General features: G+C 58.7%; 40 protein-coding genes and 1 pseudogene (1 of these 41 cut by a window edge). 13 read left to right on the top strand and 28 right to left on the bottom strand.

Annotation, left to right across the window (positions count from 1 at the left end; all coding sequences use genetic code 11):
- From pqiA to rlmKL, 3 genes are all read right to left on the bottom strand, one after another.
- Nucleotides 1-1,167, bottom strand: a 1,167-nt coding sequence (gene pqiA, locus ITX55_RS14515) for a membrane integrity-associated transporter subunit PqiA (protein ID WP_223085174.1), incomplete at its 3' end; no start/stop codon positions are given.
- Between the two features lie 73 nt (nt 1,168-1,240).
- Nucleotides 1,241-3,145 (bottom strand): ABC transporter ATP-binding protein, encoded by a 1,905-nt coding sequence (locus ITX55_RS14510; RefSeq protein WP_033642586.1) that lies wholly within the window; start codon nt 3,143-3,145, stop codon nt 1,241-1,243.
- A gap of 5 nt (nt 3,146-3,150) precedes the next feature.
- On the bottom strand, nt 3,151-5,277 hold the full coding sequence (rlmKL, locus tag ITX55_RS14505) for a bifunctional 23S rRNA (guanine(2069)-N(7))-methyltransferase RlmK/23S rRNA (guanine(2445)-N(2))-methyltransferase RlmL (protein WP_198793196.1): 2,127 nt from the start codon (nt 5,275-5,277) through the stop codon (nt 3,151-3,153).
- Between the two features lie 103 nt (nt 5,278-5,380).
- On the opposite strand from rlmKL, the gene ITX55_RS14500 reads away from it, so the two are divergent.
- Nucleotides 5,381-6,484 carry a YcbX family protein gene (locus tag ITX55_RS14500; RefSeq protein ID WP_089191467.1) on the top strand — a complete coding sequence of 368 codons (1,104 nt, stop codon included), beginning with the start codon at nt 5,381-5,383 and terminating at the stop codon, nt 6,482-6,484.
- Between the two features lie 6 nt (nt 6,485-6,490).
- Here the strand turns inward: ITX55_RS14500 and ITX55_RS14495 are convergent, their stop codons facing one another.
- Complete coding sequence (locus ITX55_RS14495) at nt 6,491-7,039, bottom strand: cell division protein ZapC (RefSeq protein WP_004928171.1); 549 nt, start codon at nt 7,037-7,039, stop codon at nt 6,491-6,493.
- 176 nt (nt 7,040-7,215) lie between these two features.
- On the bottom strand, nt 7,216-8,226 hold the full coding sequence (gene pyrD / locus ITX55_RS14490) for a quinone-dependent dihydroorotate dehydrogenase (RefSeq protein WP_060421813.1): 1,011 nt from the start codon (nt 8,224-8,226) through the stop codon (nt 7,216-7,218).
- A gap of 258 nt (nt 8,227-8,484) precedes the next feature.
- On the opposite strand from pyrD, the gene ssuE reads away from it, so the two are divergent.
- The 5 genes from ssuE to ssuB are packed head-to-tail and all read left to right on the top strand — an operon-like array spanning nt 8,485 to nt 12,797.
- On the top strand, nt 8,485-9,063 hold the full coding sequence (gene ssuE / locus ITX55_RS14485; RefSeq protein WP_033642583.1) for an NADPH-dependent FMN reductase: 579 nt from the start codon (nt 8,485-8,487) through the stop codon (nt 9,061-9,063).
- A gap of 24 nt (nt 9,064-9,087) precedes the next feature.
- A complete protein-coding gene (locus tag ITX55_RS14480) occupies nt 9,088-10,053 on the top strand; it encodes a sulfonate ABC transporter substrate-binding protein (protein WP_033642582.1) in 966 nt (321 codons plus the stop codon).
- A 19-nt stretch (nt 10,054-10,072) separates the two neighbouring features.
- On the top strand, nt 10,073-11,221 hold the full coding sequence (gene ssuD / locus ITX55_RS14475; RefSeq protein ID WP_223085173.1) for an FMNH2-dependent alkanesulfonate monooxygenase: 1,149 nt from the start codon (nt 10,073-10,075) through the stop codon (nt 11,219-11,221).
- Between the two features lie 11 nt (nt 11,222-11,232).
- Entirely contained in the window at nt 11,233-12,027 is a 795-nt protein-coding gene (ssuC, locus tag ITX55_RS14470; protein WP_033650683.1) for an aliphatic sulfonate ABC transporter permease SsuC, read from the top strand.
- Complete coding sequence (gene ssuB, locus ITX55_RS14465) at nt 12,024-12,797, top strand: aliphatic sulfonates ABC transporter ATP-binding protein (protein ID WP_033650682.1); 774 nt, start codon at nt 12,024-12,026, stop codon at nt 12,795-12,797. Before ssuC ends, ssuB begins: the two co-directional genes overlap by 4 nt.
- A 51-nt stretch (nt 12,798-12,848) precedes the next feature.
- On the opposite strand, the gene pepN is transcribed toward ssuB, so the two are convergent.
- On the bottom strand, nt 12,849-15,467 hold the full coding sequence (gene pepN / locus ITX55_RS14460) for an aminopeptidase N (protein WP_089191464.1): 2,619 nt from the start codon (nt 15,465-15,467) through the stop codon (nt 12,849-12,851).
- A 336-nt stretch (nt 15,468-15,803) separates the two neighbouring features.
- Here pepN and ITX55_RS14455 point away from each other — a divergent pair.
- From ITX55_RS14455 to ITX55_RS14435, 5 genes and pseudogenes are all read left to right on the top strand, one after another.
- Nucleotides 15,804-17,502 (top strand): annotated as a pseudogene (locus tag ITX55_RS14455) (GGDEF domain-containing protein).
- A gap of 255 nt (nt 17,503-17,757) precedes the next feature.
- Nucleotides 17,758-18,963 (top strand): nicotinate phosphoribosyltransferase, encoded by a 1,206-nt coding sequence (gene pncB / locus ITX55_RS14450; RefSeq protein WP_033642577.1) that lies wholly within the window; start codon nt 17,758-17,760, stop codon nt 18,961-18,963.
- A gap of 217 nt (nt 18,964-19,180) precedes the next feature.
- A complete protein-coding gene (asnS, locus tag ITX55_RS14445; protein WP_033642576.1) occupies nt 19,181-20,581 on the top strand; it encodes an asparagine--tRNA ligase in 1,401 nt (466 codons plus the stop codon).
- 301 nt (nt 20,582-20,882) lie between these two features.
- Nucleotides 20,883-21,992: a porin OmpC gene (ompC, locus tag ITX55_RS14440; protein ID WP_269474812.1), complete on the top strand. Its 1,110-nt coding sequence runs from the start codon at nt 20,883-20,885 to the stop codon at nt 21,990-21,992.
- Nucleotides 21,993-22,236: 244 nt separating this feature from the next.
- Nucleotides 22,237-23,427: an amino acid aminotransferase gene (locus ITX55_RS14435; RefSeq protein ID WP_049200423.1), complete on the top strand. Its 1,191-nt coding sequence runs from the start codon at nt 22,237-22,239 to the stop codon at nt 23,425-23,427.
- 74 nt (nt 23,428-23,501) lie between these two features.
- On the opposite strand, the gene ITX55_RS14430 is transcribed toward ITX55_RS14435, so the two are convergent.
- From ITX55_RS14430 to cmoM, 7 genes are all read right to left on the bottom strand, one after another.
- The gene (locus ITX55_RS14430) at nt 23,502-24,149 is read right to left on the bottom strand and encodes an MBL fold metallo-hydrolase (protein ID WP_108680401.1); all 648 of its coding nucleotides are present in this window, start codon (nt 24,147-24,149) and stop codon (nt 23,502-23,504) included.
- Between the two features lie 64 nt (nt 24,150-24,213).
- Entirely contained in the window at nt 24,214-24,762 is a 549-nt protein-coding gene (locus tag ITX55_RS14425; RefSeq protein ID WP_004928217.1) for a YcbK family protein, read from the bottom strand.
- 180 nt (nt 24,763-24,942) lie between these two features.
- On the bottom strand, nt 24,943-26,751 hold the full coding sequence (ldtD, locus tag ITX55_RS14420) for a L,D-transpeptidase (protein WP_108680400.1): 1,809 nt from the start codon (nt 26,749-26,751) through the stop codon (nt 24,943-24,945).
- 221 nt (nt 26,752-26,972) lie between these two features.
- On the bottom strand, nt 26,973-31,421 hold the full coding sequence (gene mukB, locus ITX55_RS14415; protein ID WP_033642571.1) for a chromosome partition protein MukB: 4,449 nt from the start codon (nt 31,419-31,421) through the stop codon (nt 26,973-26,975).
- A complete protein-coding gene (gene mukE / locus ITX55_RS14410) occupies nt 31,418-32,146 on the bottom strand; it encodes a chromosome partition protein MukE (protein ID WP_047024940.1) in 729 nt (242 codons plus the stop codon). Before mukE ends, mukB begins: the two co-directional genes overlap by 4 nt.
- On the bottom strand, nt 32,127-33,449 hold the full coding sequence (mukF, locus tag ITX55_RS14405) for a chromosome partition protein MukF (RefSeq protein ID WP_004928228.1): 1,323 nt from the start codon (nt 33,447-33,449) through the stop codon (nt 32,127-32,129). The genes mukE and mukF overlap by 20 nt, the downstream gene beginning before the upstream one ends.
- Nucleotides 33,446-34,231 (bottom strand): tRNA uridine 5-oxyacetic acid(34) methyltransferase CmoM, encoded by a 786-nt coding sequence (gene cmoM, locus ITX55_RS14400; RefSeq protein ID WP_033642570.1) that lies wholly within the window; start codon nt 34,229-34,231, stop codon nt 33,446-33,448. The genes mukF and cmoM overlap by 4 nt, the downstream gene beginning before the upstream one ends.
- A gap of 152 nt (nt 34,232-34,383) precedes the next feature.
- On the opposite strand from cmoM, the gene elyC reads away from it, so the two are divergent.
- Nucleotides 34,384-35,157: an envelope biogenesis factor ElyC gene (gene elyC, locus ITX55_RS14395; RefSeq protein ID WP_042784114.1), complete on the top strand. Its 774-nt coding sequence runs from the start codon at nt 34,384-34,386 to the stop codon at nt 35,155-35,157.
- A gap of 8 nt (nt 35,158-35,165) precedes the next feature.
- Here the strand turns inward: elyC and ITX55_RS14390 are convergent, their stop codons facing one another.
- From ITX55_RS14390 to ITX55_RS14365, 6 genes are all read right to left on the bottom strand, one after another.
- The gene (locus tag ITX55_RS14390; RefSeq protein WP_033642568.1) at nt 35,166-36,062 is read right to left on the bottom strand and encodes a YcbJ family phosphotransferase; all 897 of its coding nucleotides are present in this window, start codon (nt 36,060-36,062) and stop codon (nt 35,166-35,168) included.
- A 152-nt stretch (nt 36,063-36,214) separates the two neighbouring features.
- Nucleotides 36,215-36,964 carry a 3-deoxy-manno-octulosonate cytidylyltransferase gene (kdsB, locus tag ITX55_RS14385; RefSeq protein ID WP_033642567.1) on the bottom strand — a complete coding sequence of 250 codons (750 nt, stop codon included), beginning with the start codon at nt 36,962-36,964 and terminating at the stop codon, nt 36,215-36,217.
- On the bottom strand, nt 36,961-37,143 hold the full coding sequence (locus ITX55_RS14380; protein WP_004928237.1) for a Trm112 family protein: 183 nt from the start codon (nt 37,141-37,143) through the stop codon (nt 36,961-36,963). Before ITX55_RS14380 ends, kdsB begins: the two co-directional genes overlap by 4 nt.
- A gap of 297 nt (nt 37,144-37,440) precedes the next feature.
- The gene (locus ITX55_RS14375; protein WP_108680398.1) at nt 37,441-38,667 is read right to left on the bottom strand and encodes a winged helix-turn-helix domain-containing protein; all 1,227 of its coding nucleotides are present in this window, start codon (nt 38,665-38,667) and stop codon (nt 37,441-37,443) included.
- 113 nt (nt 38,668-38,780) lie between these two features.
- Entirely contained in the window at nt 38,781-39,002 is a 222-nt protein-coding gene (locus ITX55_RS14370; RefSeq protein WP_004928241.1) for a cold-shock protein, read from the bottom strand.
- A 223-nt stretch (nt 39,003-39,225) separates the two neighbouring features.
- Nucleotides 39,226-39,435, bottom strand: coding sequence for a cold shock domain-containing protein (locus ITX55_RS14365; protein ID WP_004928244.1), 210 nt, complete (start codon nt 39,433-39,435; stop codon nt 39,226-39,228).
- A 525-nt stretch (nt 39,436-39,960) separates the two neighbouring features.
- Between ITX55_RS14365 and ITX55_RS14360 the strand changes: the two genes are divergently transcribed.
- Nucleotides 39,961-41,367, top strand: coding sequence for a VOC family protein (locus ITX55_RS14360; protein ID WP_108680397.1), 1,407 nt, complete (start codon nt 39,961-39,963; stop codon nt 41,365-41,367).
- 2 nt (nt 41,368-41,369) lie between these two features.
- Here ITX55_RS14360 and lpxK read toward each other — a convergent pair whose 3' ends face one another.
- The 9 genes from lpxK to ansB form a co-directional block, all read right to left on the bottom strand.
- The gene (gene lpxK, locus ITX55_RS14355) at nt 41,370-42,350 is read right to left on the bottom strand and encodes a tetraacyldisaccharide 4'-kinase (protein WP_042784110.1); all 981 of its coding nucleotides are present in this window, start codon (nt 42,348-42,350) and stop codon (nt 41,370-41,372) included.
- Nucleotides 42,350-44,098 carry a lipid A ABC transporter ATP-binding protein/permease MsbA gene (msbA, locus tag ITX55_RS14350; RefSeq protein ID WP_033642563.1) on the bottom strand — a complete coding sequence of 583 codons (1,749 nt, stop codon included), beginning with the start codon at nt 44,096-44,098 and terminating at the stop codon, nt 42,350-42,352. Before msbA ends, lpxK begins: the two co-directional genes overlap by 1 nt.
- Nucleotides 44,099-44,133: 35 nt before the next feature.
- Nucleotides 44,134-46,359, bottom strand: a complete 2,226-nt coding sequence (locus tag ITX55_RS14345) for a ComEC family protein (protein ID WP_370632681.1) — start codon at nt 46,357-46,359, stop codon at nt 44,134-44,136.
- Between the two features lie 315 nt (nt 46,360-46,674).
- The gene (gene ihfB, locus ITX55_RS14340; protein ID WP_004928264.1) at nt 46,675-46,959 is read right to left on the bottom strand and encodes an integration host factor subunit beta; all 285 of its coding nucleotides are present in this window, start codon (nt 46,957-46,959) and stop codon (nt 46,675-46,677) included.
- A gap of 62 nt (nt 46,960-47,021) precedes the next feature.
- The gene (rpsA, locus tag ITX55_RS14335) at nt 47,022-48,695 is read right to left on the bottom strand and encodes a 30S ribosomal protein S1 (protein ID WP_004928267.1); all 1,674 of its coding nucleotides are present in this window, start codon (nt 48,693-48,695) and stop codon (nt 47,022-47,024) included.
- Nucleotides 48,696-48,879: 184 nt separating this feature from the next.
- Nucleotides 48,880-49,569, bottom strand: a complete 690-nt coding sequence (gene cmk / locus ITX55_RS14330; protein WP_004928270.1) for a (d)CMP kinase — start codon at nt 49,567-49,569, stop codon at nt 48,880-48,882.
- A 258-nt stretch (nt 49,570-49,827) separates the two neighbouring features.
- Nucleotides 49,828-51,114, bottom strand: coding sequence for a 3-phosphoshikimate 1-carboxyvinyltransferase (gene aroA / locus ITX55_RS14325; protein ID WP_033650672.1), 1,287 nt, complete (start codon nt 51,112-51,114; stop codon nt 49,828-49,830).
- 113 nt (nt 51,115-51,227) lie between these two features.
- Nucleotides 51,228-52,313 carry a 3-phosphoserine/phosphohydroxythreonine transaminase gene (gene serC, locus ITX55_RS14320; protein ID WP_108680395.1) on the bottom strand — a complete coding sequence of 362 codons (1,086 nt, stop codon included), beginning with the start codon at nt 52,311-52,313 and terminating at the stop codon, nt 51,228-51,230.
- Between the two features lie 302 nt (nt 52,314-52,615).
- Nucleotides 52,616-53,390 carry the 3' portion of an L-asparaginase 2 gene (gene ansB / locus ITX55_RS14315; RefSeq protein WP_033650671.1) on the bottom strand. 272 nt of this gene lie beyond the right edge of the window, so only the last 775 of its 1,047 coding nucleotides appear in the window; its start codon lies off the right edge, out of view; the stop codon is at nt 52,616-52,618.

Below are 53,390 nucleotides of genomic sequence, written 5' to 3'. Positions count from 1 at the left end.
CTGCCCCATTCGCACCAACGCCGACAACACGGCGATCACAAACACGTCGATCATTGACCAACGACCAACGAATTCGACCACTTCATAAATCAGATGCATACGCTCGCTGTCGGCGCGCGGTTTCTTCCTGCCGTTCGCATCCCAGCACAGCCAACCGATCGCCAACATTTTCAGCGACGGCACCATGATACTGGCGATGAAAATCACCATCGCTACCGGATAAGAGCCGTCCCCCCACAGCAGGATCACCCCCGCCATGATGGTGGAATTCATCTTGTTACCCAGCGCCTCGGTCACCATGATGGGCATCAGGTTGGCCGGAATATACAGCATGACAGAGGTCACCAGCAGCGCCAGCGTCCACTGCAGGCTGTGGCGGCGACGCACGTAGCCCTTGGTGTGGCAGCGCGGGCAGCGCACCTGATCGGCCGGCAGGATCGCCGTGCAGCACGCGCAGGAGCGCACGCCCTGGCGCATGCCGGTGCGCCCCACCGTCAGCGGGCGATTAAGCCGCGGCGCCGGTTCGATATCCTGCCACAGCCAGCGCCGATCCACGCACTGGAAAGCGCGCACCTGCAGCAGACAGAACAGGCAGTAAGGCACGAAGCTGCTGCCGATGCCGATGTCGCCGTAGGCCATCAGCTTGACGAAGCTGACCAGCACCCCGGCGAGGAAAATTTCCACCATGCACCAGGTCTTGAACTGGAACAGCACCCGGGCCATCCACTCTTTGAGACCCAGCGGCAAGCGCACCCTGGCGCACAGCAGGATGATCGCCACCATGCAAAACGCCGGGATCAGCTGCACGAACACCATAAACAAGGTGGCCATGCTGGCGTAGTCTTCCGCCACCATGACTTCCGGGATTTGGATCAGCCGGATTTCGTTGCCGAGGCCGGCGACGCGCATGTTGATAAACGGGAAAATGTTGGCCAGCACCAGCATGAACAAGGCGCTGAGCGCGTAACCGATCGGCCGCTTGCGCGGCTCGTCCCAGCGGGCGCTGAGCGTGGTTTTGCAGCGCGGGCATACCGCTTTGCTGCCATAGGCCAGCGGCGGCAGCGCCACCAGCATGTCGCACTGCGGGCACAGCATCAGGTTATCCTGCTGCGCCGCCGAGGGTGCGGAATGACTATGCTGCTGATGATTGTTGTGGGAACACACCATATTCCTCCTAAATAACGTTGCTCACCGGCACGTCGATACCGCCCGCAGCAGCGCGCGGGCGGTATCGCAACGGTCAGCCGTTTTTCATCGCTTCCAGCTCTTCCCAGCGGGCGAAGGCCTGCTCGAGCGCCTGCTCGGCGTTAGCCAACGCCGTCAGCACTTCTTGCGTTTCGCTGTGCGGCCGCGTGAAGAAGTCGGCATCGCTCATCTGCGCCTGCAGCGCTTCGATTTCCGCTTCCAGCTGTTCGAGCCGCTGCGGCAGCTGTTCCAGTTCGCGCAGCAGGTTGTAACTCAGCTTGGCCGTCGCTTTCTTCGGCTGTTCGGCCTTTTTCTCCGCCGCCGGTTTGCTCGCGCTCGGCGCCGCCTGACGAATCGGTTTCGCTGTCGCGCGCTGGTGATGCGCATCGTAGTAACCGCCGACGAAGGCGTTGATCACGCCATTGCCTTCGAAGATCCAGCACTCGGTCACCGAGTTGTCAACGAACTGACGATCGTGACTGACCAGCAACACAGTGCCCTGATAGCCGTCGATCAGCTCTTCCAGCAGCTCCAGCGTTTCGACGTCGAGATCGTTGGTTGGTTCATCGAGGATCAGCAGATTGCTCGGTTTCAGAAACAGCTTAGCCAACAGCAAGCGGTTACGCTCACCGCCCGACAGCGCCTTCACCGGCGTCATCGCGCGTTTCGGGTGGAACAGGAAGTCCTGCAGGTAGCCCAGCACGTGGCGAGGACGGCCGTTGACCATCACTTCCTGCTTGCCTTCCGCCAGGTTGTCCATCACCGTGCGCTCCGGATCGAGATCGGCCCGGTGCTGGTCGAAATAGGCCACTTCCAGCTTGGTGCCGCAATGCACGCGGCCGCTGTCGGCTTTCAGCTGACCGAGCATCAGTTTCAGTAGCGTGGTTTTGCCGCAGCCGTTCGGCCCCACCAGCGCAATCTTGTCGCCGCGCTGCACCTGGGCGGAGAAACCGCGCACCAGCACCTTTTCGCCAACCTGATAATTGACGTCTTCCAGCTCGAATACGATTTTGCCGGAGCGGGTCGCCTCTTCCACCTGCATCTTGGCGGTGCCCATCACTTCACGGCGCTCTGAACGCTCGACGCGCAGCGCCTTCAGCGCGCGCACGCGGCCCTCGTTGCGGGTGCGGCGCGCCTTGATGCCCTGACGGATCCAGACCTCTTCCTGCGCCAGCTTGCGGTCGAACTCGGCGTTTTGCAGCTCTTCCACCCGCAGCGCTTCTTCTTTGCTCTGCAGGTACAGATCGTAGTTACCCGGCCAGGAAACCAGCTTGCCGCGATCCAGATCGACGATGCGCGTCGCCATGTTGCGGATAAACGAACGGTCGTGCGAGATGAAGACGATGCTACCGTCGAACTCTTTCAGGAAACCTTCCAGCCAGTCGATGGTTTCGATATCCAGGTGGTTGGTCGGTTCGTCGAGCAACAACACGCGCGGCGAGCTCACCAGCGCGCGGCCCAGCGCCGCTTTGCGCAGCCAGCCGCCGGACAGCGAGGAAAGCTCTGCGTCGCCGTTCAGCCCCAGCTGCAGCAGCACTTCGCTGATGCGGCTGTCGAGCTGCCACAGCCCCTGGTGATCGAGGATCTCCATGATTTGCGCCATGCGCGCCAGGTTTTTCTCGCTCGGGTCGCTTTCCACCAGGTGGGAGATCGCGTGATACGCCTTCAGGTGTTCCGCCTGCTCCGCGACGCCTTCCGCCACAAAGTCGAATACGCTGCCGCCGATATTTCGCGGCGGATCCTGTTGCAGACGCGCCACGATCAGATCCTGTTCGTAGATCACCCGGCCGTCATCCAGCGGGATCTCTTTGCCGAGGATCTTCAGCAGCGTGGATTTGCCGGCGCCGTTGCGCCCGACCAGACACACGCGCTCGTTGTCTTCGATATGAATTTCGGTGTTGTCTAACAATGGCGCATCGCTGAAAGAGAGCCAGGCGCCGGACATGCTGATTAACGACATAGTAATTATTTTCCTTCGCCGGCGTGAGTCACCAGCCAGCAGTTGTGGATCTGACGGTTACGGGCAAAATCCTGCGACAGCGTCTTGGCGGTGATCTCTTTCGCCTCCAGGCCCAGCGCACTCAGCCCTGCCATATCCATTTGGAAACCGCGCTTGTTGTTCGAGAACATGATGGTCCCATTGCGGCGCAGCAACCGTTTCAAATCTTTCATCAGCGCCAGGTGATCGCGCTGCACGTCAAAGGTGTTCTCCATCCGCTTGGAGTTGGAGAACGTCGGCGGATCGATGAAGATCACGTCGAACTGTTCATTGGCATTGCTCAGCCACGACAGGCAGTCGGCCTGGATCAGCCGATGCTGGCGGCCGGTCAGGCCGTTGGCGCGCAGGTTCTTCTCCGCCCATTCCAGGTAGGTGCGCGACATGTCCACCGTGGTGGTGCTGCGCGCGCCGCCCAGCCCGGCATGCACGCTGGCGGTGCCGGTATAGGCGAACAGGTTGAGGAAGTCCTTGCCGCCGCTCATCTCGCCCAGCATACGGCGCGCAATGCGGTGATCGAGGAACAGGCCGGTATCGAGATAGTCGGTCAGGTTGACCCACAGCTTGGCGTTATACTCTTCCACCAGCAAGAACTCGCCCTTCTGCGCCAGTTTCTCGTACTGGTTTTTGCCCTTCTGCCGCTCGCGGGTTTTCAGGATCAGCTGATTCGACGGCAATTCCAGCACCGCCAGCGTCGCGTTGATCACATCGAACAGGCGCTGACGCGCCTTCTGCACATCGACGGTTTTCGGCGGCGCATACTCCTGCACCACCACCTTGCTGCCGTAACGGTCCACCGCGACGTTGTATTCTGGCAGATCGGCATCGTACAGGCGGTAGCATTCGATGCCTTGTTGCTTCGCCCACTTGTCGAGCTTCTTCAAATTCTTGCGCAGACGGTTGGCGAAATCTTCCGCCACCTGCACGCCGCCGGTAGCATTGCCGGCCGGGCTTGCCGCCAGCTGATAGTTTTTCTGCACGCACTCCAGCGGGCCGTTCTTCGCCTTAAACTGGCGCTCGGCGCGCAGCTGCAGGCAGCTCAACAGCTCCGGCGAGGCGCTGAACAGCGAAAGCTGCCAACCGCCAAAGGCGCTTTTCATCACGCGGCCCAGCATGTTGTGCAGCGCGATCAGCGCCGGTTCGCTTTCCAGACGCTCGCCGTACGGCGGGTTGCTGATCACCGTGCCGTGCGGGCCTTCCGGCAGCGGGTTGGTCAAGCGCGCGACGTCGCCGACGTTGAAGGTGATCAGCTCGGCGACGCCGGCGCGGCGGGCGTTGCCGCGCGCCATCTCAATCACCCGGCGATCGATATCGGAACCGAAGAAGCGAGAGGTAGTTTCCTGCAGGCCGCGACGCGCGCGCACCTGCGCTTCGGTGGTGACTTCACGCCACAGTTCGGCGTTGTGACCATTCCAGGCGCTGAAGCCCCAGTGTTGACGGTGCAGGCCCGGCGCGCGATCGGCGGCGATCATCGCCGCTTCGATCAACAGCGTGCCGGAGCCGCACATCGGATCGAGCATCGGCGTGCCCGGCTGCCAGCCGGAACGCAACACGATGGCGGCCGCCAGGTTTTCCTTCAACGGCGCCTGGCCGGTGAGATCGCGGTAGCCGCGCTGGTGCAGGCCTTCGCCGCTCAGATCGAGCGCCACGCTGGCCATATCGCGTTGCAGGAAGACGTTAACGCGAATGTCCGGCTGCTGTTTGGCAACCGTCGGGCGTTGGTCGAGCTTACGGGTGAAGCTGTCAACGATGGCGTCTTTCACCTTCAGCGCGCCATACTGGCTGTTGCGGATCTCTTCGTTCACGCCGCTGAAATGCACGGCGAAGGTTTTATCCACGCCAAAAATGCTCGGCCAGTCAATCGCCTGCACGCCGAGGTACAGATCCAGGTCGCTGTGCACGCGGAATTCGTTCAGCGGCAACAAAATGCGCGAAGCCAGGCGGCTCCACAGCAGGCTTTGGTACAGAAGACGATCGTCACCCTGAAAATGTACCCCGCCCTGCACCACTTTGCAGTCGTGAGCGCCAAGCGTTTCCAGCTCGCTTTTTAACAGTTCTTCCAATCCACGCGCCGTGCTGGCAAACAGAGAGTTCATATCGTACTTATCACCAAAAAGAAAATTGTTGCGCATTATAGCTAATCCGCACCGCTTGTCATAAAGTTGCTCCCTTCTATTTAATCATCGCACGGAGATAAGGGTGATCACGCTTTCCAGACTCTACGTCCATCCGGTTAAATCACTGCGCGGCTTGCAGCTTTCCTATGCCCAGGTCGGCAGCAGCGGTCTGGCCTTTGACCGCAACTTTATGATCACCGAACCGGACGGCACCTTTATTACCGCGCGCCAATATCCGCAGATGGTGTTGTTCACGCCGGCGCTGTTGCCGGACGGGCTGTTTCTGACCGCGCCGGACGGTGAAAGCGCCGCCATTCGCTTCAGCGACTTCGCGGCCACGCCGCAGCCGACCGAGGTGTGGGGCAACCATTTCACCGCGCTGATCGCGCCGGATGAGATCAACCGCTGGCTGAGCGGCTATTTCCAGCGCGACGTGCAGCTGCGCTGGCTGGGGCCGGAGCTGACCCGCCGGGTCAAGAAACACCCTGAAATCCCGCTGACGTTTGCCGACGGCTACCCTTATCTGCTGATTAACCAAGCCTCGTTCAACGACCTGCAGCAGCGTTGCCCCGGCAGCATCAAGCTGGAACAGTTCCGCCCCAATCTGGTGGTGAGCGGCGCTACCGCCTGGGCTGAAGACGGCTGGCAGGTGATCCGCGTCGGCGATGTGATGTTCGATCTGGTGAAACCCTGCAGCCGCTGCGTGCTCACCACCGTCAGCACCGAGCGTGGCCGCAAGCACCCGAGCGGCGAACCGCTCAGCACGCTGCAAAAATTCCGCTCCGCCGACAACGGCGACATCGATTTCGGCCAGAATATGACCGCGCGCAACAGCGGCATCATTCGCGTGGGCGATACGGTGGAAGTCTTGTCAACCAAGCCGCCGCGCCCTTATGGCGCAGGTAAAGTGGTGGAGAGCGTGCAGGCGCCGCAGGACAGCGCGCACAGCGTCACGATCGAATATGAAGGAAAGGTATTTACCGGCAATAACCAGCAGATCCTGCTCGAACAACTGGAACAGCAAGGCATTCGCGTGCCTTACTCGTGCCGTGCCGGGATTTGCGGCAGCTGCCGCATTACATTGCTGAGCGGTGAAGTCGCGCCCCTGAAGAAAAGCGCGCTGGGCGACAACGGCACCATCCTGTGCTGCAGCTGCATCCCGAAAACTGATTTGACGTTGGCGTAATCCGCCTTATACCGCCCTGTCGTAAGCCGGGGCGGCGCTTTCATCCTGCGCGCAAGGTTTCAGCCGATCGTGCATCACCTTGATAGCGTCGCCCAAGACCATGGTGCGGCCGGCGACCGTCAGCTGATTTTGCGCCAGCAGGCACAGGCTGGCATTATCCCCGGCCTCCACCACCAGCAGGCGCGCTTCCGCGCCGCTTTCCATCACTTTCACCGCCGCCAGCTCGCCGTTTTTCGGCTGCAACGGGTAGTGCTGCTGCGAGAAATGCCAGCTCTTCGGCATCAGCGGTTTCAGGAAGCGGTAGGCGACCAGCGCATTCAACACCAGCTCGGCGCGCTGTTCATGGCTCAGCTTGACCTGCTTGCACTGTTCTTCATAGGTGAAATAAAGGGCGGCGTCATCCACGCAAAAAGCGCATTCATCGAAGGCGTCCGGCGTTAACATTTTGGCCGGGAAACGTGAACGAAAGATCATACCATTAGCTAAATCCAGCATTAGCCGATCGTGTTCGGCATCAAAATACCAACGCCAATTATCGTCAGGTTTTATCTTCATTTCGTATCCTTCTCGCTGCCCATGCCAACGCCGCACTCACCCTAAAAGGCGATTTTATCACCGATGAAATAGCTTAAACATCGGATAATTCCGCGAACGATATTTAAGCTAACGAACAAAATATAGACGAGCCGGGGGCAGAAATAAACCCCCGGAATAAAATGAGAGGAAAAATATTAGATATGGGTAACGATATCTTTAATCAAACGCGGGCCGTGATAGATAAATCCGGAATAAATTTGCAGCAGGCTCGCGCCGGCCTCCATTTTTTCGCGCGCAGCCGTCAGCGAATCGATGCCGCCTACGCCGATAATCGGCAGACGCCCTTGCAGTTCGGTGGAGAGGCGACGGATCACTTCGGTACTGCGTGATTGCAACGGACGCCCACTTAACCCGCCCGCTTGTTCGCAGTAATTCAGCCCTTGGATCAATTTTCGATCCAACGTGGTATTGGTGGCGATCACGCCATCGATATTATGCCGCACCAGGCTATCGGCAATTTGGATCAATTCTTCTTCAGAAAGATCCGGCGCGATCTTTACCGCTACCGGCACATATTTGTGATGGCGCGCATGTAATTCCTGCTGCTTATTTTTAATCGCAGCCAAAAGATCGTCCAACGCTTCGCCATACTGTAAGGATCGTAACCCCGGCGTATTCGGTGAAGAGATGTTAATCGCGATATATCCGGCATACGGATAAACTTTATCCATGCAGATCAAATAATCGTCTTTGCCCTGCTCGACCGGCGTGTCTTTATTCTTGCCGATATTGATCCCAAGAATGCCGCCGAAATGGGATTTCTTAACGTTTTCAACCAGATTGTCCACGCCATGGTTATTGAACCCCATGCGGTTAATCAGGCCTTCCGCCTCAACCACGCGGAACAAGCGCGGCTTGTCGTTGCCCGATTGCGGACGCGGCGTCACGGTGCCGACTTCCACATGGCCGAAGCCCATCGCGCCGAACGCATCGATGCATTCGCCGTTTTTATCCAGACCGGCGGCCAATCCCAGCGGGTTTTTAAACGACAGCCCCATGCAGCTGACCGGTTTGGTCGGCACGGACTGACGGACAAGAAACGCTAATGGGGTGCCGGTAATACGGCTGAGCTGACGAAAGGTCACTTCGTGCGCGCGCTCCGGATCGAGCTGGAACAACGCTTTCCTGATGAGGGGGTAGTACATGGACTCTCCTGATTTCCCGGTTGCAAACCGGGGGCGTATTATCCGGTATCCCCCGCCTAATTGGAATTGATTAAAAGCAAAAAAAGCCGTTTTTACGCAATCGTTTTCCCTCTTCATCGCCAAATCGGCGCCAATCCGCTTTTACGCATATCCAAATCAAAAAATGAGATTTAAAAAACGCGCCCGGTTGCTGGTAGGTTTAAAACACTTCCCATTAATTTTCTAATTAAACCTAACTTTTAGTTATAAGGAGTGGCAATGCGCGTTATATCACTGGCCGGTAGCCCACGCATCCCATCACGTTCCGCCGCGCTGCTCTCGCTGAGTCAGAACTGGCTGCGGCAACAAGGGGTGGAGGTGACGGCCTATACCCTGCACGACTTCGATGCCGAAGATCTGCTGTACGCCAACTTCAACAGTCCGGCGATCAAGGCGTTTGCCGACCAGCTGGCGCAGGCCGACGGCCTGCTGATTTCCACGCCGGTTTATAAAGCGTCGTTCTCCGGCGCGCTGAAAACCCTGCTGGACCTGCTGCCGGAACGCGCGCTGGACCATAAAGTGGTGCTGCCGCTGGCGACCGGGGGGTCTGTCGGCCACATGCTGGCGGTGGACTATGCGCTGAAACCAGTGCTGGCGGCGCTGAAAGCGCAAGAGGTGCTGCACGGCGTGTTCGCCGACGACAGTCAGATCCAGCTGACCGGCGAAAGCGCCACGCTCACCGACGCCGTGGCCGCCCGGTTGGAAGAAGCGCTCGCCAGTTTCTATCTGGCGCTTGGGCGCCGCAAACCGCCCGCGCTGCGCGTCGCCTCGCCGCTGACGGCGCGTCAAACCGCCTGAAATGCCTGGAAAAGGAGAGCCTGAATGAAACAACGCAACGCTTTGCGACGTTGGCTGAACGCAGCGGCCTTCACCGGCCTGCTGTCGCTGGTCTGGGCCAACGCCGCCGTCGCGCAGGATCCGGCGCAATTTCGCATCGGTTACCAGAAAGGATCGGTGAGTCTGGTGCTGGCGAAAAGCCACCGGCTGCTGGAGGAACGCTTCCCCGCCACCCGCATCAGTTGGATTGAATTTCCTGCCGGCCCGCAGATGCTGGAAGCCTTGAACGTCGGCAGCATCGATCTGGGCAGCACCGGTGATATTCCGCCGATCTTCGCGCAGGCCGCCGGGGCGGATCTGCTGTATGTCGGCGTTGAGCCTCCCAAACCGAAGGCGGAAGTGATCCTGGTGCCGGAAAACAGCCCGATCAAAACCGTCGCCGATCTGAAAGGCCATAAGGTCGCATTTCAGAAAGGATCCAGCTCACACAACCTGCTGCTGCGATCGCTGCAAAAAGCCGGCCTGAAATTTACGGATATCCAACCCGCCTACCTGACCCCCGCCGATGCGCGCGCCGCATTCCAGCAGGGCAACGTCGATGCCTGGGCTATCTGGGATCCTTATTATTCCGCCGCGCTGCTGCAGGGCGGCGTTCGGGTGCTCGGCGACGGCACCGATCTGAACCAGACCGGTTCCTTCTATCTGGCGGCGCGCCCTTATGTCGAAGCAAATGGCGCCTTTATCAGCCAGGTCCTGACGGTGCTGACCCAGGCCGATGCGCTCACCCGCAGCGACCGGGCGCAAAGCGTGACCTTGCTGGCCAACGCCATGGGGCTGCCGGAACCGGTGATCGCCAGCTATCTGGATCACCGTCCCCCGACCGCCATCACACCGCTCGATGCGCATACGATCGCTGCGCAGCAGCAAACCGCCGACCTGTTTTACGCCAACCGGCTGGTGCCGGTGAAGGTCGACATCTCGCAACGCATCTGGCGCCCAAGCGCGCAATAAATACGGGAGAGCATTGACGATGAGCCTGAACGTTTTCTGGTTTTTACCCACCCACGGCGACGGCCACTATCTTGGCAGCGCACAGGGCGCTCGCAGCGTCGATCACGGTTACTTGCAACAAATCGCCCAAGCGGCGGACCGGCTGGGATTCGGCGGCGTGCTGATCCCCACCGGTCGCTCTTGCGAAGACTCCTGGCTGGTGGCCGCCTCGCTGATCCCGGTCACCCAGCGGCTGAAATTTTTGGTCGCGCTGCGGCCGGGTATCATCTCCCCTACGCTGGCGGCGCGTCAGGCGGCGACGCTGGATCGCCTGTCCAACGGGCGCGCCCTGTTCAATCTGGTCACCGGCGGCGATCCGGAAGAGCTGGCGGCGGAGGGGTTGCATCTCAGTCATGAAGAGCGTTACGAAGCCTCGACCGAGTTCACTCATATCTGGCGCCGGGTGCTGGAAGGTGAAACCGTCGATTTCCACGGCAAGCATATTCAGGTGAAAGGCGCCAAACTGCTGTTCCCGCCGGTGCAGCAACCGCGCCCGCCGCTCTATTTCGGCGGATCCTCCGCCGCCGCGCAGGATCTGGCCGCCGAGCAGGTAGAAATGTACCTCACCTGGGGAGAGCCGCCGGCACAGGTCAAAGAGAAGATCGAAGAGGTGCGCGCCAAAGCGGCGGCGAAGGGCCGGCAGGTACGCTTCGGCATCCGTCTGCACGTCATCGTGCGGGAAACCACCGAAGAAGCCTGGCGCGCCGCCGATCGGCTGATCGCTCACCTCGATGAGGAAACCATCGCCAACGCGCAGCAGGCCTTTGCCCGCTTCGACTCCGTCGGCCAACGGCGCATGGCGGCGCTGCACGGCGGCAAGAAGGATAATCTGGAGATCAGCCCGAACCTGTGGGCCGGCATCGGCCTGGTGCGCGGCGGCGCCGGCACCGCGCTGGTGGGCGATGGCCCGACGGTCGCGGCGCGCATGCAGGAATACGCCGATCTGGGCATCGACACCTTTATTCTCTCCGGCTATCCGCATCTGGAAGAGGCCTACCGCGTCGGCGAACTGCTGTTTCCTCACCTCGGTCTGGCGCAGGAGGAAACGCCCGCGCGCCTTCAACCGGTGCGCCCGCAGGGCGAAGTGGTGGCCAACATCTATGTTCCGCAAAAAGTGTCGCAGAGCTGAGGAGCGCCCCGATGGCAAAGAACGCGCAACGCATCCTGTACCGGCTGGCCCCTTGGGCGCTGCCGCTGGCGCTGGTGATCATCTGGCAAGTCGCCGTCGAAACCGGCTGGCTGTCCAACCGCATTTTGCCGGCGCCGAGTGCGGTGCTGGCCGCCTTCTGGCGCCTGAGCCAAAGCGGCGAACTGTGGCAGCACCTGAGCATCAGCAGCCAGCGCGCGTTGATCGGCTTTGGCATCGGCGGCAGCATCGGACTGATTCTCGGCTTTATTACCGGGCTGTCGCGCTGGGGTGAACGCCTGTTGGACAGTTCGGTGCAAATGATCCGCAACGTGCCGCACCTGGCGCTAATCCCACTGGTGATCCTGTGGTTCGGCATCGATGAATCCGCCAAGATCTTTCTGGTGGCGCTCGGCACGTTGTTCCCGATTTATCTCAATACCTATCACGGCATCAAAAACATCGATCGCGGCCTGCTGGAGATGGCGCGCAGCTACGGTCTGAGCGGTTTTCGCCTGTTCACGCAGGTAGTGCTGCCGGGCGCGTTGCCGTCGATTATGGTCGGCGTGCGTTTCGCCCTCGGGTTCATGTGGTTGACGCTGATCGTCGCCGAAACCATCTCGGCCAACTCCGGCATCGGTTATCTGGCGATGAACGCGCGTGAATTTCTGCAAACCGACGTGGTGGTGGTGGCGATCGTGCTGTACGCCCTGCTCGGCAAGCTGGCGGACGTGGGCGCACAACTGCTGGAACGCGTCTGGCTGCGCTGGCATCCGGCCTATCAACTGAAACAGGGAGAAGCGCTATGACCCTTCCCGCTCGCCTTGCGCAAGGCACGCCGGTGACGCTGGAGTCCATCGGCAAACGTTACGGCAACCGCACCGTGCTGGATAACATTCAGCTACGTATCTCTGCCGGGCAGTTCGTGGCGGTGGTCGGCCGCAGCGGCTGCGGCAAGAGCACCCTGCTGCGTCTGTTGGCCGGCCTGGAACAGGCCAGCAGCGGCGTGCTGCTCAGCGGCAATGCGCCGCTTGCCGCCGCCAAAGAGGATACCCGGCTGATGTTTCAGGATGCGCGCCTGTTGCCGTGGAAAACGGTGATCGACAACGTGGGTCTGGGGCTGCGCGGCCATTGGCGCGACGCGGCGCTGCAGGCGCTGGCCGCGGTCGGTTTGGCGGATCGCGCCCGCGACTGGCCGGCGGCGCTGTCCGGCGGACAAAAGCAGCGGGTCGCCCTGGCACGCGCGTTGATCCACCGCCCCCGCCTGCTGCTGCTGGACGAACCGCTCGGGGCGCTGGATGCCCTGACGCGCATCGAGATGCAAGGGCTGATAGAATCGCTGTGGCAACAGCACGGTTTTACCGTACTGCTGGTGACGCACGACGTCAGCGAAGCCATCGCGCTGGCGGATCGGGTGATCCTGATTGAAGAGGGCCACATCGGACTGGATCTGAGCATCGATCTGCCGCGGCCACGCCGTAAGGGTTCAGCCAGGCTGGCGGAACTGGAAGCTGAAGTGCTGGAGCGGGTGTTATCGCCGCCGGTCACCGCGGCCAGCCCACGCCAGGCGGCGAATTGAACGAAAAAAGGACGGCGCAGGCCGTCCCTTTGGGTATTCACGGTGAAAAGATTAGGCGTCGAGCGCCTTGCTGATCTTCTCGTACAGATCGCCGGACAGGTTTTCCAACCCTTTCAGCTGTTCCAACGCTTTGCGCATCAGCGCCTGGCGACCGGCGTCGTAACGCTTCAGGCGAATCAGCGGTTCGATCAGGCGCGCGGCGATCTGCGGGTTGCGCTGGTTGAGATCGCTGAGGATCTCCACCAGGAATTGATAACCGCTGCCATCCGCCGCATGGAACGCCGCCGGGTTGCCGGAAGCGAAGCCGCCGATCAGCGAGCGGGTGCGGTTCGGGTTGCTCAGGCTGAACGAGCGGTGTTGCAGCAGCGCACGCACCTTGCTCAACACATCCGCCGACGGGCTGCTCCCCTGCAGCACGAACCATTTGTCCATCACCAGGCCATCCTGATGCCAGCGCTCGTCGAACGCCGCCAACAGCGCATCGCGACACGGCAACTGGGCCGCAACCGCAGCGGACAGCGCCGCCAGCGAGTCGGTCATGTTATCCGCCTGGCGATACTGTTCGCTCACCAGTTGGTCCGCCAGCGCCGCATCTTCGCCGAACGCCAGATAACCCAGGCACACATTGCGCAAGGCGCGCTTGGCGATGTCGGCGTGCTCCACGCGGTAGCCGTCGGTCTTGTTGGCGTGATACACCGCCAGCCACTCATCGGCCAACTCCCGCGCCAGGCAGCGAACGATCGCTTCGTGCACCGCGGCGATCGCTTCCGGATCGATGGTGGCGAACAGTTCAGCGATTTCGTTCTCCGACGGCAGCGTCAGGATCTGCGCCGCCAGCGCCGGATCCAGCGTCTCGTTCAGCAACACCGCACGGAACGCGTCGGCCACGTGCAGCGGCAGCGACAACGGCTGCTTCTGCTGGTGCCGCGCCACGTTCAGTTTGATGTAGGTCGCAAGCAGGCTCTGCGCCGCATCCCAACGCGCAAACTCATTGCGCGCGTGCTGCATCAGGAAGGTCAGTTGCTGATCGCTGTACGGATAATCCAGTTTCACCGGCGCAGAGAATTCACGCAGCAGCGACGGCACCGGCTTGTGCGCCACGCCGTCGAACACGAAGGTCTGCTCCGCTTCGGTGACGTTCAGCACGTTGTTGACCGGCAGGCCACCCTTCTGCAGCGCGATGACGTTGCCTTCGCTGTCGTACAGCTCGATATCCAGCGGGATATGCAGCGGCAACTTCTCAGGCTGATCGGCGGTCGGCGCGGTTTTCTGGCTGACATGCAGGCGATATTGCTGAGTTTCCGCATCGTACTCGTCGCGCACCGTCAACAGCGGCGTGCCGGACTGACTATACCAACGGCGGAAGCGCGACAGATCCACGTTGGACGCGTCCTCCATCGCCTGTACGAAGTCATCGCAGGTGGCGGCGCTGCCGTCGTGGCGTTCGAAATAGAGCTGCATCCCTTTCTGGAAGTTCTCTTCCCCCAGCAGGGTGTGCATCATGCGGATCACTTCAGAACCTTTCTCATACACCGTCAGGGTGTAAAAGTTGTTCATCTCGATGACTTTATCCGGACGAATGGCATGCGCCATCGGGCTGGCGTCTTCGGCGAACTGCGCGCCGCGCATCACGCGCACGTTATCGATACGGTTGACCGAACGCGAGCCCAGATCGGAACTGAACTCTTGATCGCGGAACACCGTCAGCCCCTCTTTCAGGCTGAGCTGGAACCAGTCGCGGCAGGTGACGCGGTTGCCGGTCCAGTTGTGGAAGTATTCGTGACCAATCACCGCTTCGATGTTCAGGTAATCTTTGTCGGTGGCGGTTTCCGCCTTCGCCAACACGTATTTGGAGTTAAAGATATTTAACCCTTTGTTCTCCATCGCGCCCATATTGAAGAAATCGACCGCCACGATCATATAAATGTCGAGATCGTATTCCAGACCGAAGCGGGTCTCGTCCCACTTCATCGAGTTTTTCAACGAGGTCATCGCCCAGTCGGCGCGATCCAGGTTGCCGCGATCGACAAACAGCTCCAGCGCGACCTTACGGCCGGAACGGGTGGTGAAACTGTCGCGCAGCACGTCGAAGTCCCCCGCCACCAATGCGAACAGGTAGCAAGGTTTCGGGAACGGATCCTGCCATTGCACCCAGTGGCGACCATCGGCCAATTCACCCTGACCAATACGGTTGCCGTTCGACAGCAGGAACGGATAGCGCGCCTTGTCGGCCACGATGCGGGTGGTAAAGCGCGCCAGCACGTCCGGGCGATCCTGGTAATAGGTAATATGATGGAAGCCTTCGGCTTCGCATTGCGTGCACAGCGCATCGCCGGACAGATACAGCCCTTCCAGCGCGGTGTTTTTCGCCGGATGAATATCGTTGACGATGGTCAGAGTGAATTGTGCTGGCAATTCTTCGACGATCAGCTGGTTATCCTGCTGACGATAGGCGCTCCACGGTTGACCGTCGACCTGAATGCTCACCAGCGTCAGATCCTCGCCATCCAGCACCAGCGGTGCGCCGGCCGCGCCTTGACGTTTGATTTTACTGACGGCGGTCACGCGCGTGGTTTCCGCGTCCAGACTGAAGTCCAAATCGATGTCGGTCGTGGTGTAATCGGGCGCGCGATAATCGTGGCGATATTTTGCCTGTGGCTGTTGTGTCATAAAAACCCTTAAACGTCTCAGTGAGTTATAGGTGCCAGGCCGCTCTTCTCCTCCGCGCCGTCGCTGGAGATTTCCCCTGCGGCGCTCGGCGAACCTGATTGTGAATAAACTGTATCACAGCTGGCTGAAAAGCCCAGATCCGCCGGGCAAGCGCGATAAAGAAATCAGAGGCAAATCATAGTTCACCCACCAGATGGCAGCGCGGGTGACCAATGGCTAAATAAAAATCAGCATTTAATGCTAAAAAACCGCCTTCGCGGCGCTCCGGCATTGTTGAGGCGGCACAGGCGGCATGATGGTATAATTGCCGAATCAGGCTCAGGGATGACTCGCACTATGAAAATCAAATACGCTATCTATTTTTTCACCCTGTGCCTGATGACCTCCTTCTCGCTGTTCATCGTCGAGGAACTGCTCGAAGCCCATACCGAGTACCGCGATAACCAGCTCAACCTGTATAAGATCGATCGCGCCAAAGAAATCTCCGAGGCCTTTCAGGCTTCGCTGCAGGCTCACCGTCTCAAACGCTTGAGCCTGATCGATCCGCAAATCACTCGCGCGCAGTGTCTGGCCGCCGATCGGGTGGCGCGCGAGAAAATCGCCCGGATCCGCGAGCATCTGAACGACACGGTCGCCAGGGAGCTGGGTGTGCGGCAAAAAATCGCCGCGCTGTCGATGATCGGCCTAATGGAACAGTTGCTGGATAACGACAACCTGCAGCTTTCGCAGGTCAACAACGCCAACGCCAACCTGTTCAACATCAACAGCGCCTATTACATCTCGCAAACCAGCAAGAACTATTACCGCTACACCTACGATACCCGAATGGTGGATACCGACTCCTTTATGTTTCTCGAGGCCATTCGCCTCAACAACCGACTGAATATGTCGCTGACGGAGTTAAGCGATCAGATTATCGACGTCAACGTCAGCCCGCTCGATCGCAAAGACGCCTATCTGAAGTCCATTCAGTTGACCGGCGTCCTGAACGCGCTGAGCACCCGGTTGATCTTCATGAAGCTCAACTACGACGACGTGCAAACCACCAGCATCGTCAATCAGTTGCTCACCCAGGTGTCTACCGAACGCCTCAAGCAGATTACCGATGGGCTATACACTGCCATCAATACCCAAAAGCCCTATCCCGCCGCGCTAATCTCGCGCTATGTCGACGAGTTGAGCGGGCTTTCGCAGACGCTGTATCAACGCAGTTTCGAGCTGGAAACCGTCGCTTCGCGTCACAAGATTTATGACAGCCAGACCACCATTTACGGCATGATCGCGCTCGCCGGTCTGGGGGTGCTGCTGTTCATTTTGCCGGCGCTGGTGTTCTGCACCAACATCAACCGCTGGTTGACCAAAACCCACAACAATATCGTGCGGCTGTCGCGCGGCGAGATGAATATCGATCGCAACGACGCCTTCTATAGCCGGGAACTGATCGCCATCAGCGACGCCATTCAACAGCTCAGACAATATCAGTTGGACAAGGTCTCGCTGGAAAGCGAGAAACAGCTGCTGATTAAAGAGCTTGAGGCCTCTTCCTTCCTCGATCCGCTCACCAACATTTATAACCGCCGTAAATTCTTCCTCGAATGCCAGCTATTGGGCGACGGTAGCTACCCGCAGGCCTTTTGCCTGATCGATATCGACAACTTCAAACAGCTCAACGACAGCTACGGCCACGATGTCGGTGACCGGGCGCTGGTGGAATTCGGCCATCTGTTGCAACGCGCGTTTCGCGCCAGCGACATCTTCTGCCGCTACGGTGGCGAAGAGTTCGCGGTGCTGCTGGGCAACTGTTCGTTGGACAACGCGCGGGACATCATGGAGCAATTGCGCGCCCGCACCCATCGCCTGACGCTAAATTTGGCCGACGGGCGGCAAGTGCGTTTCACCACCAGCTGCGGCATTGCGCCGGTCAACGCGTTCACTGCGCTGCAGGCGGCGATAAAACAGGCGGACGAAGCGCTCTATTTTGCAAAAGAACGGCAAGGATCGGGTCAGCGTGCACACCCAGGCCGGGTTTATCTGATTTGTTGTTTAAAATAATTAACATTATAATTTTTATGACTAATTAGGCTAAGTCATTCACCTTACAGGCATATCTGGCTTTTTTCCCCCGCCGCCGTCGCCAGCCCGCCATAAAGGCACGTTTAATCCTCGACCCGCTTCGGTGATTTATGGTGTGATGCAGCTTCAATAACAGGATAATCCGGGTATACTCCACCCCCACTTTTATGATTATCCGGATTTGGACACGCGCCTGACGAGGATGCTGTAACGCGCTATGACTCAATACGCTTCCCCGATTTTGACATCACTGCTTGATACCGATGCTTACAAGCTTCATATGCAGCAAGCAGTGTTCCATCGCTATCCCGCGATCAGCGTGGCGGCGGAATTCCGCTGCCGCGGCGACGAACTGCTGGGCGAATATGCCGACGAGATCCGCGCGCAGGTCGCCCTGATGAGCCAGCTGGCGCTGACCGACGCCGAATTCGCTTACCTTTCGGGTCTGCCCTTCTTCCGTCAAGATTACCTGAGCTGGCTGCGCACGTTCCGATACGATCCGCAGCAGGTGACCATCGACAACCGCGACGGCAAGCTGCAAATCCGCATCGCCGGGCCGTGGCGTGAAGTGATCATGTGGGAAGTGCCGCTGCTGGCGGTGATCAGCGAAGTGGTGCACCGCCGGCGTTCTCCGCTGGCGACGCCGGAACAGGCGGTAGCCCACCTGCAAACCAAGTTGGCGCAGTTCAAGACGCTGGCGGGCGATTTGGATCTTTCACGCTTCAAGCTGATGGACTTCGGCACCCGTCGCCGTTTCTCCCAGGGCGTACAACAGGCCATCGTCAGCACCTTGCAGGCCGAATTCCCGTACCTGTCGGGCACCAGCAATTACGATCTGGCGCATCAGCTCGGCCTGGCGCCGGTCGGCACGCAGGCGCATGAATGGTTCCAGGCGCATCAGCAGATAAGCCCGGTGCTGGCCAACAGCCAGCGCGCCGCATTGCAGGCCTGGCTGGATGAATACCCGGATCAGCTTGGCATCGCGCTCACCGACTGCATTACCATGGATGCTTTCCTGCGCGACTTCGGCCCGCAGTTCGCCGAGCGTTATCAGGGGCTGCGCCACGATTCGGGCGATCCCGTCGAGTGGGGTGAGAAAGCCATTGCCCACTATCAGAAACTGGGCATCGACCCGATGAGCAAAACGCTGGTGTTCTCGGACAACCTGGATCTGGAAAAAGCGCTGGCGCTCTATCGCCACTTCTATCAGCGCATCAATCTCAGCTTCGGTATCGGCACGCGCCTGACCTGTGATATTCCGGGCGTTAAACCGTTGAATATCGTGATCAAGCTGGTCGAATGCAAAGGCAAACCGGTGGCTAAGCTCTCCGACAGCCCCGGCAAGACCATCTGCCAGGACCAGGCATTCGTGCGGGCCTTGCGCAAGGCCTTCGATCTGCCGCTGGTGAAGAAAGCCAGCTGAACCTTCTCTATATAGAGAGAAAGAAAGCCGGCCCGGTTTACACGCCGGCTTTTTTGTTTTTATCCCGAACGCCCTCTTTTCAGTCAGCCGCGATAAATGTTGCGACAATCCGATGATTTCTGCTTGTGCTCTGCACCGCGGCAAGTAACATAGCCATTACCCCCATATTCTTGGGTTGTAAGCTATTTCTAAACCAAATTATTAAAGAGAGAAATCTATGAGCGTAGTGCCTGTAGTCGACGTACTGCAAGGTCGTGCTGCGGTTGACAGTGAAGTCACCGTACGCGGCTGGGTACGTACCCGGAGAGATTCAAAAGCTGGTATCTCCTTCCTGGCCGTCTATGACGGTTCCTGCTTTGATCCGTTACAGGCCGTCGTTAATAATTCTCTGCCGAATTATCAGGATGAAGTGCTGCATCTGACCACCGGTTGTTCGGTTGAAGTTACCGGCAAAGTCGTCGCTTCACCGGGCGAAGGCCAGAGCTTCGAACTGCAGGCTACCGCAATCAAAGTGGTCGGCTGGGTCGACGATCCGGACACTTACCCAATGGCGGCCAAGCGCCACAGCATCGAATACCTGCGCGAAGTGGCTCACCTGCGCCCGCGCACCAACCTGATCGGCGCCGTGGCGCGCGTACGTCATACTCTGGCGCAGGCGATCCACCGCTTCTTCCATGAAAATGGGTATTTCTGGGTCTCTACTCCGCTGATCACCGCCTCCGATACCGAAGGCGCCGGCGAGATGTTCCGCGTGTCCACGCTGGATCTGGAAAACCTGCCGCGCACCGACAAAGGCACCGTCGATTTCAGCGAAGACTTCTTCGGTAAGGAAGCCTTCCTCACCGTTTCCGGCCAGCTGAACGGCGAAACCTACGCTTGCGCGCTGTCGAAGGTTTACACCTTCGGCCCAACCTTCCGCGCCGAAAACTCCAACACCAGCCGCCACCTGGCGGAGTTCTGGATGATCGAACCGGAAGTGGCCTTCGCTACGCTGGACGACGTCGCCGGACTCGCAGAAAGCATGCTGAAGTATGTGTTCCAGGCGGTGCTGGATGAACGTGCCGACGATCTGAAATTCTTCGCCGAACGCGTGGATAAAGACGCTATCGCTCGTCTGGAGCGCTTCGTGTCTTCCGATTTCGCCCAGGTGGACTACACCGACGCCATTGAGATCCTGCTGGCCTCGGGCCAAACCTTCGAAAACCCGGTTTCCTGGGGCATCGATCTCTCTTCCGAGCATGAACGTTACCTGGCGGAGAAACACTTCCAGGCGCCGGTGGTGGTGAAAAACTACCCGAAAGACATCAAAGCGTTCTACATGCGCATGAACGAAGACGGCAAGACCGTCGCGGCCATGGACGTGCTGGCGCCGGGCATCGGCGAAATCATCGGTGGCTCGCAGCGTGAAGAACGCCTCGACGTGCTCGATCAGCGTCTGGAAGAGATGGGGCTGAATAAAGAAGACTACTGGTGGTATCGCGATCTGCGCCGCTACGGCACCGTGCCGCATTCCGGTTTCGGCCTGGGCTTTGAACGTTTAATCGCCTATGTCACCGGCGTGCAAAACGTGCGCGATGTGATTCCATTCCCGCGCACGCCGCGTAACGCAAGCTTCTAATTTATACGATCACACGTTTTTTAAACGATTTCGTTACAAAACAAAGGCCAGCATCGCTGGCCTTTCGCATTTTTTAATATTGACGCACGTCACAAAGTTCCCGAAAAATTACATTTAGTTACACATACTTTCCTTTTGCAACCTGATTGGGGCATTGGTATCATTTTCGTCCTAGATTAACCCGCCTGTGAATGGAACACTGCGTTCAGACACAGGACGACACCAATCTATCAACAATAGTTCCCAAAGAATTATTGGCGGCAGTGGCAAAGGTGTCCGAATAACACCAATGAGGGTAATAATGATGAAGCGCAACATTCTTGCAGTGGTAATCCCGGCTCTGTTGGCTGCTGGTGCAGCAAACGCAGCTGAAATCTACAACAAAGACGGCAACAAGCTGGATCTGTACGGCAAAGTTGACGGTCTGCACTACTTCTCCAAAGACAAAGGTAATGACGGCGATCAGACCTATGTTCGTTTCGGCTTCAAAGGTGAAACCCAGATTACTGACCAACTGACCGGTTACGGCCAGTGGGAATACAACGTTCAGTCCAACCACGCCGAATCTCAGGGCACCGAAGGCACCAAAACCCGTCTGGGCTTCGCCGGTCTGAAATTCGCTGACTACGGCTCCTTCGACTACGGCCGTAACTACGGCGTACTGTACGACGTGGAAGGCTGGACCGATATGCTGCCAGAGTTCGGTGGCGATACTTACACCAACTCCGACAACTTCATGACCGGCCGTACCAACGGCGTTGCGACCTATCGTAACAACAACTTCTTCGGTCTGGTTGACGGTCTGAACTTCGCCGTTCAGTACCAGGGTAAAAACCAGAACGACAGCCGTGCTCTGAAAAAACAGAACGGCGACGGCTGGGGCCTCTCCTCTACTTATGACATCGGCGAAGGCGTAAGCTTCGGCGCTGCCTATGCGTCATCCAGCCGCACCAATGATCAGAAAGACTTGTCTACTGCTGATGGCAAGAAAGCTGACGCATGGACCGTGGGCGCGAAATACGACGCCAACAACGTCTACCTGGCGGCAATGTATGCAGAAACTCGCAACATGACCCCATACGGCGAGTCTGACTTGACTATCGCTAACAAAACTCAGAACTTCGAAGTGACCGCTCAGTACCAGTTCGACTTCGGTCTGCGCCCAGAAGTGTCTTACCTGCAGTCTAAAGGTAAGGACCTGGCTGGCCGCAGCGCGAACAACGCTCGCTTCAACGGCGGCGACGCTGACTTGGTTAAATATGTTTCTGTTGGTACCACCTACTACTTCAACAAAAACATGTCCACCTACGTTGATTACAAAATCAACCTGCTGGATGACAACGACTTCACCAAAGCTAACGGCATCGCAACTGACGATATCGTAGGCGTTGGTCTGGTATACCAGTTCTAAGTTGTCTCGCTTATCGGCGGTTCACCGTCGGCTAAGTTAAAAAACAGGGCTTCGGCCCTGTTTTTGTTTGTATCAGCCGGTAACTTTTTATCCTGCCGATTCCCCCTTCCCCATCATTTTTTCTGTCGAATCCTTCACGTTCATAAGATCGCGGTGTTTTTATCGCAAACGGTTGGCAAAGCCGATAACTGGCGCTACCCTGATGCTTCTGTCTGCTTAACTCCGAGATTTGGAAGCACCTGACATGTTTGAAAAAATCACCGCCGCACCCGCCGACCCGATCCTGGGCCTGACCGACATTTTCCGCGCCGACGCCCGCCCGAATAAAATCAATTTAGGCATTGGCGTTTATAAAGACGAAACCGGTAAAACCCCGGTGCTGACCAGCGTAAAGAAAGCTGAACAGTATCTGTTGGAAAATGAGACCACCAAAAACTATCTCGGCATTGAGGGCATCCCGGCGTTCGCCAGCTGCACGCAAGAGCTGCTGTTCGGTAAAGAGAGCCCGATCGTCGCCGATCGCCGCGCGCGCACCGCACAGACGCCAGGCGGCACCGGCGGCCTGCGCGTGGCGGCAGACTTTATCGCCAACCAGACCAGCGCCAAGCGCATCTGGATCAGCAACCCAAGCTGGCCGAACCACAAGAACGTCTTTAGCGCCGTGGGCCTGGAAGTGTTGGAATACGCCTACTATGACGCCGCCAACCACGCGTTGGATTTTGACGGTCTGCTGAGCAGCCTGAAACAGGCGCAGGCCGGCGATGTCGTGCTGTTCCACGGCTGCTGCCATAACCCGACCGGTATCGATCCAACGCCGGAACAGTGGGCGCAGCTGGCTGAACTTTCCGTCGCCAACGGGTGGTTGCCGCTGTTCGACTTCGCTTATCAGGGCTTCGCCAACGGCCTGGAAGAAGATGCGCAGGGCCTGCGTATTTTCGCCGCCAAACATAAAGAACTGATCGTCGCCAGTTCCTATTCGAAAAACTTCGGTCTGTACAATGAGCGCGTCGGCGCTTGCACTATTGTAGCCGCCGATGCCGAAACCGCCGATCGCGCCTTCAGCCAGGTGAAAGCGGCCATTCGCGCCAACTACTCCAACCCGCCGTCACACGGCGCTGCCGTTGTCGCCACCATTCTGGGCAACGATGCGCTGCGCGCGATGTGGGAACAAGAGCTGACCGATATGCGCCAACGCATTCACCGCATGCGTCAGCTGTTTGTGAACACCCTGCAGGAGAAAGGCGCGCAGCAGGACTTCAGCTTCATCATCCAGCAGAACGGCATGTTCTCGTTCAGCGGCCTGACCAAAGAGCAGGTGCTGCGTCTGCGTGAAGAGTTTGGCGTTTACGCTGTGAACTCGGGCCGGGTGAACGTGGCGGGCATGACGCCGGACAATATGGCGCCGCTGTGTGAAGCCATCGTCGCCGTGCTCTAAGCGCGTCGGCGAAAGCCACCAGTTTGAAGGGGCGCGCTATGCGCCCCTTGATTATTTCTGCCGGGAAATGATCGTTACCACACCGCCGGCTCTTCGCGCAGGAACGGGTTGGTCTGGCGCTCGTGACCGAAGGTCGACATTGGACCGTGGCCGGGAATAAAGCGCATGTCGTCGCCTAACGGCAACAGCTTGGTGCGAATAGAGGCGATCAGCGCCTGATGGTCACCGCGCGGGAAGTCGCTGCGCCCCACGCCGCCGTTAAACAGCACGTCACCCACCAGCGCCAAACGCGCCTGCTCATTGATAAAGACGATGTGGCCCGGTGTGTGCCCAGGACAATGCAACACCTTGAGCTTTATCTCGCCCACCTGCATCTCATCGCCTTCCGACAACCAACGGGTCGGGGTCAGCGGCGCACACTCTTCCAGCCCGAACATCCGGCTCTGCGCCGGCAAACCATCCAGCCAAAAAGCGTCCTCTTTATCCGGGCCGTAAATCGGCACCTGATAATGTTCCGCCAGCTCCGCCGCCGCGCCGACGTGATCCAAATGGCCGTGCGTCAGCAAAATCTGCGTGATTGTCACACCCTGCTTCGCCACTTCCGCTTTGATTTTTTCCGCTTCGCCGCCGGGATCGACCAACGCCGCCTGCTGCGTGTTTTCACACCAGATCAGGCTGCAATTCTGGCTAAAAGCGGTAACGGGAATAAGATGGTATTTCATAAGGCTCCAACGACAATAACGCCGCCTCCGCAAGGAGCGGCGTTATTCACTGAGGGCACCGCGATTACCAGCTCCGAACCGGGCCGGTATCGATGTGCACGAAGTTGCTACGTGGGTAATATCCTACACCACCAGCGCGCATTTTTAACGCCGCTTTACGGATATTACTCAATTGGATACCTTCAATATGGAAATCCATCGCCTGGCCCTTGGTATGGTAGCTGTGCTTGGCCACACCACGGCTGTGCGCGCGCAATTCGTTGTTGGTATCTACGGAACGGTAACCGGAGATCAGCTGCACCGGCTTGCTGGTACCCAGCAGCCCCTGCAGGCGATAGAGGTGATCAAACAAACTGGGATCGATCGATTTAACCTTGTTGGCGCGATAATCGCGGAACAGATGATTTAGCCGAACCAACTCTTCTTTATTGTAGCCTTTGCCGTCAAAGAACTCGGCTTTAATAGATTCACCGGTATTCAGGTTATTCAACACTAAAATACGTGGTCGAGCGGTGGAAAGACTGGCAAACGCCTGCCCTGGAAGCAGCGCTATGCCCATAGCTGCGCCGCCTAGCGCCAGCCATTTACGGCGATGATGATCAATTTTGTCCATGACTCTGTTAAACCCGGCAAGAATGTCAAAATAAATGCACAAAACAGCGCACTGTCCGAACCATAACCGCCTGCGTATGCTGAGTCAACCCGCGATACGCCTAGGTTTACAGGCCCCCAGGTAAGAGGGCCTGCGGTATAGCCAAACATTCTGACCGTTATTTATTTATAATTACTGCATTTACTGCATTAATTTTTTGGCCTGAGCCAAAATTTGTGCGCCCGATCTCACCGTATTATCATAATTGTAAATATCTGTACGGAATTGCGGTTGGCCGTCATCCGAAACCCAGGCGGTCAGATAATACAGTTTTACGGGAATACGCTGGCGAATATTCACATAAGTGGTATTCCCTTCTTTCAGCGTGGAGGAAACGCGGCTATTGTTCCAGCCGGCATCCTGCAGCAGCATATTCGCCAAATCGGAAGCCTTGTTCACCCGCACGCAGCCGGAGCTAAGCGCGCGAATGTCTTTCTGGAACAGGCTGTGGTTCGGGGTATCGTGCAGGTAGATCGCGTCCGAACTCGGCATATTGAACTTGAAACGCCCCAGCGAGTTGGTGGCACCCGGCGCCTGGCGCACGCGATACGGGAAGTTGCGCGCAGAGACCATGCTCCAGTCGATCATCGCCGGGTTGATCACCTCCGCATCGTTGCTCCAGCCCGACAGCACGGTATAGCCGTGTTTCTGGAAATAGTTACCGTCGCGCATCGCCTTCGGTACGATATCCTCACGCACCAGCGTAGTCGGTACGTTCCAAGGCGGGTTGACCACCACGTTGTTCAACGCGCTGCTCATCAGCGGTGTCTTGCGGCTCGGCCGCCCGACGATAACGCGGGAGGACAACACTTCGTTGCCGTTCTGGTAGTAGGTCAGCGAGTAGTTGGGAATATTCACCATAATGCCGGTGCCGACATGCCCCGGTAAAATTCGCAGACGTTGGATATTCAACGCCAGCAGCGCGGCGCGGGTTTTCGGAGACACGTTGAGCCACTCGCGAGTGCGCACGCCGATCACGCCGTCCGCCGTCAGCCCCTGCCATTTCTGGAAACGCTTGACGCCCTCCACCAGCTCGTTGGTATAGAGGTTGTCGCTCACCACGCTGCCGACCTGCGGCGGCGTCTGTTCAGCGGTCAACTCCGTCACCGGCGCCGCCGACGGACTGACCGTCACACGCCCCTTCTCTTCGTCTACCGTCAGCCCGCCGTCATCAGGCTCATTGCTCTTCGCCGAGACGACCGCCGGCTCCGGCTCGACCTCCGGCGCCGAAGCGGCCAGCATGCCGGTGCGCGTCAGGATCTCACGCAGCGCAGGAATATCGTTGCTCATTTGTCCTGGGCGCAGGCTCGGGCCGCTGCCCACCTGTGGCCAGGGGCGGTTATCCGCCAACATATCGCGCAGCGCCTGATGCATCTTGGCGTATTGCGGGTGCTGCGGCGCGAGCGAATTCACATAGCTCAGCGTGCGCGCCTGACGCACCGCCAGCTGCCATTGGTTGATCACCGCAGTGGGCGGCAAGCCAAGCTTGTAGGGAATATTGCTGTACAGCCAACTGGTGCCGTTGGCGCCGATAGCGGACACGAACTGCAAATAGCCCAACATCGCATCGGACAGCACCACATCGCGGCCTACGTCATTGAGCGCCGGATTGGTCAACATCTTCACCCATTGGGTGAACTGCGGCTGCACGCCGGACATCGCCAGCTCGGCCAGCTGCTGTTGAAACTGCTGAACGGCCTCGCGATCCTGCCACATCGGCTGCATATGATTCGCCGCATACAGCGGCGCCAGCGTGGAAAGGTAGTGCAGATCCATGCCGCGCGGCAACGCGGCCAGCAGTTCAGAACGGCTCTGCGCAACGGACATGCCTGCTGATGCCACCGGTAACGCCGTTACAGTGGCCAATGCGGAAAACGACGACACAAGACTACAGGCGATAGCGCCACTCAGCGCCAAACGTCGTAGAGAGTTTCCCTTTTTAAGCAACATCCCTTGCCCCCTGTATGCTCACAAAAAAAACGTCAAAAAACTGCATATAGCTTCAGTATACAAACAGAAAGGCCGTTTCGCCCTGCGGACGTCGAATTACTGTTTATCTGATTAAACTAACCGCTTTTCAACGGATAAAAAAGCAGGACTATCATCCACGCGCACAAAAAAATAGCCACCCTGCGGCGGCTATTTTCAGATTTTTAGGGCGTTTTTCTGCGTTACGGCGTTTCGACCGGCGCAGTGCCCAGCGCCGGCGGCTCGCTGGCGAAACCGCGCAGCCCCACCACGTGCACATGCTCGTGGTTCTGGAACACCTTACGCACCAGTTTATAGGTGGTGCCCTTCTCAGGACTGATGTTTTCCGGCGCCGCGATAATCAGCTGCATCTCCAGACGGTCACACAACTCGAACAGCGTGGCGATCGATTTGGCATCCAGACGCGCCGCTTCATCGAGGAACAGCAAGCGACATGGCGAGATGTCTTTACCGCGCAGGCGGCGGGATTCTTCTTCCCAGCTCTGCACCACCATCACCAGAATTGACATCCCGGTACCGATGGCTTCACCGGTAGACAAGGCGCCGCTTTCCGCACGCAGCCAGCCGTCTGAGCCACGGTACACTTCCACTTCCATCTCCAGGTAGTTGCGGTAGTCCAGCAACTCCTCACCGATGGTCTGCGGCGTGCGCTGCCCCATATCGATCTGCGGATTCAGACGCTGATACAGCTTGGCCAACGCTTCGGAGAAGGTCAGGCGGTTGCTGTTGAACAGATCCTGATGCTGTTCCTGTTGCTCGGAGAGCACGTCCAGCAGGGTGGCGTGCGCTTCGCGCACGTTGACGTTCAGACGGACGCTCTTCACCTGGCCGAAAGCAACGGCCTGCAACCCCTGGTTCAGCATGCGAATGCGGTTCTGCTCGCGCTGAATGGTTTTGCGAATGATGTTGGCCACGCTTTTCGAACTGATCGCCAGCTTCTGCTCGCGCGCGGTCAGTTCTTCGGTCAGACGGCCCAGCTCAATCTCCATCTGCTCGATGGCCTCGACCGGATCATCGGTACGGATGATGTCCTGGCGGATACGCTCACGCAGGTGTTGGTACACCGCGATATAGAACTGAATCTTACGCTCCGGCCGCTTCGGATCTTCCGACAGACGCAGCACGTCGCGCAGGTGTTCGTTGTCCGCCACCGCCAGACGCAGCGCGCCGAGCGCCTTATCCGACATCGAGCGCAGCTCGTCGCCATCCATATACGCCAGCTCGCGGCGATGCAGGCGGCGTTCCACGCCGTTGTCTTTCACCAGACGCATCACCGCGCACCAGCCCGCCTTGGCGGTCACCACCTGCTCGCGCAGCTGATGGTAGTCGCGTTCCAGCTTGCGCAGTTTCTTCTGCAGGCCATCCATTTCGGCTTCGCAGAAGGTCAGCTGTTTCTCCAACTGATTGCGGCGAGCGCGGTTATTGCTCAGCGCCGCATGCAGCTCGTCGCGGCGCTGACGCGCGCGCGCTTCCGCGTTGGCGTCGGCCTGCACGCCGATATCCACCAGCTCCTGGCTCAGCTCTTTCAACATGTCGCGCTTGGCGTCATACGAGCTTTTCAGCGAGGCCAGCACCTGGCTGTATTGGGTGAACTGGGTTTGATATTGACGCAGTTGCTCACGGGCGCGGGCGCGTTCGGCTTCCGCCTGTTCCAGGCGCTGGCGCAGCTTGTCGTTGAGATCGTTGTTGGCATTCTGCATGCCGGCGGAGTCGGTATAGCTGAAGTGCGCGCGACGCTGCACCACTTCTGTCAACGCGAACGCCTGCTGTTTGGCCTGACGCTGCACGCTTTGCGCCTGCGCGTAGTCCTGCTGCAGCTGTTCATGCTGCTGCGGATCGCTCTGCAGCACCGATAGCAGCGGCTCCAGTTTGGTCAGCGACACCCCGTGCTGTTGAATGTGGCGCGCGGCGTCCTGCGCTTCTTCCAGCTCTTCACGGATCTCGTCGACGCGATCCTGCAGCGTTTCATCGTTCAGCAACGACACCAGCGGCATCAGGCGGTTGAGCGCGGAAATGCCCTCTTTGGCCTGATCGTACTGCTGGCGCTGCTGCTGATTCTGCGCTTCATGATTGTTCAGCGCACGCTCGATCTCGCCGCGACGGGCGTTCAGATTGCGGATCTCCGCTTCCGGGTCAGCGTCGAACGCCACCGCCAGATGGGTGCCGATAAAACGGCTGAAGGCCTGATGCGAACGCTGGGTTTTCTGCACGTCGAACGACAGCGTGGCATAGCGCTCCGCCAGCGTTTCACGCTCGGCATGCAGCACTTCCAGGCGGTTTTCACGCGCCGCGCGGCCGAACAACGGCACTTCCGGGTAGCGGGAATAACGCCACTGGCGATCGGCGATCTTCACCACCACCGCTTTGTCCTGCTCTTCGACGGCGAATACGCTGTCATCGAACGACTGCGGATCCCCTTCGATCAGGTAAAGATCTTCCGGGCAATCTTCCAGCCCTTCCAGCATCTCGCGCACCAGCGACAGATCCGGCACCACGATGGCGTGGCGCGAAGGGCCGTACAGCGCCGAGAAGTAAGGCGCGTCGTCGATGGTGACGTCATCGTAAATTTCCGACAGCAACACGCCGCCGAAACGTTCGGCCAAGGTGACCAGGCGTTGATCTTCCGCGCCGCCCGGCTGGCTGAGACGTTCGATCTGCGCTTCCACTTCGCGCTTGCGGGCCGCCACCTCGTCGCGCTCGACGGTGGTTTCACGCTCACGCTCCAGTAGCTGCTGCATGTATTCGGTCACCTGCTGGCTGTTTTCCAGCGGCTCTCCGCTCTGATCGCTGAGCTGGCTCAGGGCGTCCTGCGCCGCCAGCCACACCGGTGCGCGCGCCGTCAGCTCACGGATGCGCTGCTGGATCTGCTCCAGCTCCTGGCGCATCTCCATGCGGCGTTCGCCGGCTTCGCTGACGTTCTGCGACAGCGCTTCCAGGCGCTCTTCCAGCTCCTGCTGCAGCATGTCGAGATCGTCCGGCTGGTACTCCTGACCATGGCGTTTGCAAAATTCTTGCAGCAGGCGTTCGGCGTCCTGCTGCGAGCGCAGGCGCTGTTCCAGTTCGCTCAGGCGCAAACGCAGCGGCTGAACGCGCTCGGCGAGGTGTTGCTGCGAAGGCCAGTCGCGCAGCAATTCGCGCGCACACTGCCAGGCTTCGCTGCGGCTGACCTGGCCGGCGATTTTACCCACCAGCTGATAGGCCTGCTCGAACTGGCCGTGCGCGGCGTCGGCCACGCTCAGCTTCTGCTCCAGCATCAGCAGCGCTTCGGTCGCCTCCTGCTCGCGAGCCTGGAAGGTGTCCAGCCACTGTTCAGCGTTGTCGGCGGTCAGGTCCGGCAGTTGGCACAGCGCGCGCGCGCGCTCCAACGCCTGCAGCGCCTGTTGGTACTGAATGGCGCGGGTCTGCTGCACGTCAAGCGCCTGCTGGTAGTCGGCCAGCTGGCTCTTCAGCTCGTCCACTTCCAGCTCGGCCGCTTCGGCGCGCGCTTCGTTCTCGGCCTGCTGCTCGCTCGCCTCGGCCACCACTTCGTTCTGCTCTTCCAGGCGGTAGGTCAGCTCTTCCAGATCGGCTTCATAGCGTTCGATCTTCTCCTGCTGACGCATCGCCGTCTGCACCAGGTTCAGGTGGTCGCTGGCGGCCTGGTAATCGGTTTCCAGATCGGATTCGGCGCCGCTCTGCTCGCTCAGCTCACGCGCCATTTCCACATGGCGATACTGTTCGGCGGCCAGCTGCTTGCGGCTGCCCAACAGATCGCTGCGCAGCGCCAGCGCGCCGTCCAGGTGGATGCGGCGTTCGTTGGCGTGGCGCATATAGTCCGCCGCCACATAGGAGGTGGCCTCGGAGATCAAATGCTTGAACAGGTCGCGATCCGACTGGGTAACGCGGATCGCTTCCAGCGTCATGCGGTTTTCGCGCAGCGCCGCTTCCATGTCCTGGAACGCCTTGCGCACGCCGCTGTTTTCCGGCAACAGGTAGTCGCGCAGCGAGCGGGTGATGGCGCTGGAGATGCCGCCGTACAGCGACGCTTCAATCAGACGATAGAATTTGCTGCGATCGGCGGACGAACGCAGGCGTTTCGGGATCACGCCCAGATCGAACATCAGCGAGTGGTAATCGGTGATCGAGTTGAACTGCTTGAACTGCACGCCTTCCATCTCTTCCACGCGCTCTTTCAACTCTTGCAGCGACAGCACGCGCGCTTGGCGCTCACCCACGGTCTGGGTCAGCAATTCAGTCGGCTGTACCGCGGTCGGCAGGCCCTGGATGGTGAAAGGTTTGATATCGACCTTGCGATCGCGTCCCGCCACCTGCTGCAGACGCACACCAACCACCACGCGCTGGTGGCGCGAGTTGACGACGTCGAGGGTGGAGTAACATACGCCGGCGCGCAGCTTGCCGTGCAGGCCCTTGTCGCGCGAACCGCTGGTGGCACCCGCTTCGGTGGTGTTACGGAAGTGCAGCAGCGTCAGATCGGGGATCAGTGCGGTGACGAAGGCCGCCATGGTGGTGGATTTCCCCGCCCCGTTCCCGCCGGACAGCGTGGTCACCAGCTCATCGAGATCAAAGGTGCGGGCAAAGAAGCCGTTCCAGTTAACCAGCGTCAGCGAGCGAAATTTACCGCGTTCAATCATTCCTGTTCATCCTCTGCACCGTCAGGAGCGTTATCAACCCGCTGATCCTCAGCGTCATTCTCATCGTTAAGCGACAGGCTGGTTTCAACCGGCATCGCCTCACCGTCGCGAATCATGCGCAGCTGCGCTTCACGCGGATCGTCGCCGCTGCGCACGTCGGCGCCGAAGCGGAACACCGCCTCGGTAATGCGGAACTTGCTGCTGTCATTGCCCATGAAATAGACCATGCCGAGGCGGCGCAGGCGGTTGAGCGAGGTGCGCACCTTCTCGTGCAGCTTCTGCCGATCGAGATCCGAACCCGTAGAACGCTGGTTGACGAACTTGAGCAGCTTGTTCTCATCCGCCAGGCTCAGCAGTTCATCGTACAGCTCCTGATGGCTGAAAATGCCTTCGTGCGCCAGGCGCTCGGGGCTGAGATACAGGTAACACAAGATCTTGCCGACCATCATATCCAGCTCGGACAGCACCGACCGCGGGATCAGCGTGGTGGAGCGTGGGCGCAAATAGAAGAAACCTTCCGGCGCCCGAATCAGCTCGACGCTGTAACGGTTGTAAAACTCTTCCAGCTCATCCTGGAAATCCATTAAAAAGGCGTGGTTGTCCAGCTCATCGATACCGATGTGACGACCCGCGCGCAGTTGGCTGTCCAGCGCCGGGAACAGCGAGTTGGACAACGCTTTGGCCAGCTTGACTGGCATTACTTGTTCAATATTTGTCGATGACATGGGCCTGGACCTTGGCTCCGTAATCATTGATTGCCTGCCATTCCGCCGGCAACCCTGAGAAATCTGCTTCAGCCACACCGAGGCGCACTGCCTGGTCGACCACTAAACGTGCCACGTCGAAATGACGCGCACGCGGATATTGCGCCAGGTAATCGCGCATCACCGCTGCAAGGTTGAGCGGCATCTGCTGTTCCTGGTACACCTTCAACGCCTCTTCGATCATCGCCGCCAGCTGTTCGCGAATCTCGCTGAACTCTTCGAACTCCAGGTCCGGCGGCAGTTCCCCGGTTACTTCCTCGCTGCGCAGCGCCAGTTCTTCGTCGCGCATGTCCAGCAGACGATCGGCATTGGCATGAGTCAGCGCCCACGGGTGGTCGAAATAGGTTTGCACCGACTGGCGCAGGCGTTGGGCGAACACGCGGTTTTTATCCATATCGATAGCGGTACGGATAAATTTGTGCACGTGACGATCGTAGCCGATCCACAGGTCGATCGCCTGCTGGCCCCAGCTGATGATGCGATCCAGCTTGCTCTGCAGATCGAACACCAGCTTGTCGACGAAGCCGAGCTCCACGTTGCCGAGGGTTGCGTCCTGGATGCGCAGCAGATTGGCCTGCAGCTTGTCGCCCGCCGCATCCAGCGTATCCTGCAGTTCGCGCAGGGTGCCTGAGGTTTCCGACAGCAGCATTTCGCAGCTGGAGATCGCCGCCCGCCAGTCTTTGCTCAGCAGCGCCGCGATGTCGTTTTTCACGCTCTGCTGCTGCTCGTCCATCACGCGCTGCGTCATGTCGATGCTGTCGAAGATTTCCGCCACCGAATATTTCAACGGCGCGAACACGTTGCGGTGCCAATGGAAATCGTCGCCGCCCTCGTCGGCGGCATCGGCGGCGCGCTTCAGTTCCTGCGCCACGATCGACAGCTGCATCGACAGACGCAGCGTCGAGAATTCGCGTTGGCGAATATAGTAATCGGTAATGCCAATACCCAGCGGCGTCAGGCGGTAAATCGCGTTACCGTCCGCCAGTTCGCTGGTAAAGCGGTTCAACAGGCGCTGGCGCACCATGTCGTTGATCGCATTGTTGGCGCGCATCGCCACCGTTTCATGCGTCTGTTCAAAACCCTTGCTGACATGGCGAAATGCATCAACCAGCTCACCTTCGCTCATCTCGCCGTCCAGCCGTTCGCCATTCAGGGTGGCGATAGCGAGCAGAAATGCGAGACGCTCCGTAGGGAGCGAAATAGAGAAATCATTTTTCCGTGCCCAGGCGACCAGTTCGGGTACTGTCTGGGAAAATTCACTCATAGTTCGTCCTTCAGGTTTGGTTTATGCGCCATGACGTGAATATAGCGCCCCAAACTCACGTACGGCTCCTGCCGGCAATAGTGCTGTTCAAGCGCCAGTAACTCTTCAAATTTTTGGGTTTGCAGCTGTCTGCTCTGCAGATAGTCGTGGAACACCCGCACGCCGGTTTTGCCGCTGATGCGCATGCCCAACTGTTCCAGCCAGCCGTAGACCAATAGCGGATCGTGCGGATATTGCGGCGACAGCGAACGCTTGCGGCGCCGTCTGACCTCGGGATCCACCAATTGGAAGTTACCCAACACCACGTTACGCATCAAGAGACCGTTGGCGTTGAAGAACATCAGCGACAGCGCCCCGCCCGGCGTCAGACAATCGCACAACGCCTGCAGCGCCGCCACGGGTTCAGCGATCCATTCAAGCACTGCATGAAACAATATCAGATCAACCGGCTGTTCCAAATGTTGAGCGATATCCTGCGCAGAACTTTGTACGAATTGCATGTTCTGGCTCACACCTTTCTGCTCCGCCAGCTGCGCGGCGCGCTGGATCATCTCACCAGAAAGATCGCACAACAACACCTGATGTCCTAATTCTGCCAGTTGGCAAGCCATATGGCCTTCACCGCCCCCGGCATCGAGGATGCGCAGCGGCCGCTGCGGCAACTGGGCCAGCAGCCCGGTAAGATCCTGCCAAACCACCGCCTGGCGGATTTTTCCTTTCGTGGTGCCGTAAATATTACGCGCAAATTTTTCAGCAATATCGTCAAAATTACGATCCTGCATGGACAACGGCTCCGCTGATCTCAGTCTTGTCGGCGGCAAAGCGCACGCCCATTCAAACCTGCTATTTTGGCACAGACTGGCTTAGAATGTATCTTCTTGCGGCCTGTTTATGCCTGGATGCCGTTTTTTCACTCAAAAGGATCTGATTTTCGATGCTGTTCAACCTGAAAAAGTTCTTTGGCGCTCTGCTGATGCCGCTGCCGCTGTTGATGCTGCTGATGGGGCTGGCGCTGCTGCTGCTGTGGTTCACCCGCTGGCAAAAAAGCGGTAAGACGATTTTCACGCTGAGCTGGCTGTTTTTACTGCTTTTCAGCCTGCAACCGGTGGCCGACCGCCTGCTGCGGCCGATCGAAGCCGAATACCAGACATATCGCGGCAACGATGCGGTCAGCTATATCGTGGTGTTGGGCGGAGGCTATACCTACAATCCCGACTGGGCACCCAGCTCGAACCTGCTCGGCAACAGTCTGCCGCGCGTGACGGAGGGCGTGCGGCTCTATCTGGCGCACCCTGGCGCCAGGATGGTGTTTACCGGCGCGCCCGGCGGGCGCATGCAGAGCAACGCCGCCACGGCAGCGCTGGTAGCGGAAAGCCTGGGCGTGCCGCGCAGCGACATGGTGATCCTGGGGGAACCGCGCGATACCGAGGAAGAAGCCGCTCAGGTAGCCAAGTTGGTCGGCGAACACCCCTTCCTTCTAGTGACTTCCGCCAACCATCTGCCGCGCGCCATGCGTTTCTTCGAGGCTAAGGGCCTGCACCCGATCCCGGCCCCGGCCAACCAATTGGCGATCGACTCGCCGCTGAATATCTGGGATCGCGCCACGCCGTCGTCAATGTTCCTCGGCCATACCGAGCGCGCCTGGTATGAAACGCTGGGCAGTCTGTGGCAGCGGCTGAAAGGCGCGGATAGCGCCGGCGCCGAGTAAGGCCCCGTTCAACCGGCCAGCCAGGGCAGCAGCTGTTGCGACGCATAGTCGAACGGCTGCCGCTCCAGCTTGCCGGTATGGATCAAACGCCCTACCGCTTCCCACACCACGTACAGCCAGCGCCGCGCCAGGAAAGCGTCGGCGACCGGCGCCCGCTGCAGATAGCTGAACAACAGTTGGCTGGGCATGCCCGCTTCGCAGAGGCGGAAAAGATCGTATTCGCGCGGCGCCCACAGCACCACACCGGGATTAAGCATCGCCAACAGCTGATCGCTTTTGGGATCTTTCAACATGCTGCGCAGCGACAGGTTACCGTGCACCAGGACACAGGGATCGTCGAAACCGACGAAGAAATGGGTCAGCGCTTCGCGCGTGCGGTACAACAAACGCCGATCGGCCATGGTCAGCTGCGGGGTAGTGAGATTGACCACCGTCGCCCACAGCACTTCGACCCGCTGTTGATACCAGCAAAACCAGTCATTCTCCTGCGTACTGTCAACGGTGCCGACGCTGCCATGGCTGTCGATGCGGTGCCAGGCCAACATCCCGTCAACGATCTGCTCCATTAACATGTTCCAGCGATCCGGCGAACGCGTTGGCGCTTCGGCCGACACGCCGCGCAGACGCTCGATCAGCAGGATTTCCGTATACGGCGCCTGGTGGGTGCATACCACGCCGTACACCGTGGGCAGGCGGATATCCCCGTCGCGCGCCAGCATCGACAGCTTGTACGCCTCCTGCTGGGCGATGCCCTGGCAGATAAAACTTTTCGCCATCAGCGGGATAGCGTTGCCCTGGCGATCGTACAGTGAATACATGTGCGCATAAGGCTGTTCGCTCACCCGCTCCAGCCGGCTGACGGACTCACCCAGCACGATGCTCAGTTCGGCGCGTAACTGCTCCATAAGGCATTCACCTCAGGCTAATAAGGGGGGTATGCGTAACATCATCGAACGGTGAGCGGAAAAATTCTTCAACGCAGATCAACAAAACGGGGATCAATAATGGGAGGTATTGCATCGTCGGCGCGTTGCGCGCCGCGCCGACGAAATCAGGCTCAGGGTTGAATGCTGTCGCGCACGCGCTGGAGATCTTCCGGCGTATCGACCCCCACGCTCGGGACCGCTTTCGCGACCGCCACGTGGATTTTTTCACCGTACCACAGCACGCGCAGCTGTTCCAACAGCTCGATCTGCTCCAACTGGCTCGGCGCCCAGCTGACGTAGCGGCGCACGAAACCGGCGCGGTACGCATAGATGCCGATGTGGCGCAGCAGGCTATCGCCGATGCTCTCCTTCGACGCGGCGAAACGCTCGCGATCCCAGGGAATGGTGGCGCGCGAGAAGTAGAGCGCGTAACCCTGCGCGTCCATCACGACCTTCACCGCATTGGGGTTGAATGCCTCTTCGGCGCTGTCGATCGGCACCGCCAACGTCGCCATGCCGGCCTGGCTGCCCGCCAGGTTTTCCGCCACCTGCCGCACGATAACGGGTGGGATCAGCGGCTCATCGCCCTGCACGTTAACGATGATCTGGTCGTCGGCAAAGCCGTAGTGCGCGATCACTTCCGCCAAACGCTCGGTGCCGGAATGGTGATCCGGGCTGGTCATGCACACTTCGCCGCCGGCGGCTTCCACCGCTTTGGCGACTTCAGGGTGATCGGTCGCCACGATGACGCGGCTGGCGCCGGACTCACGGGCCCGTTCCATCACGTGCACCACCATCGGCTTGCCGTGAATATCGGCCAGCGGTTTGCCCGGCAAACGGGTTGAAGCGTAGCGGGCGGGAATAATAGCGATAAAACTCATGCGTGCTTCTCGTCCAGCGACAGCGCACGCGCTTCATTTTCCAACAGCACCGGAATGCCGTCGCGCAGCGGGTAAGCCAACCCGTCCGCTTTGCACACCAGCTCCTGGTTTTCTTTATTGAAATAGAGTTTGCCGTTGCATACCGGGCAGGCAACGATTTCGAGTAAACGGTGGTCCATGCATCCTCCGCAAGGGGATAGGTCATCTGGGAAGGCTGTGAGGATAGCATAACGCCCGGCCTCAGGTTAATCATCGGCGGCGCCAAGCCGCCGATATTTCCTCATGGCGCCCGCGCAACGGCTTGAACTGCGGCGCCACACGGCGTAGAATTTTGTGATTAAAATCACAAAAAAGACCGTAATACGTGATCAAACGTCTGCATAAAATCATCGCTCTGTTCGCTAACTTCAGCCACTGAGCCCCCTTTGTAACGAGCGGCGCTTAACTTCGTTTTACCCCACCGACGGCGTCGCTCGTTATCCCACTTCCCAGCCGGCTCCCCATTCAGCGGCCAACGCCGCCGGAATGTCGCCCAGCGCAACGCGTTGCGCGCCGTGCCAATGAGCCGTACGCGCGATGGCTTGCCGGATATCCTGCGTTCGCTGTTTGCCGAAGCGCACCTGCGGCTCCGCATGGAAACTGATGATCTCGAAGATGCCCTGGCGCCGGTGCGCCTTGGCATCAATCCGCCCCACCAGGTCGCCCCGATGCAGCACCGGCAACGTGAAGTAACCGTAGCGGCGTTTTTCTTTCGGCGTGTAACACTCCAGCCGATAGTCAAAGTTGAACAGCTCCAGCGCCCGACGACGATCCCACACCACCGGATCAAAAGGCGACAACAGGCTGGTGACCGTCGATTTGAGTTTGCCCTGCTCCGCCAGCGGCAGCAGTTCCGCCAGTGATTCATGCACATAAAACGGCCCTTCCAGCCCCTCGACCCGCACCGGCGTAATCTCGCCCTGCTCCTGCAGCGCTGCCAGCAAGGCTTTTGGCGCCACGCGCTTCAGCCGATAGTAGTCCGCCAACCACTCGGCGCGGAAAATGCCCAGATAGCGGCAGGTGCGGCACAGCATCTGCCGGCGCGCCTGCTCCACGGGCAGCGCATGCCGCGCATCGTCCCAGGCCGGCAGCAGCCTTTCGGTCAGATCGTAAACCCGGTGGAAATTGCGACGTTCGGCCACCATCAGCTTGCCGGCGGTAAACAGGATCTCCAGATGCCGTTTCTCTGGTTTCCAGTCCCACCACCCGCTGTTTCCCTTCTTCTCGGCGCTGAAATCCGCGGAGCGCACCGGCCCCTGTTGTTCGATGTGCCGCAGCAAGCTGTCCATCGCGGCCTGGTGCTGCTGCACCCAGTCGGCGGAGTATTTCCAGCCCATATCATGCGGCGCCAGCATGCGGTGGCGCAGCAGACCAAAATCTTCGATCGGCAGGAAACAGGCCTCGTGCGCCCAATACTCGAACAGCTTGCGGCCGGCGAGCGCCTGCTCAAGCCACTCCGGCTGATAGGCTCCCAAACGGCTGAACAGCACCAGATACGGGCTGCGAGCAACGACGCTAATGGTATCGATTTGTAACAGCCCCATGCGCTGGATCGCACTCACGACGTCATCGGGCCGAGCCTGGCGTTTAAGCGGAGAAAGCAGCCCCTGGGCGGCAAGGTGCAGCGCGCGAGCGGCGGTAAGGGAAATGGTCGGGGTGGTCATCCTGATATCCGTGGCGAGTAGGCAATGGCCTGATAATAGTGGATATCGCGGGATTTATCTTCGCCAGTGCTTGCGGGTGGCGACACCGGCACTGGCGAGGAAGGAAGATGCGATCAGAACGCGATAACGTCTGCCGCGGACAGCCCATGCGAGCTGCGATAGATCGAGAACTCAACGTTCTGACCTTCGTTCAACGACTTATTTTTGGTGTTGGCGATAGCGTTGCGATTGACATAGATTTCGTCGCTGCCATCTACCGGTGAAATAAAACCATAGCCTTCGGCCTGATTAAACCATTTCACACGGCCCATTTTTAACACAGTATTTTTAAACATAACTTATATCCTTTTACTTGAGCATCCTTGACAACGTCATTTTTTATATTGTCTGGACGCTACCAGCCCATCCTAAAGTTTTTCGTAACAAACCTCTCGTGAGCAAAAAATTAAAAAACCCGCACTAAGGCGGGCTTGTTGAACTTAATATCTTCCGCATGACTCAGCGCTGAAGCGTCACCATGGTTGTATTAAGATCTCTTTATACGCGTTCCCTGTCTTCTTACAGAGCAACTACGTTGGCGGCAGCCGGCCCGCGCGGGCTGTCCTGGATGGTGTACTCGACGCGCTGGCCTTCAGCCAGGGTCTTGAAACCGTCGGTCATGATTGCGGAGAAGTGTACGAATACATCTTTGCCGCCATCGTGCTGCTCAATGAAACCAAAACCTTTGCTTTCGTTGAACCACTTAACTTGACCCGTCTTCTTAGACATTACTTTTACCTTTAAATATATTTACAAAATCTGCCATAAGAGGCAATTGCGGCCATTTCAGAAACATTACTTATGGGAGGTAATTAGAAGGTTCGTCTTTGAAGCGGAATCGGATGATAACGTTTTTGGAGGAACTGCTTAACTCTAAACTCGAACATAAATAGGTCTGGATCACAGGCCGACTTGCATTTACTCATAAAAATGCTGAATGCACAAGGGGTTTATTGCATTAAATTCATAAATACGCCGAATTTATTTTTATCCCCCTGAATATGCATGACTTAATTTAACGCTCGCCGCGGCCGATCCATCGCGTTCCCCTCCTCACCGGGGCATCGTTTGTCCGTCCGTGCGCTGCAAATGAGAGCTAACGCATAAAACTCTAATATGCTTGCCACGTCTATAACAAATCCCAAATCAGATGGCTAAACTTGAGGGGAAAACAAGGCAGACGGCTTTTTCGCCAGCACTTTTGCCGCTAAAAACACTATTTTTCAGATTATGCTGAATCAAGGAGCTATGCGCATGACCGCCCAGCAGTTCGTTTCACCTAATGAAATCCGCGCCAGATTCTCTCACGCGATGTCGGACATGTACCAAAAGGAGGTACCGCTGTACGGCGATCTGCTGGAACTGGTGGCGGAAACCAACCGACAGGTTCTGCGCGAAGATGCCGCACTGGCTCATCAACTGCAAATCACCGGCGAGATCGAACGCCTTGCGATGGAGCGCCACGGCGCGATCCGGGTCGGCACGGCGGACGAACTGGCCACCCTGCGCCGTCTGTTCCGGGTGATGGGCATGGCGCCGGTCGGTTACTATGATCTGTCGGTGGCGGGCGTTCCCGTGCACTCGACCGCCTTTCGCGCCGTACACGAAGACGCCCTGCAAATCAGTCCGTTCCGCGTGTTTACCTCCCTGCTGCGCCTGGAGCTGATAGAAGATCCCGCGCTGCGTGAGCTGGCCGAGCGCTTGCTGGCGCGCCGCCGCATCTTTACCGATCGCGCGTTGGAACTGATCGCGCTGCAGGAAGCGCAAGGCGGGCTGAATGAGGTGCAGGCGCAAGAATTTGTCGAACAAGCGCTGGAAACCTTCCGCTGGCACAACCAGGCGACGGTCAGCGCCGAAGAATACCGGCAGTTGCACGATCAGCATCGCCTGATCGCCGACGTGGTGGCGTTTAAAGGGCCGCATATCAATCATCTGACACCGCGCACGCTGGATATCGATCGCGTTCAGCAGGCGATGCCCGCCCGCTGCATTACGCCCAAGGCGGTCATCGAGGGCCCGCCGCGTCGCCGTCGCGCGATCCTGCTGCGCCAGACCAGCTTCAAGGCGTTGGAAGAACGCGTCGATTTCGTCGAGCATGACGGCCGCGTCGTCGCCGGTCATCATACCGCGCGCTTTGGCGAGATCGAACAGCGCGGTGTGGCGCTGACGACTAAAGGAAGAGAACTCTACGACCGTCTGCTGAAGGCCACCAACGATGCGCTGCAGGCGCCGCCGAGCGAGAAAAATGCCGAACGCTATTATCAGCTGCTGGAAGAAAACTTCCGGGCGTTTCCGGATGATTACGCCACGCTGCGCGAGCAACAGCTGGCCTGGTTCCGCTATTTCCCGACCGAATGCGGCCTGGCGGCCAAAGAATCACTGGATAAGCACAGCACCCTAGAGCAACTGATCGAGAAAGAACACGTTCGCTTCCAGCCACTGGTATATGAAGATTTTCTGCCGGTCAGCGCGGCGGGGATTTTTCAATCGAATCTGGGGGACAGCCGCCATGCACAGTACAATGCGGCGTCAAGCCGGGCAGCGTTTGAACAAGCATTGGGCAGTGAGGTGATCGACGAGCTGGCGCTGTATCAGCAAACCCAGCAGCGCTCGCTGGAAGCCTGCGCGCAAGCCTTGGGGCTTGTCACGCTGGCATCCTGAGATTACTTGGACAGCAGGGACTCGATATCCTGCAGCAGTTGCTCAGCCTGAGCGGACGGTAGCACCGCATCAACCGGTAGATACCACCAATTGGGCTGGGCAAAGGCGCGACACTTCACCGCGTCCTTCTCCGTCATCAACAGCGTTTGATCTGCATTAACCAACGCCGCCAGCTGCGCCTGCTGATATTCCTGATGATCGGCAAACGCCACTTCCTGCACGACTTCGACGTTCAACTTTTCCAACGTCGCGAAGAAACGCGGCGGATGGCCGATACCCGCCATCGCCACCACGCGCGGCAGCTCGGCCGCCGGGCGACGTTCACCGCTCAGCAGGTTCACCGCATCACGCGCCTGCAGACGCATGGCAATTTCCCCGGCCTGCGCCACGCCGCCATTGGCGACACGCGCATCGACACTGCCAAGCCGCGCAGCGCGCTCGCGCATCGGCCCGGCCGGCAACCACCAGCCGTTACCGAACCGACGCACACCGTCGATGACCACCAGCTCGAAGTCACGCTGTAAAGCGTAGTGCTGCAAGCCGTCGTCGGTGATGATCACATCCAGCGGCTGTTGTTGCAGCAGAGCCTGCACCGCCTCGGCGCGCTTGGGCGCGATCGCCACGGGCGCCCCGGTACGCTGATAAATCAGCACCGGCTCATCGCCCGCCTCGCGGGTCGACGTATTCTGACCCAGCACCAGAGGATAGACCGCTGACTTGCCGCCGTAGCCTCGCGACACCACCCCAACGCGGTAGCCCCGTTGCTGCAGGTGCTCCACCAGCCAGATCACCATCGGCGTTTTGCCGTTGCCGCCGGCGGTGAGGTTACCCACCACCACGACCGGCACCGGCGAACGCCAACTTTTACGCAGGCCGCAGCGGTAACTGAGACGGATCAGCCAACTGAACAGGCCATACAGCCACGAGAGCGGCAATAGCGCCAGATAAAGCAGCGAACCGCCGGACCAGATGCGCTCAATCATTATTGACCAAACTGCATGCGGTGCAGCTGCGCATAGGCGCCCTGCCGCTCAAGCAACTCGGCGTGCTCACCGCGTTCGACGATGCGGCCGTCTTCCACCACCAGGATCTCGTCCGCCTTTTCAATGGTCGACAGACGGTGCGCGATCACCAGTGAAGTTCGGTCTTTCTGCAGTTCGTCCAGCGCGGCCTGAATGGCCCGCTCGGACTCGGTATCCAGCGCAGAGGTCGCCTCATCCAGGATCAGGATCGGGCAGTCACGCAGCAGCGCGCGCGCGATGGCGATGCGCTGGCGTTGGCCGCCGGACAGCATGACGCCGTTTTCACCGATCACCGTATCCAGGCCGTTTTCCATCTTGTTGATGAAGTCCATCGCGTACGCCATTTCGGCCGCTTTCTCGATCTGCTCGCGGCTGTATTCGCTCTCACGCGCATAGGCGATATTGTTGGCGATGGTGTCGTTGAACAGGTGCACGTTTTGCGAAACCAGGGCCACCTGATTACGCAGTGAGGCCAGGGTGTATTCGCGCAGATCGTGGCCATCCATCAGAATTTCGCCTTCCTGGATATCATAGAAACGCGTCAACAGGTTGGCGATGGTCGATTTTCCCGAACCGGAACGGCCCACCAGCGCTACGGTCTTGCCTTCGGCGATGTTCAGGTTGATATCACGCAGCGCCGGCGTTTCCTTCGACGGGTAGTAGAAGGTGACATTGCGGAATTCGATATCGCCTTTCGCGCGCTTCACTTCGCGGGTGCCGGTATCTTTTTCCTGTTCCATATCCAAAATGGAGAACAGCGTCTGGCACGCCGCCATCCCGCGTTGGAACTGGGCATTGACGTTGGTCAGCGACTTCAGCGGACGCATCAGCGCAATCATCGACGAGAACACCACGGTAATGGTGCCGGCGGTCAGGGTTTCCATCACGCTTGGGAAGCTGGCGGCAAACAGCACGAACGCCAGCGCCAGCGAAGCGATCAGCTGAATGATCGGATCGGAAATCGAAGACGCGGAAACCAGCTTCATGCCTTGCTGACGCATGCGGTTGCTGACCGAATTAAAGCGCTCGGTTTCCACCTGCTGGCCGCCGAAGATCAGCACTTCTTTATGGCCTTTCAGCATCTGTTCGGCGCTGGTAGTCACCTGCCCCATCGTGTTCTGCATGTTCTTGCTGATGTTGCGGAAACGCTTGGACACCAGGCGAATGGCAATGGAGACGATCGGCGCCAGCACGATCAGGATCACCGACAGCTGCCAGCTGTAATAGAACATCATGATGAACAGGCCAATGATCGAAGCCCCTTCGCGCACCACGGTCACCAGCGCGCTGGAAGAGGAGGAAGCCACCTGTTCGGAATCATAGGTAATGCGCGACAACAGGGTCCCGGTGGACTGTTGATCGAAGAAGGCCACCGGCATTCTCATCATGTGGCCAAACAGGCGGCGGCGCATCTGCATCACCACCATGCCGGAAACCCAGGAAATGCAGTAGCTTGAAACAAAGCTGGTTACGCCGCGCATCAACATCAGCGCGATGACGGCCAACGGCATCCACACCAGCACGCTGCTGTCGGTTTTTCCAAACCCATCGTCCAATAGCGGTTTAAGCAGAGACAGCATCAGCGTGTCCCCCGCTGCGTTCATAATCAACGCAATGGCGGCTACAATCAGCCCGGTCTTAAAAGGAGTGATCATCGGCCAGAGTCGACGGAATGTCTGCCAGGTCGAGAGATCTTTATCATTCATCATGCAAATACCAGCATCGGAAGAAATAGCGGCCTATTTTACTCATTATCACCCTCTACGCCAAACCGCTGATGGTACCAACGGGGCATTAATTGTTCGCGAAAGCCCTTAATTTGCCAATCGTTGTCGAAAAAAAGTACCGATAACTGGCCGGAGCGCGTCGTATCGCGCCATATAATGCCATTTGCCCGGTATCTGGCGACCACTTTACGCGCCGGCAAACGCCATTTGTTGTAACGAGATGCTGACGCCAATGCCGCCTGAGGATTGATCGCGCGCAGAAACGGCGGCGTGGAAGAGGTTTTGCTGCCATGATGCCCCACCTGCAACACCGTCGCCGCCAAGCGATCGCGCCGCAATCGGAGCAGCTGCGCCTCCGCCTTTTTTTCCGCGTCGCCGGTCAGCAGCAGGCTGTGTTTCCCGTCGTCGATACGGATCACGCAAGAGTCGTCATTGCCCGGCTTTTTACGCGTTTTCGGCGGCCACAGCACTTCGAATTGCAACCCCTGCCAGCGCCAGCGCTCACCGGCGACGCAGGGCAAGTGCCCCTCCCCGCGTATCGGGCTGCGTATCGTAGCCCCTGGAAACGCCCGTCGCACCGTCGGCAGGCCACCGGTATGATCGAGATGATCATGGCTGATAATGATCTGTTCCAATTCAATCCCCCGCCAGTTCAACATTGGCAAAATATGCCGTTCGGCGGCGCTGCCGCCCGGCCAACGATCGCCGGTATCGTACAGTATTCCCTTGCCGTTTCGCTCAATGACCACCGCTAAACCGTGCCCGACATCGAGCATATCGACTCGCCAGCGGTATCCCGGCTCTTTTTCCCGCCACAGCACACAGCATATCGCTATCGTCGCCAGCCCCGGTGCATAACGCCGCCACCAATGAAAGCGCCAACAGACGACGATGAGCCACCCCGCCGCGCTGGCCAGCAGCGAGGCAGCCCCCAGATCCACCCAACCGCGTTGCAGGTAATGCAGCGGCACAAACACCCAGTACAGCGTGAAGTCCGCCAGCCACCATAGCCCGTAGCTTAACGAGGGAAAGAAGCCAAATATCACCGCCAGCAAAATCAGCGGCACCGTCACCAATGAGACAATAGGTACCGCCCACAGATTGGCGGGTAGCGAGGTCAGCGTCAGGCCCAGAAACAGCGCGGCCTGCATCGGCACCAAGAGCAGCGTCATGCCAAGCTGAATATGCAGCCAGCGCACCGGCGCCCAATACCAGGCCGACCGGAATCGCTCACCGAGCGGCGCCCATTCAAACCAAAAAATCAGGCAACCTACCGCCAGCACCGATAGCCAGAAACTGTCTGACAATACCGCCAGCGGATCGCACAGCAAAATCAGCCCAATACACCATAGCCACACCTGCCAGGAAGAACAATGAACGCCGCGCAGGCGCAGCAACATCCACAATGTCATGGCCAACACGGTACGCACCGCCGGCGGCTGGGCGCCCACCAACCAGACATAGATCAGCGTCGCCACCCAGCCCGCGATCAGGGGAAAACGATAGCCAATCAGATGGGAGGGCAGAAAAAACTGCAGTGCCCGCAGCGCAGCCCAGAACAAAATGGCGACCATCGCCACATGAAGCCCTGAAATGGCCATTAAATGCGCAATGCCGGTTTTCAGCATCAGCGTGCGTAAAGGCTGTTCCAGCGCGGTTCGCTCCCCAAACGCCAGCGCCAACAATACCGCCTTGTAACGCAGCTCACCGATGTTGGTTTCCGCATGGCTGATTATGCGCTGACGCAGGCTACAACCGCCATCCAGCAAACGGGCCTGCCTGACCAGGCCCGTCAACGGCTGGCGCAGTGCGATCGCCCAACGTTGGCTGTCGAAGCCCCCTTCATTGAGCTTACCGTGCACCGGCCGCAAGCGCAGTTTCAATTGCCAACGCTGCCCGGCGCACAACCGCTGCTGTTCCGGGGCCCATAGCGTGGTAAACATCAATGCAGGCGCCAGCCAATGGCCATCGATTCGCTCGATACGCATTAGCGTCTGCTTGCTGGCAGCCGGATTCAACGCGATGCTGCTTACCTGCACCACCGCCGTCACTTCCGGCCCGCGGCTCAAACGCTCCATTTGCCCGATCAGGCTTCCGGCATTGAAAACCGCCCACGCGAACCCCAACCCCAGGCAGGCCAAATAACGGCAGAATGGCCTGCGCAGCAGTAAACAGACAAAAAGCAAAAGCGGCCACAGCAGCCATTGCTCAGGCAACTGCGGTAAAACCAACAGCGGCAGGATGCCGCAGATAACGGCGAATATCGCCAGATCCAGCGAAATTTTGATCGCTTTTCTCCCATCGGCTCCGCCATGAGCAAAAACGCGTCACGGCAAGCAAGCAGGATCATTCAGGCGACACGTCGCCGCCAGCGGGCTTTAACGAAGATGCGCTGAACATGGCAGGATAAGAGAGATCTTTGCAGGAGCCACATCGTCAATGCGGCGCAGTACGCAACTCGCGAGCGTGTCGCGGAGAATTGCAGGCGAAAAAAAACGGCGCCTTACAGGCACCGTTTTATATTCTTTTCAAGCAACAACGCTATGAGCAGTCAGCGACTAGCCATAGATATTGGCGCGGTCACGCAACTCTTTGCCTGGTTTGAAGTGAGGAACGTACTTGCCGTCCAGCTCAACTTTGTCACCGGTTTTCGGGTTGCGACCTACACGCGGGGCACGGTAGTGAAGAGAAAAACTGCCGAATCCGCGGATCTCAATGCGTTCGCCCTCGGCCAGCGTAGCGGCCATGTGCTCAAGCATCTCTTTCACTGCATCCTCAACGGCCTTCGCCGGAATATGAGATTGCTGGCCAGCAAGTCTTTCAATAAGTTCAGACTTGGTCATAGTACCTCCAAGCTTTGCAGCTAAACTACCGTATCGGGGCGGTCAGAGACCGCCCCCCGTCATTACTCGCCTTTAGCCGCTTTGAAAGCTTCAGCCATTGCGTTAGAGAAGTTGCCTTCTTCCTGTTTGTTGTTAACAGTTGCGATGGCGTCTTTCTCGTCAGCTTCGTCCTTAGCACGTACGGACAGGCTTACAACGCGGTTCTTACGGTCAACGCCGGTGAATTTAGCTTCAACTTCGTCACCTACGTTCAGAACCAGAGTTGCATCTTCAATGCGGTCGCGAGAGGCTTCAGATGCACGCAGGTAACCTTCTACACCGCCTGCCAATTCAACTGTAGCACCTTTGGCGTCAACTGCAGTGACTTTACCAGTAACAATAGCACCTTTCTTGTTCATAGACAGGTAGTTATTGAACGGGTCTTCAGCCAGTTGCTTCACGCCCAGGGAGATACGCTCGCGCTCTGCGTCAACTTGCAGAACAACCGCAGCGATTTCGTCGCCTTTCTTGTATTCACGTACTGCTTCTTCGCCTGCAACGTTCCAGGAGATGTCAGACAGGTGAACCAGGCCGTCGATGCCGCCGTCCAGGCCGATGAAGATACCGAAGTCAGTGATAGACTTGATTTTACCTTCAACGCGGTCGCCCTTGTTGTGGGTCTCTGCGAACTGCTGCCATGGGTTGGATTTGCACTGCTTCAGGCCCAGGGAGATACGACGACGTTCTTCATCGATGTCCAGAACCATCACTTCCACTACGTCGCCCACGTTAACAACTTTAGACGGATGGATGTTTTTGTTGGTCCAATCCATTTCAGAAACGTGTACCAGACCTTCAACGCCTTCTTCGATTTCTACGAAGCAGCCGTAATCAGTCAGGTTGGTTACACGGCCAGTCAGCTTGGTGCCTTCTGGGTAACGTTTCGCGATAGCAACCCATGGATCTTCGCCCAGCTGTTTCAGGCCCAGGGATACACGAGTACGCTCGCGGTCGAACTTCAGCACTTTAACAGTGATTTCATCGCCAACGTTGACGATTTCGCTTGGATGCTTAACGCGTTTCCAAGCCATGTCAGTGATGTGCAGCAGGCCGTCTACGCCGCCCAGATCAACGAATGCACCGTAGTCAGTGAGGTTCTTAACGATACCTTTAACTTCCATGCCTTCCTGCAGGTTTTCCAGCAGTTGATCGCGCTCAGCGCTGTTCTCGGATTCGATAACCGCACGGCGAGAAACGACAACGTTGTTGCGCTTCTGATCCAGCTTGATGACTTTGAACTCAAGCTCTTTGCCTTCCAGGTGCAGAGTGTCACGTACCGGACGCACGTCAACCAGGGAACCTGGCAGGAACGCGCGGATGCCGTTCAGCTCGACGGTGAAGCCACCCTTCACTTTGCCGTTGATAACACCGGTTACAGTCTCAGCTTCTTCGTAGGCTTTTTCCAGCGTGATCCAAGCTTCGTGACGCTTAGCTTTCTCACGGGACAGCAGGGTTTCACCGAAGCCGTCTTCAACAGCATCCAGAGCAACGTCAACTTCGTCACCAACCTGGATTTCCAGCTCGCCCTGGGCGTTTTTGAATTGCTCAGCCGGGATGGCAGACTCAGATTTCAGACCGGCGTCAACCAGTACGATATCTTTGTCGATAGCAACAACGACGCCACGAACGATGGAACCCGGGCGGGTTTCGATTTCTTTTAAGGATTCTTCAAAGAGTTGAGCGAAAGATTCAGTCATGTTGTTAATCTTCAGGGTTCTTTAGTTTAACGTCCATTTAGCGTCCCGCCGAATGGGGTTGTTTCACATACCCCGCCATTGGCTCCATGCCGACAGGGTTTAAGGTTACAGGGGTAAAATTTTACCCGATATATTGCGATACCGCTATGACAAATATGACAAAAAGCCAATAGCGCCGCCGCGCTTATTGCTGCGGCAACGCCAACACTTTCTGTGCATACGTCAACGCCTGCCGGATCACTTCTTCGATCGACATGCTGGTAGAATCCAGCACGAGGGCGTCAGAAGCGGGCACCAGAGGCGCGATAGGCCGATTACGGTCACGGTCGTCCCGTTCCTTTATCTCGGCTAAAAGACGTTCAAAGTTAACATTAAAGCCCTTCTCCTGCAACTGCAGCATGCGGCGGTGCGCGCGCTCCTCCGAGCTGGCGTCGAGGAAAATCTTGACCGGCGCGTCCGGGAACACCACCGTGCCCATGTCGCGGCCATCGGCAATCAGGCCGGGCGCCTCGCGAAACGCGCGCTGGCGGCGCAGCAGCGCCTCGCGCACACGCGGAAACGCCGCCGCTTGCGACGCGGTGTTGCCGACGGTTTCGGTGCGGATCTCATTGCTGACGTCCTCACCTTCCAAAATCACTTGCAGCTTGCCGTCCTGGGCAACGAAGCGAACATCGAGATGTGCGGCCAGCGGAACCAGCGCTTCCTCAGAAGTGATATCCACCTGATGATGCAACGCCGCCAGCGCCAGCACGCGATAGATCGCGCCGGAATCCAGCAAACGCCAACCAAGGGACTCGGCCAACGCTTTACACAGCGTGCCTTTGCCTGCGCCACTTGGTCCATCAACGGTTATCACCGGGGCTGTAGCCGTCATTTCTCTCTCCTTCAGGTAGAAAACCTCACAGAGACACGGCGCGCTTCGACTCGAAGCCCGGGCGCTCTGTCACCTGCCCAATCAGGGGCAAATACGGTGGCGTATTATACGCTGCCCTACGGCGATCTGTTACCCTGGAACTGTCCGGTTGTTGAAAATAAGCGCACAACCGCGAAAAAGTATAGAAGAAACGCCGGTCGCCGGGGGTTAAAAACGATAAAGGCCCGCAAAGGGGCCTTAAAAGAAATGATCTGACCGTTACGCCGGCCGGCTGATGCGCGCCAGCTGTTCGAAATAGTCCGGGAAGGTTTTCGCGGTGCACTTCGGATCGAGGATCGTCACCGGGGTATCCGACAACGCCACCAGCGAGAAGCACATCGCCATGCGGTGATCGTTGTAGGTGCCGATCTCGGCGAACTGCAGTTTGGCCGGCGGCACGACGTGAATGTAGTCTTCGCCCTCGTCAACTTCCGCCCCCACTTTACGCAGCTCGGTGGCCATCGCCGCCAGACGGTCAGTCTCCTTCACCCGCCAGTTGTAGATATTGCGGATGGTGGTCGGCCCCTCGGCGAACAGCGCCGCGGTGGCGATGGTCATCGCCGCATCCGGAATGTGGTTCATGTCCATATCGATGCCGCGCAGTTCACCGCGGCTGCACTCGATGAAATCGTCGCCCCAGGTGATGCGCGCCCCCATCTTCTCCAGCACATCGGCGAATTTGGTGTCGCCCTGCACGCTTTTGCGGCCGATGCCGGTCACGCGCACGGTGCCGCCCTTGATCGCCGCCGCCGCCAGGAAGTAGGACGCGGAAGAAGCGTCACCTTCAACCAGATAGTCGCCCGGCGCGATATACGTCTGGCGCCCCTGGATATGGAACACCCGATAATTGTCGTGGCTCACCGATACGCCGAAGGTACGCATCAGGTGCAGCGTGATGTCGATGTAGGGCTTGGAAACCAGCTCGCCCTTGATGTGGATCTGCGTATCCTGCGGCGCCAGCGGCGCAGTCATCAGCAACGCGGTCAGGAACTGGCTGGAGACGCTGCCGTCAACGGTAACGTCGCCGCCCTGGAAGCCGCCGCGCAGGCGAATCGGCGGGTAATCGGTCTGCTCGAGGTAATCAATCTGCGCCCCGCCCTGGCGCAACGCGTCCACCAAATGGCCGATCGGGCGTTCTTTCATGCGCGGTTCCCCGGTCAGCACCACGTCGCCTTCGCCGAGGCACAGCGCCGCCGCCAGTGGGCGCATCGCGGTGCCGGCGTTGCCGAGGAACAGTTCCAGCGGCTGGTCGGCCACCAGCGGCCCGGCCACGCCGGTCACTTCACACACGGTGCGGTCGGCGGAAAGCCGGTAGTTCACGCCCAACGCCTGCAGCGCATTCAGCATATGACGCACGTCGTCGCTGTCCAGCAGGTTGGTCAGCCGGGTCGTTCCCTCCGCCAGCGCCGCCAGCAGCAGAGCACGGTTGGAAACGCTCTTGGAGCCGGGTAAGTTGACGGTGCCATTGACCAGGGCGACCGGTTGTAACGTCAGGGAATCCACCATGTGAACAAAACTCTCCAATTCTGATAAACGAAACGGCTCCGGAATAATGCCGGAGCCGCTTTAATGCAAAAGGACAACAGCCTGGTCAGCCCGCGCCCGGCGAGCTGACGGGATCAACCGTGACGACGTTCGAAATCGATCATAAAGTCGGTCAGCGCCTGCACGCCGGCCAGCGGCATGGCATTGTAAATAGAAGCGCGCATGCCGCCAACTACCCGGTGGCCTTTCAGCGCCTGCAGGCCGATAGCCTCGGCTTCGCTGAGGAACACCTTGTCCAGCGCCGCATCGGCCAGCTGGAACGGCACGTTCATCCACGAGCGGTTGGCGATGGCAACCTGGCTGCGGTAGAAGTCGGATTTATCGATGGTCGCGTACAGCAGCTCGGCCTTGGCCTGATTGCGTTTTTGCATCTCCACCAGGCCGCCCTGCTCTTTCAGCCATTTGAACACCAGCCCGGACAAGTACCAGGCGAAGGTTGGCGGGGTGTTGAACATCGAGTCGTTCTCGGCCAACACGGTGTAATCGAGGATAGACGGCACTTCTTTGCGCGCCTTGCCCAACAGATCGTCGCGCACGATCACCAGCGTCAGGCCGGCCGGGCCGATATTTTTCTGCGCGCCGGCGTAAATCACGCCGAAGCGGCTGACGTCGAGCGGGCGGGACAGAATGGTCGAGGAGTAATCGCCGATCACCACTTTGTCGCCGAAGTCCGGCGTTTCATCGATGGCTACGCCGTCGATGGTTTCATTTGGGCAATAATGCACGTAAGCCGCGTCGTTGCTCAGCTGCCACTCTTTCATCGGCTTGATGCCGCTCAGGCCGTCGATGCGGGTTTTCACGTCGATGACGTTCGGGGTGCAATACTTTTCCGCTTCCTTGATGGCGCTGTGCGCCCAATAGCCGCCGTCGATGTAGTCGGCGGTGGCCTTGTCGCCCAGCAGGTTCAGCGGCAGCGCGGCGAATTGCGCGCGGGCGCCGCCGTGGCAAAACAGCACTTTATAGTTGGAGGGGACTTTCAGCAGATCGCGCAGATCCTGTTCCGCCTGCTCGGCAACGGCGATGAATTCTTTGCTGCGGTGACTGATCTCCATCACTGACGTTCCCAGGCCGTGCCAGTTGCACAGTTCCTGTTCCGCACGACGCAACACTTCCACCGGCAGCATCGCCGGGCCAGAGCTAAAATTATAAACCTGAGTCATTTCCCCTCACCACATTCACTGTTCGCCGCAGAAAAGCGACCTGTCGAAAAGACGCCCGAAGTTAACGCTCGCGTTAACCAACCCTTCGGTTTTATCACTCACGCCCCATGGCTGCAACGCTTATTCGCCCGCCGGCGGCAAACAGGCGCACCGGGTGATGACAGGCTCTGCGGCCGGCGCGTTTTTTTGGACGATAAAACCCTGCGACATGGGGAAATTCAGCGGGTTAACGCGGTGTTTTATGCTGTATTCAGCCGAGATGGCTGCGGGAGCCCGGACGGCCCCCGCAGGAGAGAAAACGATCAGTACTGATTGAACATTTGCTGGATCTGCTTCGCGTCTTTGGTTTGCGTCAGCGCCAGCTGCAGCAGAATGCGCGCCTTTTGCGGATTCAGCGTGCCGGCGGCCACGAAGCCGTATTTGGCGTCGTCCACTTCCGCATCCTCGGTGGTCGCGCCGGTCGGCACGCGCGAAGAACGCACCACCGCCACGCCGTTGTGCGCCGCCGTCGCCAGGGTGTCGAACACGGTTTTATACAGGTTGCCGTTGCCGACCCCGGCGCTGACGATGCCCTGGTACCCTTCGGCGATTAGCGCCTTGGCCGGCGCATCGGAGGCGTTGGCGTAGTTGTAAATGATGCCGACCTTTGGCAGTTCGTTCAGCTTGCTGACGTCGAACGGCGTCTCCCGGGTGTGCTTGCGCTGCGGCGAACGCTGATAATCGATCTTGCCGTTGTGGATGTATCCCAGCGGGCCGAAGTTCGGCGACTGGAAGGTTTGCACGGCGGTGGTGCTGGTTTTAGTGACATCTCGTGCGTCCAGCACGCTGTCGTTCATCGCCACCAGCACCCCGCGGTTGGCCGATTGCGGATCCGCCGCCGTCACCACCGCGTTATACAGATTGAACGGGCCGTCGGCGCTCATCGCCGTCGCCGGCCGCATCGCCCCGACCAGCACTACCGGCTTGTCGCACTTCACCGTCAGATCGAGGAAATAGGCCGTCTCTTCCAGCGTATCGGTGCCGTGGGTGATGACGAAGCCGTCGGTTTTGCCGCAGTCGGCGTCAATTTTCTTCGCC

It is taken from the genome of Serratia sp. EWG9, assembly GCF_019913725.1.
In the GTDB taxonomy this organism is placed as follows: domain Bacteria; phylum Pseudomonadota; class Gammaproteobacteria; order Enterobacterales; family Enterobacteriaceae; genus Serratia; species Serratia ureilytica.
The sequence above is the reverse complement of the archived record's forward strand: the minus strand, read 5'-3'. Positions and strand labels throughout refer to the sequence as shown.

Excerpts from the sequence above, each read along its gene's own strand:
- pncB (WP_033642577.1), top strand. The coding sequence starts at position 17,758 with ATGACTCAATACGCTTCCCCGATTTTGACATCACTGCTTGATACCGAT.
- aroA (WP_033650672.1), bottom strand. The coding sequence starts at position 51,114 with ATGGTGGATTCCCTGACGTTACAACCGGTCGCCCTGGTCAATGGCACC.
- ihfB (WP_004928264.1), bottom strand. The coding sequence starts at position 46,959 with ATGACCAAGTCTGAACTTATTGAAAGACTTGCTGGCCAGCAATCTCAT.
- rpsA (WP_004928267.1), bottom strand. The coding sequence starts at position 48,695 with ATGACTGAATCTTTCGCTCAACTCTTTGAAGAATCCTTAAAAGAAATC.
- msbA (WP_033642563.1), bottom strand. The coding sequence starts at position 44,098 with ATGATGAATGATAAAGATCTCTCGACCTGGCAGACATTCCGTCGACTC.
- ITX55_RS14360 (WP_108680397.1), top strand. The coding sequence starts at position 39,961 with ATGACCGCCCAGCAGTTCGTTTCACCTAATGAAATCCGCGCCAGATTC.
- ITX55_RS14430 (WP_108680401.1), bottom strand. The coding sequence starts at position 24,149 with ATGAAATACCATCTTATTCCCGTTACCGCTTTTAGCCAGAATTGCAGC.
- cmoM (WP_033642570.1), bottom strand. The coding sequence starts at position 34,231 with ATGCAGGATCGTAATTTTGACGATATTGCTGAAAAATTTGCGCGTAAT.
- kdsB (WP_033642567.1), bottom strand. The coding sequence starts at position 36,964 with ATGAGTTTTATCGCTATTATTCCCGCCCGCTACGCTTCAACCCGTTTG.
- lpxK (WP_042784110.1), bottom strand. The coding sequence starts at position 42,350 with ATGATTGAGCGCATCTGGTCCGGCGGTTCGCTGCTTTATCTGGCGCTA.
- pepN (WP_089191464.1), bottom strand. The coding sequence starts at position 15,467 with ATGACACAACAGCCACAGGCAAAATATCGCCACGATTATCGCGCGCCC.
- ssuD (WP_223085173.1), top strand. The coding sequence starts at position 10,073 with ATGAGCCTGAACGTTTTCTGGTTTTTACCCACCCACGGCGACGGCCAC.
- elyC (WP_042784114.1), top strand. The coding sequence starts at position 34,384 with ATGCTGTTCAACCTGAAAAAGTTCTTTGGCGCTCTGCTGATGCCGCTG.
- mukB (WP_033642571.1), bottom strand. The coding sequence starts at position 31,421 with ATGATTGAACGCGGTAAATTTCGCTCGCTGACGCTGGTTAACTGGAAC.
- ITX55_RS14390 (WP_033642568.1), bottom strand. The coding sequence starts at position 36,062 with ATGGAGCAGTTACGCGCCGAACTGAGCATCGTGCTGGGTGAGTCCGTC.
- ldtD (WP_108680400.1), bottom strand. The coding sequence starts at position 26,751 with ATGTTGCTTAAAAAGGGAAACTCTCTACGACGTTTGGCGCTGAGTGGC.
- ssuB (WP_033650682.1), top strand. The coding sequence starts at position 12,024 with ATGACCCTTCCCGCTCGCCTTGCGCAAGGCACGCCGGTGACGCTGGAG.
- ITX55_RS14495 (WP_004928171.1), bottom strand. The coding sequence starts at position 7,039 with ATGAAGATAAAACCTGACGATAATTGGCGTTGGTATTTTGATGCCGAA.
- ssuE (WP_033642583.1), top strand. The coding sequence starts at position 8,485 with ATGCGCGTTATATCACTGGCCGGTAGCCCACGCATCCCATCACGTTCC.
- rlmKL (WP_198793196.1), bottom strand. The coding sequence starts at position 5,277 with ATGAACTCTCTGTTTGCCAGCACGGCGCGTGGATTGGAAGAACTGTTA.
- mukE (WP_047024940.1), bottom strand. The coding sequence starts at position 32,146 with ATGTCATCGACAAATATTGAACAAGTAATGCCAGTCAAGCTGGCCAAA.
- mukF (WP_004928228.1), bottom strand. The coding sequence starts at position 33,449 with ATGAGTGAATTTTCCCAGACAGTACCCGAACTGGTCGCCTGGGCACGG.
- ITX55_RS14435 (WP_049200423.1), top strand. The coding sequence starts at position 22,237 with ATGTTTGAAAAAATCACCGCCGCACCCGCCGACCCGATCCTGGGCCTG.
- ITX55_RS14425 (WP_004928217.1), bottom strand. The coding sequence starts at position 24,762 with ATGGACAAAATTGATCATCATCGCCGTAAATGGCTGGCGCTAGGCGGC.
- ITX55_RS14380 (WP_004928237.1), bottom strand. The coding sequence starts at position 37,143 with ATGGACCACCGTTTACTCGAAATCGTTGCCTGCCCGGTATGCAACGGC.
- ITX55_RS14375 (WP_108680398.1), bottom strand. The coding sequence starts at position 38,667 with ATGACCACCCCGACCATTTCCCTTACCGCCGCTCGCGCGCTGCACCTT.
- ITX55_RS14480 (WP_033642582.1), top strand. The coding sequence starts at position 9,088 with ATGAAACAACGCAACGCTTTGCGACGTTGGCTGAACGCAGCGGCCTTC.
- pyrD (WP_060421813.1), bottom strand. The coding sequence starts at position 8,226 with ATGTACTACCCCCTCATCAGGAAAGCGTTGTTCCAGCTCGATCCGGAG.
- ssuC (WP_033650683.1), top strand. The coding sequence starts at position 11,233 with ATGGCAAAGAACGCGCAACGCATCCTGTACCGGCTGGCCCCTTGGGCG.
- ITX55_RS14510 (WP_033642586.1), bottom strand. The coding sequence starts at position 3,145 with ATGTCGTTAATCAGCATGTCCGGCGCCTGGCTCTCTTTCAGCGATGCG.
- serC (WP_108680395.1), bottom strand. The coding sequence starts at position 52,313 with ATGACTCAGGTTTATAATTTTAGCTCTGGCCCGGCGATGCTGCCGGTG.
- cmk (WP_004928270.1), bottom strand. The coding sequence starts at position 49,569 with ATGACGGCTACAGCCCCGGTGATAACCGTTGATGGACCAAGTGGCGCA.
- ITX55_RS14365 (WP_004928244.1), bottom strand. The coding sequence starts at position 39,435 with ATGTCTAAGAAGACGGGTCAAGTTAAGTGGTTCAACGAAAGCAAAGGT.
- ompC (WP_269474812.1), top strand. The coding sequence starts at position 20,883 with ATGATGAAGCGCAACATTCTTGCAGTGGTAATCCCGGCTCTGTTGGCT.
- ITX55_RS14370 (WP_004928241.1), bottom strand. The coding sequence starts at position 39,002 with ATGTTTAAAAATACTGTGTTAAAAATGGGCCGTGTGAAATGGTTTAAT.
- asnS (WP_033642576.1), top strand. The coding sequence starts at position 19,181 with ATGAGCGTAGTGCCTGTAGTCGACGTACTGCAAGGTCGTGCTGCGGTT.